Consider the following 56,429-nt stretch of genomic DNA (forward strand, 5'->3'; position numbering starts at 1 on the left):
CTGTGATCTATCAGGACATCTCTGACGGTTCTGGATCAATAGATCTCTGACGTTTCGGGGTCGTTTGGTCCTGACACTTCTGCCTCGATGTTTGGGGGATGAGTCGTGTTGAGCCTGTTGATCCTCGTGTCCGTCTCGCGATCGTGCAGTGGCCTTCGGATGCGCCGCGCGGGTCGGTGACGACGTTTTGCCGGGAGCATGGGATCTCGCGGGAGACGTTCTATGCGATCCGGAAACGAGCGGCGGTGGATGGGCCCGTGGCAGCGTTGGAGCCGCGATCGAGGCGTCCGAAGCAGAGCCCGATGCGGCTCGCAGAGAATGTGGCGCAGCAGGCGGTGGCGGTGCGGGCGGCGTTAGAGCGATCCGGCCTGGATCACGGCCCGATCAGTGTTCACGAGAAGATGCGGTCGCTCGGGATGGCGCCGGTGCCCTCGACGGCGTCGCTGGCGCGGATCTTCCGTGACGCGGGAGTAGCGAAAGTCGAACCGCGGAAGAAGCCGAGGGCATCGTTTCGCCGGTTCGTCTATCCGGCCCCGAACGCATGCTGGCAGTTGGACGCGACCGAGTATGTCCTCTCGGGCGGTCGGAAGTGTGTCATCTTCCAGCTCATCGATGATCACTCTCGGTTCGCAGTCGCCTCTCACGTGGCCTGGGGTGAGACGTCGGAAGCGGCGATCGCTGTTGTCCGGAAGGGGATCGAGGCTCACGGTGTTCCGCAGCGACTGCTCAGCGATAACGGGGCTGCGTTGAACCCGTCCCGTCGAGGCGTGCTGGGCCAGCTCGTCTCGTATGTGACCTCTCTGGGGGTCGAGCCGATCACGGGCAAGCCCTATAAGCCGACCACGCAGGGCAAGAACGAACGCTTCCACCAGACCCTGTTCCGGTTCCTCGATAAGCAACCCCTCGCCGACACGCTCGAGCAGTTGCAGGCTCAGGTCGACGTCTTCGATCTGGTCTATAACACCGAGCGTCCGCATCAAGCTTTGCCCGGTCGAATCACCCCGCAACAGGCATGGATAGCGACGGCGAAAGTCGAGCCACCGCGCCCCGCGCCGCGACCCGCGACTCTGCCGGCAGATGACGGGATCCGGATGACACGGGTCCGAGACAACGGCACGGTCTTCGTCCGCGGCATCCGATTCCACATCAGTCGAGCCCTCGTCGGCGCGATCGCCTACGTCGTCGAGGAAGACACCGAACTGCTCGTGTTCGATTATCAAGGCACCCTGCTCATCCAGCAGCCCTGGCCCGCACCCGGCACGAAGTACGTCGGCAGCGGCAGACCCCGCGGGCGCGGCCGCCCCACCGTCTGAGTGTCAGAGATGTCCTGACACATCAACTGTCAGAGATGTCCTGATGCAGAATCGTCAGGCATGTCCTGATACATCACACGATCCATCAAGACATCTCTGAAAGTCGTGCCCACATTTTGCCCACACTTGGTCGAGATTCACCCCGATCGAACCCATTTGAGACCCGCCAAGGAAAGCGAAAATTCCGCGTAATCACGCGGTTTTTGCCGAATATCGCGACACAGTCGAAACCGCCCGCCTGAGTTCGACTCCCGCCGTCGCGTCTAGGTTCGACAGGCCGCAATGCCTCCCGACGTGGGATCACACCCACACTCACCACTCGGTGAGCGTCCATACCTCCGGTCGCCCCGCCGAGCCCTGCACGTCGGCGAAGGCCATCGCTGAGAGTTTCAGCTCCGCCATCGCCTCCTCGTCCTGCCCTTCGGCGTGCAACAGGTCGGCAACGTGCGAGTGCAGGGCCGCGAGGCGGTGTCGATCACCCTGGCGTTCAGCGAGTGCGAGGGACTCACGGGCGGTCTCCAGCGCGAGCGGACCGGCACCGGCAGCCGAGAGTGCTCGCGAGAGGTTGTTGAGCGCAGCGATCAGCAGATCGACGTTCTCAGCCGCACGCGCCCGAGCCACGGCGTTCTCCAGGTGATGCTCCGCGAGCACGACCTCGTTGTTGGAGAGGGCGATCATGCCGAGCACGTTGTCCGCCTGCGTGCGTGCCGCATCGTCGCCTGACGCCACTGCAGCGTCTTCGGCCGCGTGCGCCGTCTCCCGCGCCCGAGCGATTTGGCCCCTCCTGTGAAGCACGAGAGCGAGATCGGCTAGCGCACGCGCTCGTCGACCGCGCGGCCCGCCGGCGGCGGCCAGGTCGCGCGCCGACTCCAGATGCACCTGCGCGAGCTCCCAGTCGCCGAGTCGGTCGTACACACCCGCAATCGCATGCTCGATCTCGGATCGACGTTCCGACTGACCCTCTGCCAGAGCAGACGCCTGGTCGAGCGCCGATAGTGCCTCCTCGTAGCGGCCGAGCCGCACCAGGGCGGCGCCGATCGCCGTATGCACCTCGATGCCGCGCCGACCCATGGCCAAGGCCGCCCGCAACTGAAGGATCGACTCCTCGTACGCGGACACGCTCGCCGATTCCGCGGCGGACGTCACGAACCACGTCGCCGCCTCCTCTTCCCGCCCCGAGGCAGCAAGGTGCTGGGCCACCGAACCGGCCGGTGTCGCACGCGGGTCAATGGCATGACGACGCGCGTAGATATCGGCGACACGCGCATGGAGGAGCCGGCGCCGGGCCAGGGACAGCCCCTGCAGCGCCGCGCTGCGCACAAGGTCGTGCGGCACGTCATACCCGGGGGTGTCGGTGTGTTCCACGAGTAGGCCGCGAGCGACCGCCTCTTCGATCGCCTCGACGGTCTCGGTCTCGTCCCTCCCGCTCACCGCGCGCAGCACCTCGGGCGGCGCGACGGCGCCGATCACGACGGATGCCGTGACCATCTGTCGTGCTGTCTCGGACGCGCCCGCGAACCGAGCCGCGACAATGTCGCGTACCTGATCCGCCTCCGCCTCGGTCGGCGCCGCGGCCACCTCTCGCACCAGCAGCGGAATGCCGCGAGTGCGCCGCAGAACCTCGCTCGCGTCGAGGCCGCCCCCGGTGAGTACGGCGATCTGTCCTTCATCGAACGGCTGAAGCTGCAGTGTCTCGCCGCGTTCGGCGACCGCCTGCTGGAGCGGCCCTTCGGTGAGTCCCGGCGCCCACGCGACGACGAGAAGAAAACCCGGCGGCAGCCGTCGGGCGAGATAACCCAGCAATGCCGCCGACGGGCGGTCAAGCAGTTCCGCGTCATCGACGACGAGAAGCAGCGGGCCCTCGGTCGCGAGCTGCTCGACGGCAGCGCGAACGGCTTCGTGCACCCGCTGCAAGTCGCCCGGGGTGCGAATCGTCCGCGGTGCAGCTCCGTCGATCTGGGTGGCCAGGGCAGCGAGCGGCGCTGCGGATGAACCCATCATCGCCGGCAGGTTCGGCTGGAGTAACAGCAACGATCGCACGAGGTCGTTCGCAGCCGCGTACGCCAGCGACGCCTCGGACTCCCGAGCGGCGATCCGAATGGCGCGGCGGCCGGCGTGACCCGCAATCGTCGCCGCGAGTGCGCTCTTTCCGAGCCCAGGCTCGCCGACGATGCCGACGAGACGCCCAGACTCCGCCACCTCGCGCCACGCATCCGTCAGGCGAGCCAGCTGCACGTCACGCCCGATGAGCTTCGTCGGCGGCGGCGCGGGTACCTCCGACACGACGGCTGTCTGGCGCTGCTCGGCCGAGGCATGTGCCGGCGTGGGCTGCGCGAGTCGGTCGGCGCGGATGTCTTCGTGGAGTGCAAGTGTCTCGGGCAGAGGAGGCACTCCGAGCTCGCGGTCCAGCAGCCGTACCAGACTCCGGTAGGCCTGCAGGGCCGCGGGTCGGTCGCCCGCCCAGGCTGACACCCGGATCAAGTCGGCGTGCGCAGGTTCCGACAGCGGCTCAACGTGGACGCGCCGCCGGGCGTACTCCAGCGCGTCCGGCCAGGACGCGCGCTCGACGGCCGAAACGACGAGCCGGGCAAGAGTGCGCGAGAGCTCGTCCCGCAGCTCCTCGGCGACCCCCAACATCCAATCCTCGAAAGGCGGGCTGTCCCGAAGCGAGAAGCCTTCGAGAAAGTTGTCGGCTGCAAAGCCGGCCGCGCGACGCCAGTCCGCGACATGTGGCGAGGCGATGAGCGTACGGAACTCAACGACATCGCAGTCCACCGCCCCGGCATCCATCCCGACGCGATCGGCGTGCACGACCAGAGCCGGGCCGACCGCGGCCGCCACCGACAGCGTCCGCCTCAGAGTCGCGCGAGCGCGCGACCGCTCGAGATCGGGCCACAGCAAACCGGCGAGCGCCTCACGCCCGAACTCTCGCCCCGACACCGCCAGCAGGGCCAGCAGCGCGACCGCCTTGCGCGTGTCGAACCGCACCTCGGCATCGTTCCGCCACACCCGCGGCGGTCCGAACAGCTCGAGCCGCACCGACACGATCGCCCCCTCGTGCATACCGTAATGCCAGAACGGGGCCCAGCGCGTTCCGAGTTCTCGAATTGCGCGTAGCCGTAACGCTTTCGGAACGCCCGCCGGAGCATCATCGTTGCAGTACCGGTCGCTGTGCGGGCTTCCGGTCGAGGAGGATCCGATGACCGACACGCTGGAGACGGCGGCGCAGACGCCCGCCGACCCACCGGCTGGCGTCGCGCACGACGCGCCGAGCGGAGCCGCGCGCCGACGCCGACGCGCGGAGAAGCGCACGGCTGCGAAGGCCGCGCGACGCCCTGAACTGGGCCCCGCTCCTTCCCGCGCGCGCCGCATCGACATCGAGATCGATCCCGGCGACCCGCTGCTGGTGTACCTGCAGTCCGCGTCCGGCCCGGTCGAGATCGGCGCCCTACCCGCCTACTCTTCCGCCGTCGCGAAGATGATCGCGCAGGAGGTGCAGCTGGTCGTGCCGCTCGTCACCAGTGGCGAACTCGTCGGCATCCTCGCGCTCGGACAGCGCCTGTCCGAGCGGACCTACTCCCGCAACGACCGCCGGTTGCTGGACAGCCTGGCGCGCTACGCCGCACCCGCGCTGCGTCTGGGGCAGCTGATGCGGGTTCAGGAGCGCCAGGCGCGCGAGCGCGAGCGCATCGAGCAGGAGCTGCACGTCGCCCAGCTCATTCAGCAGCAGTTTCTGCCGGCCGAGCTGCCCGAACTCGGCGGCTGGACCGTGGCGGCGTTCTACCGACCCGCCCGCACCGTCGGCGGCGATTTCTACGACCTCATCGAGCTGCCCGACGGTCGGATCATGGTCGTCACGGGAGACGTGACCGACAAGGGCGTGCCGGCAGCGCTCGTCATGGCGAGTACTCATGCACTGCTGCGCTCGACGGCGGCCGTCGTGACCTCTCCCGGGGAGGTGCTGCGTCGCGTGAATGAACTGCTGATCCCGCAGATTCCGACCCATATGTTCGTGACGTGCCTGGTATTGGTGCTCGACCTCGAAAGCGGGCGCACCCACTTCGCGAACGCCGGGCACAACCTGCCCTACGTGCGACGCGGCGACGACGTCGTGCAGCTGCACGCCCGCGGGATGCCGCTGGGGCTGATGTCCGGCAGCATCTACGAAGAGCACGAGACTGTGATCGGCCGTGGTGAGATCGTCCTGCTGTACAGCGACGGCATCACCGAGCAGCACGATTCCGCCGGCGAGATGTTCGGATTCGGGCGCACCGCGGACCTCGTCGCCGGCGCCGGGACGGGCCAGGAGCTCGTCGACGGCGCGGTTCAGGAGCTCGGCATCTTCTCCACGGGTGTCGAACAGGAAGACGACATCACCCTCGTGACACTTCAACGAGGCCGTCGCGGTGGAGCCGCCGAGACCGTGTCGTTCGCGGTGGCGAGCGTGCCGGGCAACGAGCGGGACGCGATGGACCGTGTTGCATCCATCGCGGCGCATGCGCTCGGAGGGGCGCGTCTGAACGCGCTGAAGACCGCGGTGAGCGAGACGGTGATGAACGCCATCGAGCACGGCAACCGGGGGGATGCCACGCTCGATGTGCTCATCGCGGTCCGGCGCACGTCCGACTACGTGACCGTCGAAGTCGCCGACTTCGGGCGCGGACTCCGGCGCGATGCCGAAACTCCCGACCTCGACCTCAAGCTCGCCGGCTTGCAGACGCCCCGCGGGTGGGGCCTGTTCCTCGTCCGGGAGCTCGTGGACAAAGTCGAGGAGTTCAGCGACGGCGACCGCCACGTCGTCCGACTGGCGATGCGTGCGGACGGGAGGGATGCCGCGGGCGGCGTCCAGAGGAACGGAGGGAACCATGAGCCTGAGTCATGAGATCCGGCGACGGGGCGACCGCGTCGAGGTCGTGCTGGCGGGCAGGATCGATCGGGATGCGGCAGACGCCCTCGACGCGGCCTACGCCGCGGCATCCCTCGACTGCCCCGCATCGATCGAACTCGACTTCACCGGCGTCGACTACATCAACTCGACGGGGATCGCTCTGATCGTCGGCGTCCTGGCACGTGCGCGCGCGCAAAGCGTCGGCGTCCGCGCTTCGGGTCTCACAGAGCACTACCGGCACATCTTCGAGATCACCCGATTGAGCGACTTCATCGAAATCGTTCAGCCGGTGGAGAGTTAGGAGGACGATATGGCGCCCGCAGCGATCATGGACGTCACGCACCCGGCTCCGGAGACGGCGGCGATCACGATCTCGGGCGATGTCACCGCAGCGTGCGAAGACGACCTCATGGCGGCGCACGAGCGCGCATCCGACGGCGGCGTGAAGCTCGTCGTGCTCGACTTCTCGGGCATGAACTATATGAACAGCGGCGGCATCGGCATGCTCGTCACGCTTCTCGTCCGTGGACAGCGCCGACAGCAGCGCATCGCGGCGGTGGGATTGACCGAGCACTATCGGCAGATCTTCGAACTGACCCGGCTCGATGAGGCGATCGCCCTCCACGATGACACCACATCTGCGATTGCTGCGTTCGCAGCCCAGGGAGGATGACCATGGTCGAGCACAGCGATGCGGTGCCGCGGGACGCGGCCTATTGGGCGAAGTATGTCGAACGCCTGGAGGTGAGCGATCCCACCGAACCGCACGGCTACAACCTCCAGGGCAGGCGCGTGGCAGGCCCGATGAACGGGTTCGGTCGACTGTGGCAGCGCACATACACTGCCGACCTCGGCACCGAGGTGAGTCCCGAGTCACTCGTCGCCGACTGGCGAGCGCACTTCGGGCAGTATTGGCCGAGGATGGGCCGCTTTCACGGTTCGATCTCGGCGATCGAGCCCGGCGATGTCACAGCCCTGACTGCGGGTGGGGTGACGTCCGGGATCTTGGTCCTTTATGCCGACGACACATCGTTCACCTTCCTCACTCCCGAGGGTCACATGTTCGCGGCGATGATCACGTTCTCTGCCGCGATGGATGCCACGGGCCGAACGATCGCCCAGATCCGCATGCTCCTGCGCTGCTCGGATCCTCTCTTCGAGAGCATGTGGCCCCTTGCCCGTCGCGGCGAGGACGTCTTCTGGCCCGGGGTCCTGCGCAACCTCGCGGCCGCGCACGGCCTGCCGGACGTTGCGGTCGGCGAGCACACGGTGTGCGTCGACCGACGGCGGCTCTGGGCGAACTGGACCAACGTGCGCCACAACGCCGGCATCCGCACGCTCACCCACACCCTGTCCGCGCCGTTCCGACCGCATCGCACCCGGACTTCTGTCCGATGAAGCTTCGCGAGGCGGTTCGCCGAGGGGGCATTCTGGCCCTCTTCGCGGGCTACCTCGCGCTCTGCATCCTCACGATCGTCATGACTGGCGAGAGCTGGACGCTCGCCGCATGGGGCGGCTTCGCAATCGTCGGAACCCTGCTGCTCCTGCGACGTTCGGGTAACGCGATCGGGCGAATCCTGCTCGGCATCGCCTTCTACTGGAGTCTGTACGGGGCGTTCGTCATCCCGGGCGTCGCGGCCGCACTGCCAGTCGGAATCGAGCTGGGCCTTACTGTCTTCGGCTACGCGGTGTGGCTGCTGCTGCCGGTGCTGGTTGTCGTCTTCCCGAGCGGAAAGATCACGACGAAGCTCGGACGCTTCGTGGCCGGCGCGGTAGCGGCCGTCGCACTGACGGTGATCGCAGCTGCTCTCGTCGCGTCCGGCGACCTCGCATTCTCGGGGAGGGTGAATCCTCTGGGTGTTCCCGCTCTCGCGACGGTGTCGGCCGTGGTGACGGGAGACGAGTCGTTCCTCGCCGTGCCCATCGTCGGAGCGGCCGCCCTCGTGGAGCTTGTCATGCGGTGGATGCGGGCGGACGGCGTCACGCGCCTACAGTTCCGGTGGCTCGCGTATGGAACGGCGATGACCGTCGCCATCCTCGGTCTCACCCTCGCCTTCGACGATGCGCCCACCGTCATCGGGACTGTGATGACGCTCGGCATCAACGCGATCCCGATCGCGATCTGGATCGCCGTGACGCGCCACGGACTGTACGAGATCGGCCGGGTCGTCTCGCGCACCGTCTCGTACGCACTTGTGACGGCACTCGTCCTCACCGTCTATGCCGGCGTGGTGACGTCCGTGAGCTGGATGCTCCCCCAGCTTCCGACGGTGGGTGTCGCGCTGGCGACCCTCGCGGCGGCTGCGCTCTTCCTGCCATTGGTCCGTTTTGTCCAGCGCCGCATCGACCGGCGATTCGACCGCGAGCACTTCAATGCGCAGAAGACCGTCGACGCATTCGGCGAGCGCCTGCGCACGGGTCTGGATCCCACTGCGACCGGCGGCGATCTCATCGGCGCGATCGAGCGAACTCTTCAGCCCAGGGTCCTGGGACTGTGGACAGCAGAAGGTTCGCGATGACAGGCGCCGCGCCGCGCCGCGCGCTTCCCTTGGCCGCCGTCGTCGGTGCGCTATTGGTCGCGGCCGCCATCATGATGCTCATCGCGGCTGTGGCTTCCGGACTGCCGGTCGAGAACGTTCCGACTGTCGTGGTGACAGCCGTCGTCACGACGCCGTCGATGGTCCTAGGCGTGCTGCTGCTGATCCAGCGACCGAATCTCTGGGTCGGCGCGCAACTGGCGGCTCTCGGCAGCGTGCCACTCATCACAGCAGTCTGGACGTTCCCCGCTTGGCTCGCCGGGACACTCTGGCAGGTCGTGCCGAACGCGATCTCGTGGCCGTTCTGGCTAATCTCTCCACTTCTGCTGGCCTTCACCTTCCCCGACGGCCGGGCACTCTTGCCCCGGTGGCGACCGGTGCTGTGGGCCGTGCCGCTCACCGCCGCCGCGTCGATCGCGGCGATACTGCTGGCGCCGTCGGAATGGGAATACTCGGGTCTCGAGCCGCCGCCGCTTCCTCCCGAGTCGGTGACCTCCGCGCTCTCCACGGCATGTCTGGCCGCGCTGCTGTGTCTGTTCGCGCTAGCCGTGGTCAGTGTGTTCCTGCGATATCGACACGGAGACGGCATCGTGCGGCTCCAGGTGCGGTGGCTCGCGCTCGTATTTCTGATCCTGCCGATCGGCATGGTGGCCGCGCTCGCAAGCGTGGCCCTGGTCGGCGAGGCCGCGCTGATCGGCTCGGTCTTCCTCGGCGCGGCTGCGCTCGCGCTTCCGGTGGCTGTATGGGTCGCCGTGAGCAGGCATGGTCTCTACGAGATTGGTCGCGTCGTTTCACGGACGGTGTCGTACGCGATCGTCACAGCCCTGGTGATCGGCGTGTATGTGACGGTGGTCACTTCGGTCACGTGGCTCCTGCCTGGGGTGCAGACGGTCGGCGTAGCGCTCGCGACTCTCGTGGCTGCCGCCGTCGCCCTCCCCGTGCTGCGTATCATCCAGCGCCGCATTGATCGCCAGTTCGACCGCGAGCACTACGTTGCCCAAAGAGTCGTCGACGATTTCGGCGAAAGCCTGCGCACGGGAACCGACCCACTGACGGCCGCCGAAGACCTCACCAGCGCGGTCGAGCGGACCTTGCAGCCCGTGGCGATCGGCGTCTGGACCACGGGACCTCGATCATGAGGAGAGGAAGTGGCTACCGCGGTGATCGCGCTCTCGCGTGGCCGGCATTCCTGGCCGCCGCGGTGGTCGTCGCGATGCTCATTGTGACGATCGTTGCCTCTGCGGCCGCCGGACGCCCCGTGGCGGACGCCGCGCCCTTCCTCATCCTCCTGACGATCTTCGTCGTGGTCGGCTGGCTGCTGTCGTGGAAGCGCCCGCGCAACCCGATCGGTTGGCTGCTCCTGCTGATCCCCGGTCTGTTCACGATCGGCACCCCCGCGACGCTTCTCGGCGAAGCCCTGGTCGATCACGCACCCAGTGTCTCTGCGTGGCTGTTCTGGTACGGCTACGACCGCGAGGACACGTGGAGCTGGTTGCCCCCGATCGGACTCCTGCTCACCCAGATCCCGCTCCGATTCCCCGACGGCGCGGTGCCGACGCCGCGATGGCGCTGGTTCTCCTGGTACACGATCACCACGCTCGTCCTCGCAAGCGTCGCACTGTCGACGCTGTCGGTCGAGGTCTATCCCGGCATCCCGAACCGGGCGCACGTGCCCGCACTCGTCGAGAATCCGCTCACCATCCTGGTGTCGTTCGGCGCTCTGGCGATCGCCTTCGTCGGCTCCCTCGCCTCTCTCGTCGTACGCTACCGGCGCGCGGGCACCGTCGAACGCGCGCAACTGCGATGGATGCTGTGGGCAGTCGGGCTGGCCGTCGCGATCCTGATCACGAGCTGGGTCACACCCGACCCATGGATGGGGATCACCGGCATCGTGCTTGTGTCGTACGGGCTGATCCCCGTCGCGATCGCGATCGCCGTACTCCGGTATCGCCTGTACGAGATCGACCGGATCATCTCGCGCACGGCGACATACGCCATAGTCACAGCCGTCGCCGTGGCGATCTACGCGGTTATCGTGACCTCGGTCGCGTGGCTGCTCCCGGACGCCACCACCCTCGGCGTCGCGCTTGCGACTCTCGTCGCAGCGGCGGTGTTCCTCCCCGTTCTGCGCGTGTCTCGCCGCGTCCTCGACCGCAGGTTCAACCGTGCGCAATACGATGCCGAGCGCGTGGTCGATGCCTTCGGCGAACGACTCCGGACACGAGCGGATCCACACACCGCGGCATCCGACCTCACTGCGGCCGTGGAACGCACGCTCGAGCCATCCGTTCTCGGCCTCTGGACCCGCGAACGAAACGAGTGAGCCCCGATCATCGACCGCTGTGAACCGACGTGCCCTCTCCCGGAAGATCGCCCATGAGATCAGTGATGCCCTCGGACCCACGAGCGGCTGATAAGCGAACCAGCCGAACGAAACGGGGGTGAGCAGCCCGACCGCAACGAGGTGCCGGCCGTCGGCTAGCCTTCCGGAATGACGAATTCAGCTCCGGTCGACGACATCTCGATCGGCGGCGACATGATCCGCCTCGGTCCGTTCATGAAGTTCGCGGGACTGCTGGACTCCGGTGGCGAGGTCAAAGAAGCGATCATCGACGGTCTGGTGACGGTGAACGGTGACGTCGAGCGTCGTCGGGGGCGCCAGCTCCATGTCGACGACATCGTCGAGTTCGGCCCGCGCACCGTCCGCGTGTGCCCGTAGCGCTGAACCACGCGGCTCAGGACTCCGACGGCGCCATCGGCAGCGCGAGTCCGTAGTTCCACGACAGGATGGCCGGCTGCTCGCGGTAGTAGCTCAGCACCGACACCGACCCGGCATCCAGGGTGATCTGGGCACCGAAACGGGGAGCCATCCGCAGGTAGACGGCCGTCAGGATTCGCAGGAAGTGGCCGTGCGCGACCAGCGCGACATCCCCGTGGGTCATGGCCGGCAGCACACGCGTCAGCACCCGCGAAGCGCGTCCCGCGACCTCTTCAACCGTCTCCCCGGGGGTCTTGCCGCGGATCACACCGTGCGTGAATGCGCTCCAGTCGTAGCCGAGTTCGGCACGGATGTCTCGGGTCGTGCGCCCTTCGAACCCGCCGTAGTCCCACTCGACGAGGAGGGGATCGACCTCGGCGTTCAGACCCGCTAGCTCTGCCGTGCGCCGAGCCCGCTCGAGCGGCGAGGTCAGGATCAGCGAGAAGTTGTAGTCCGCGACCAGCTCACCCGCACCTCGCGCGAGGTCCTCGCCATGCGCAGTGAGCGGGATGTCCGTCAGGCCCGTGTGTCGGCCGAGCTTCGACCACTCGGTCTCGCCGTGGCGGAGCAGGACGAGCTTTCCCGAGGGGTTGTCCGGGGCGGGGCGATCGGGCAGCGGATCGTTGATGGGCACACCGCAACCCTAGAGCCCAGGACGATTCGAGGTCGCGCCGAGAGCTGACGAGATCGCGCGGCCGGCCGTCACCCGACGCCGAGGATTTCTTCGAGGCGGGCGATCGGGTCGTAGAGGCCCGCATCGAGGATCCATCCTCATCCCGGGCCTCCGTGCCCGATTCTTAAACGGTAGCCACCCGTGGCGGCACCACCGGGCCCGTCCGATGTTCACGAGATGGCGACGTTCGGTGGTCGCACGCGATCACGGCGGATGCGGCGCGCCCGGCGGACATCCGAGAGGTTCGGCACCCATTCGACCCCCGGAAAAGGCGTCATGAGCGCACTTCTGCACCATCGGCCCTCTCGGATGTACGCAAGCGCGCTCGAACGACGGCCGCAGCACGACTAACCCGCTCCCGGCACCTCAGGGGGTTCCTCGTCGCGCCTCACCTCGTACGTGAAGTCCCCCGAATACCCGTAGATCTCACCCATCACGGGGGCGAGGATGCGCAGTTCCACGCGCTGGGCCCCAACCGGGAGCGCCTGCTCCGTGAGAAGCACCCGGACCACGCGAGGCAGGGGCAGGCGCAGACCCCACAGGCGCAGAGCGAGTCGCTCGCTCTCCATCCGCAGCCGGCCTTCCGAGACGCGCATCGAGAGCTCGACCTCGATCTCGCCCTTCGCCCCGATGCGATCAACGAGTCGCTCGCCGTCGATCCGCATCACGTCGCGCATCGCCCGCGTTCCGTTCACGAATTCGAATGTGCGTACCGCGCTCAACGTGCCATCCGGATGCGGGATGTTCCGGACGGAGAACGGCACATCCGCGCCTTTCTCGGCGAACGCGATCCCGCGCCGCGCGAGCACGGCGAACAGGGGCCGAAGCGCTCGTACGCACAGGCCCGCCACACGGTAGCGCCCCGAGCCGACGCCCACGAACCCCTCCGGTATGAGGCCGAAGTACCTCTGCAGCTGTGGATCGAGCGCGCCGAAGTCGTCGCCCAGAACGCGCTCGTAGACCGATACCCCGGGGGAGCCGCCTTCGACCGAAGCCCGTTTACTGAACATGTTCAGAACGGTAGTACAGTTTTGGCATGAACACGAAGCGCTCACCCGTCGCGGTCGTCCTCGGGGCATCCGGTTTCATCGGGAGCGCCGTCGCCGACGCGTTCGTCGCGGATGGGTACGACGTCCGTCTCGTCGGTGGTCGCTCCGATGGGCGGTGGACGGACGCAGACACGCTCCGTCGAACTGTCGCAGGCGCGGACGTGGTGGTGAACTTCGCCGGAAAGTCGGTGAACTGCCGCTACACAGACGCCAACCGGAACGCGATCCTCGAATCCCGCGTGCGAACGACGCGCGCCCTGCGAGAGGCGATCGCGTCGGCCGAGAATCCTCCGCGCGTGTGGCTGAACGCGTCGACCGCAACGATCTACCGGCACGCAATGGATCGGGCGAACACCGAGAGCGACGGCGAGATCGGATCGGGATTCTCCGTCGATGTCGCGACCTCCTGGGAGCGAGAGTTCTTCGCGGGCACGCTCCCCCACACGCGCCGCGCCGCGCTGCGGATGGCGATCGTCGTCGGCGACGGGCCAGCGGCTCGGATGCTGCTGACGATCGCGCGGTTGGGGCTCGGTGGACCCCAGCACGATGGATGGTGCCCACCGCATCACCGCTACCGAGGCATCGGCGTTCGCCCGACCGGGCAGGACCGCGCGCCCTGGTATCGCACCCGCGGGCGCCAGAAGTTCAGCTGGGTACACGTTGACGACGTGGTCGGCGCGATCCGGTTCATCCGCGACGACAACAGGCTCAGCGGCCCGATCAACATCGCGTCCCCCCGGCCATCCGACAACCGCACACTCATGCGAACCCTGCGTCGCGTTGTCGGTGCACCCGTGGGGGTCCCGACGACCAGGTGGATGCTCGAGCTGGGCATGATGGCACTTCGCACCGAGCCCGAACTCATCCTGAAGAGCCGATGGGTGACCCCCCAGACACTCACCGATGCGGGCTTCACCTTCGCCCATACCGATCTCGAAGCGGCACTGGTCGACGTGCACCATGGTCGCCGTGCCCACCGCTCGAACGCCACGGAGAGGAGCGCGGATGTCTCGTGACCTACCGGCCCGAAAGGGAGAACAGACCCGGCAGAGAATCCGCGGTGCGGCGCTTCGGTCGTTTCGCGACAACGGCTACGACGCGACGACGGTCAGGAAGATCGCCGAAGAACTCGGGATGTCCGTGGGAGCCACCAACTACCACTTCCCCTCGAAGAACCACCTCATTCAAGAGCTGTATCTCGACGTGCAGGAGGCGCACCGCGCGGCGGCCGAACCGGGACTGACGGACGAGAGTCGGCTGATCGAGCGCCTCCGGATCGCGTTCTCGACCGGTCTCGACCAGCTCACGCCGTACCACGCGCACGCGGGCGAGTTCCTGTCGGCCGCGGTCTCGCCGCGCTCGCCGATCAACCCGCTGTCGACGGAATCGGCCGAGGCTTTCGCGATCGTGGAGGACCTCTTCGCACAGGCGGTGAACGGTGCCGCGAGCACCGGTCTACCCGATGACATCCGTTCGCTGCTCCCTCGTGCGCTCGTGCTCGCACACCTGCTGCTCGCGCTGTACTGGGTCTACGACACGTCCGAGGGCCAGCGCCGCACGCGGAGCCTCCTCGATCGCGGGCTCAAGCTGTTTGCGCGCCTTGTGCCCCTGACCCGGCTGCCCGTCCTGCGCGGGGCCGTGCGCGATGCTCTTGCCCTCGTCACAGAGGTGCGCGCCTGACGATCACGTCGGCGAATGCCGCGCACCCGCACCGAGATGGCCACGCGTGACCGCGACGAGCACGATCGCCGTGAGCCCGAATCCGATGAGCACGGGAAGTAGTCCGTATTCGTTGAAGATCGGCGCGGGGAAGAGCGGAGCGGCAACCCGGTTCGCGAAGGTGTTGAACGATGCGTGCATCAGAATCATGATCAGCAGGCTGCCGCCGACGTGGTTGAAGACCCAGGTCATGATGACGGTGAGCGCGATGATCATCGCACCGAACATGACGATGTTGGCGACGGTGGGAGGAGTCCATACACCGCTCCAGAACAGCGGGAGGTGCCACGCCGCCCACACCGCGCCGAGGATGAGGCTCCCCCACAGCGGGCCGTGGCGCTGTTGCAGGCGCGGCAGCGCGAAGCCTCGCCATCCGGGCTCCTCCCCGAGTGGACCGCCGAGGAAGAACGTCAGAACGAACGCCATCGGATAGGCGGCCAGAGCGACGAAGGCCGCGGGGTCGAACCAGGACAACGCGCCGGGGACGAGCACGGCACCGAGCAGCACGATGAGCGGTATCCCGAGGAGAACGAATGCGTACCACAGCACGCCGACCCGCCAACGGACGAACCGTCGCAACAGGCCGGCGACGCCTGAGGTGCCCTCGATCAACGCGGTGACGACGAATGCCCCGAGCAGGGGACCGAACGTGGCGGCAATGATGGAGATCGCGACGACGGGCGCGGGAAACGGCGCGATGAAACCCTGCGCCGAAAGCGCCACCGGCACCTCGATGAGCCACGAGAATCCGAAGGCAACGAGCAGATAGCAGGCGAGGGAGTGGCGCTGCGCGATACCGCGCGCTCCGGCTCGCGGTGTTCGCGTCGAATCGTCGGTGACCGCCATCCTGCGTTCCTCTCCGGGCACGCCCACGGCGCGTGACGCGCTCAGTTTGGCATCAGTACCGCTCGCTACGCCATCCGGACACCGCGCGCGATCCGCGACGTGCGCGGCCGGATGCTCTTGCCACAGAACCCCGGGCTATTCGCGCGGAACAACGAGTCCCGATTCATACGCCACGACGACGGCCTGCGCTCGGTCACGCAGGTCGAGCTTGTTGAGCATGCGGCTGACGTGGCTCTTCACGGTCTGCTCGGCGAGCACGAGCTCACCGGCGATCTCTCGGTTCGAGAGACCTCGCGCGACGAGCGTGAGCACATCGCGCTCGCGGGGAGTCAGCGCGTCGAGCGAGACGGGCTGCGCCGGCGGCGTCATGGTGCGAACGAAGTGCTCGATCACCCGCTTCGTGACGGCGGGGTCGAGCAGAGCGTCGCCTCGCGCCACGACCCGAACCGCTGCGGCGAGGTCATCCGGGAGGGCGTCCTTGAGAAGGAACCCACTGGCCCCCGCTCGCATCGCCTCGTAGACATAGTCATCGATATCGAATGTGGTGAGCATCAGGATGCGTGGGAGTGAACCGTGCCTGGCCGCATCGTGCTCAGACAGGATGCGGCGCGTCGCCTCGATGCCGTCGAGGTGGGGCATCCGGACGTCCATCAGGATCACATCCGGCTGCAGCGCGCGAGACATTTCGACAGCCTGCACGCCGTCCGCGGCCTCCCCGATCACCCGGATGTCGCCGGTGGCGCCGAGCAGGGCGGAGAAGCCCGCGCGCACCATGGCTTGGTCGTCGGCGATGAGGACGCGGATGCTCATTCTCCCTCCGATTCGGATGAGACATGGAGGGGAAGGACGGCGTGGATCTCGTACCCACCGTCTCCGGTCGGGCCGAACGACAGCGTGCCGCCGACACCGGCCGCACGCTCGCGCATACCGAGCAGGCCGCTGCCCTCGGTGGTGGGCGGGTGGGGCTGGCTTGTCTGCTCCGTGCCGGGTCGATTCGCGCCGGATCGATTCCTGACCCGCAGATCGAGATTCTGGTCGCGGTGCACCCGCACCTCGACCGCGGCACCGCGCGTATGGCGCCGCACATTGCTCAGCGCCTCTTGCACGATGCGGTAGGCGCTGAGTCCGACAGCCTCATCGACTCCCTCGTCGGAGAGGGAGTCGGCTCCCCGCAGGCGAACCTGGAGCCCGGAGCGCTGCGACTGCTTCACCAATTCGGCGATGCCCGAGAGCCGGGGTTGAGGGGTGCGGGCGATCGGGACGTCCGGCTCGCGCAGCACCCCGAGCAGCGAGCGCATCTCGGTCAGCGCCTTGCGGCTCAGCGCGGCGATCTCGTCGAACTCGTGTCGAGTGGGGGCGTCCACCTGGGGCAGACGCGCCTGGGCGCTCGTGGCCTGGATCGTGATGGTCGACATGCTGTGCGCGACGATGTCGTGCAGCTCACGGGCGATCCGTGTCTTCTCCTCGGCGACCAAACGCCGCGCGCGCTCATCCTCGGTCAGCCGACGCTCACGCACCAGCTGCTGGCTGACTGCCTGCCACTCGCGCGCCAGGTTGCCGACGGCGAGGGCGATCCCCCCGATGCAGGCGAAGACCACGAGATTGGCCGCCACCGATTCCTGATCGCGCGACGGGACGACGAGAAGCGCAAGCACACCCGACAGCGCGACGACCCCGATCAATGTCCCGGCGCCGAGCAGCCAGCTGGCGCGATATCCCAGAGCGGCCACGACCAGAGCCTGGGTGATCATCGTCGTCACCGCCCACGGCCAGGGCGCCTCTCCGGCGTGGGCGGAACCCATGATCACCGGTGCCCCGGCGATCGAGAGCATCGCGGCGACTCGAGGGCGGATCAGCGCGAGGGGGAGCGACGCGACCTGGGCGAGCACCCCGACGAACAGCACCAGCAGCAGGCCGTCGTAGATGCTGGCGCCCAGGGCGACCGAGACCACGACGAGGGCGATCGCCGCCGCTGCCGCCGCAATGCGCAACCACGCCTCGCGGCGGCGGGAGAGCCTGGGGGTGACCATGCCGAAATGGTACGCGGCCGAAATGGTACGCGGACGAAATGGTACGCGGACGAAAACCGTCACGCGGCCGAAATCGGAGCGCCCGCGTCAGCGCAGCTGGGTCGACAGAGGGCAGTCGAAGGGATCGGCGTACTTCAGCCCGACCTTCTGCAGGTACCTCAGCACGATCCGGTACGACCCGACCAGGGTGGTCTCGGTGTACGCGATCCCCTCCGCGGCACAGAAGGCGCGCACGACGGGTCGGGCCCGGCTCAGGTTCACGCTCGGCATGCTGGGAAAGAGGTGGTGTTCGATCTGGAAGTTCAGTCCGCCCATGCCGGTCGCCACCAGCGGGCCACCGCTGATGTTGCGCGACGTCAGTGTCTGCCGGCGCAGGAAGTCGATCGACATGTCCTTCGGGATGATCGCCATGCCCTTGTGATTGGGGGCGAAGCTGCCTCCCATGTAGACACCGAAGATCGCGAGCTGCACCCCCATGAATGCAAGTCCCATCAGCGGCCCCGCTGCGAGCAGAACCACGATCGGGAATCCGATCAAACGGATGGCGAGCAGCGCCGCCTCCAGGCCGCGGGCCTTGACGGGTTCGCGGCCGACCACGGCCTTCACCGCATTGATGTGCAGGTCGACCCCGGCGAGCGTGAGGATCGGGAAGAAGAACCAGTGCTGCCGCGCCATGATCGCCGCGCGCCAGCCGGTGTGCTTCGCAGCATCCTCCTGTGTGAAGACGATGGCACCAGGCATGATGTCGCCGTCCTTACCGACCTTGTTCGGGTTCGCGTGGTGCTTGGAATGCTTGTTCATCCACCACCCGTAGCTCAGGCCGACCAGCAGGTTCCCGAAGATGCGCGAGACCCATTCGTTGCGTTTTCCCGAGGCGAAGATCTGCTTGTGCGCGCCATCGTGCGCGAGGAAGGCCGTCTGGGTGAACAGCACCGCGAAGAAGACCGCCACCAGAAGCTGCCACGGTGACGAGCCCAGACTGAACAACGCCACGAATCCGCCGACATAGCCGGCGAGCAGGATCAGACTGCGAACGAGATACCAGCCCCGGCGGCGCTCCATCAGCCCCATGCCCTTGATGGTGCTCGCAAGTTCGGCGTAGGTGCTGCCGTTGCGCTCCTGCGCTCCCCCGGGCGCGACCCGTCGCGGAACCGTGGTGCGCACGCCTGTCGAGGTCGGACCGATCCCGGTCGCGCGGTCAAGAGTCCCCTGAGTAGCCATATCAAAACGCTACGGACAGCCTCCCTCGAGCGCGTCCCGCCAGGGAGCGTATTCGACCCGCTACCCCGGTAGCGGGTCAGGCCTGGCGCCAGTCATCCGATTCGATGTGTGACCCGGCCTGGGGCCCCATCTGCAGCATCCCGCCGTCCACGGCGTATGAGGCACCCGTCACGTACGACGCCGCGGGTGACGCGAGGAACGCGACGACCGCAGCGATCTCGCCGGCATCGCCCGGCCGACCGAGCGGTACACCCGGACGATCCGTGCCTCGCGGATCCTCGTCTTCCTGCCCGGTCATGGGTGTCACGATCTCGCCCGGAGCGACCGCGTTGGCCGTGATGCCCTCGCGTCCGAGCTCGAGGGCGATGGTCTTCATGAGGCCGCCGAGACCGTGCTTGGCAGCGTCGTACGCCGCCGAGCCGACCCGGGGCTGATGCTCGTGGACGCTCGTGATCGCGATGAGTCGGCCGCCGTCGCCCCCGACCATGTGCCGGGCTGCGCGCTGCAGGCAGACGAAGGCCCCCTCGAGGTCGACGCTCACCGTGTGGCGCCACTGTTCGAGGGTCAGGTCGAGGAACGGTGCGGTGTCGCCCGTACCGGCGTTGTTCACGAATACGTCGAGCCCACCGAGTTCGGCGGTCAGCTCGTCGATGACGTCGCCGCACGCGGGGATGTCCGAGGTGTCGAGTCTGCGCACCACCGCCCGCCGACCGAGCGCCTCGACTTCGCGTGCGGTGCCGCGGGCGCCTTCCTCATCCGAGTGCCAGGTGACACCGACGTCCATTCCGGCCGCGGCGAGCGCGACGGCGGTCGCCTTGCCGATACCCGAATCGGAGCCGGTCACGATTGCGCGAGTGGGTTGGAATGTCATGCACCGAGGATCGTCCGGACGAAAACCGTGCGGTACGGGGTTGACAGAGTCTGTGCAGGTCCCGACGCCTCTTTCTCCTCCCGTGCGACCGCGATTGCGAGACGTCGTGAGATGTGAGAACTCTCATCTTTTCGCCGCGATTTCGGCGTGATTCGGGGGCTTTTCGGGGATCGGATGTCGGTGGCCGTCCGTAGAGTTTCGAACATGCATTCGAACATTGATGACGTCGAAACGACGGGAGTGGACGCGATCGCGCGCGAACTCGCCGGAGAGGGCATCGACGCCCGGCGCGCGAACGCGCGTACGGAAGCCGCGCTCGCGCGAGTGTTCGCGAAAGCCGCGCACGTCGGTGCGCGGCGGGTCGCGGAACTGGCCTCCCCCTCCTCCCGCGAAGCAGAACTGCCGTATCGTGCCTTGGCCGCAGAGCTCGGTGCCGCGATGAACATGTCCGATCGCACCGTGCAACGCCGCATGAACGACGCCGCCGTGTTGGACGAGTCGTTCCCCGCCACGTTCGCGGCGTGGGAAGAGGGACGGATCACCGGTGCGCATGTTGCGGTGATCATGGAACACGGACTACCCCTGACGAATGTTCAGGCGCGGGCGGAGTACGAACGCGAAGCATTGGCTCGGGCGGAAGGAACGACACCCGGGAGGCTCGGGGCATCGCTGGCGCGGTTGGCGGAGTCCTTGCAGCCGCGTCCGCTCGCGGAGCGCCACAAGGAGGCACGCGCGTCACGGGGCGCGTGTGTACGAGACATCGGCGACGGGATGGCGGAGTTCATTTCCACCCAACCCGCGGTGCTGGCGCATGCAATGCACGACCGCATGACGCAGCAGGCCCGAGCGTTGAAGAATGCAGACCCGACCGACACGCGAACCCTGGACCAGATCCGGGCAGACCTGGTAGCGGACATGCTGCTCACCACGACACCTTCCGTGGAAACGGGTGCCGGTCTCTCCGACGGGGTGGGCGGTCTGGGCGCGATTCGCGGGATCGTGAACGTGACCGTCCCGGCTCTCGCACTGGCGGGGGTGACGGACGAGCCCGCCGAGCTCGTGGGACGGTGTCCGATCGACCCCGACACCGCCCGCGCATTGGCCGGACACGCCACGGGATGGGACCGGGTCCTGGCTGATCCGATCACCGGGTGCGTGCTCGCCGTCGACCGGTACACCCCTTCCGCCGACATCAAACGATTCCTCCGGGCGAGGGATCAGCACTGCCGATTCCCCGGGTGCCGGCAACCCGCACACCGGTGCGATCGGGATCACACTCTCGACTACGCGCTGGGTGGTGAAACTGCCGTCTGCAACCTGGCGTGCCTCTGCAAACGACACCACACGCTGAAAGGCGAAACCGCCTGGACGGTCCGGCAACTCGGCGGCGGAGTCCTCGAGTGGACCTCACCCGGTGGCCACGTCTACATCGACAAACCGCCCTCGGCGATCCACTTCGTCCCCAATACGGATCCACCGCCGTTCTAGCGGCACACCGCTGCGCGCCCTCGGTCACTGAGCTTGTCGAAGTGACCCTCACACCCTGCCCACTCGGTCACGGGGCTTGTCAGAGTGACGCGCCCTGCCTTGCCGACCCTGGTGTTCTGGCACCCCTTCGACAAAAACAGGGAGCGACACCCCGGTCACTAAGCCGCCGGCACCACTCGAGGCCGGCGACGGGGTCGCTCCCTCCCCGCACGATCAGCACCGGGACGACGAGGTCTGCGACCCGATCTTCGATCGGGTACGCCATCATGTGGCGCAGCTGAGTCAGATACCAGGGCATTCCGCACCGGATGTAGTCCGCGAACACGATCGCGTTGACGACCGGGGGTTCGCCGAGGGTGTCGAGGACGAGGGCGAGGCTCTGGGCTCGGATCGTCCGATGCTCGTCGTCCGCGACCGGGCCGATCAGCACGACACTCGCCGCGAGATCGGGACGCTGCCGTGCAAGTTCGACGACCCACTGCGCGCCCATCGAATGGCCGACCAGCACGGCGGGCGGCACGTCAAGCCGATCCAGGACGTCGGCGAGCGCCCCCGCCATCCGTTCCTGGTCGAACGGCTCTCGGGGACGACCGAAGCGCCCGAAACCCGGAAGATCGATCGAGTGAACGTCGCGCGTGCGTGCGAACTCGCGATGCAGTCGGACGAAGTACCGGTGCGACATCCCGATCCCGTGGATCAGGACAACGGGAGGGGGCGCGTCGTCCGATCGTGGCGCCACAGAGGAGTAAACGCGAAAGCGTCCCACCGCGACCACACTTCTGCGCACACCCACAGCCTGACAGGTGCGTGTTCGACGCGCGGACGGTTGACCGCGGAGAGATCCGCGGGTACGCGAGCGGACCGGACAGGTTCGACGCGCGTTGCACGCCGAACCCGCTTTGGCAAGGGGGAACAATGCGGCCGGAGAGGGGCGTAGGCATGGCACCTCAGCCCCCACACATTGGAGAAACCGTGTACTTCCACGTTCAGCGACTCATCAACGAAATCGAGCAGGACCAGCCGGACCCGGCAGCCGCCAACGCACTGCAGGAGGGCCTCGGCGGACAGTTCGGCGAGATGCGCACCATGATGCAGTACCTCTTCCAGAGCATGAACTTCCGTGGGCCCGAGGCAAAGCCGTACCGCGACCTGATCCAGGGCATCGGCACGGAAGAGATCAGCCATGTCGAACTGATCGGCACGACGATCTCGCGCCTGCTCGACGGCGCCCCGGAGTACCACGGCAAGAAGACCGACCCGGTCGACAAGCCCGGCGCGGGCGGGGCGATCCCCCTGAACATCGCCCTGTCGGAGGGCAACATCCACCACTACCTGGTAGGTGCGCAGGGGGCGATGCCGGTCGACGCGGCGGGCAACCCGTGGCTCGGCAGCTACGTCTACAACTCGGGAAACCTCGTTCTCGACATGCTCTACAACCTCATGCTCGAGTCGACTGGGCGCCTGCAGAAATGCCGCCTGTACGAGATGACCGACAACAAGACGGCACGTTCGACGATCGCCTACCTGATCGTCCGCGACCAGGCCCACGAGAACGCCTACGCCAAGGCGCTCGAGACCCTCGGCGTCGACTGGAAGGTAGCGCTGCCGATTCCCAAGACGAACGCCGAGCGGTTCCCCGAGGTCAAGAAGCTGCTGGATGCCGGCCTGCAGAGCAAGCAGTACTCCTCGACCTCACGGATGCGTCCGAGGCGGGCAAGATCTTCCAGGGGATGTCGCCGTCGAAGGACGGCACGAATCTGGATGCCTCGGAGCAGGCACCCGAGGGCGCGCCCCTGACGATCTCGCCCGAGCGGCCCGAAGAATTCTCGCCGGGTGCGGACAAGGACCTGCGGGCGCTCATCGCAGCGACCGCGGCGATGGAGATGGCTGACATCGACAACACGTTCGGCGCGATGAAGTAGAACCCATGGATGTGCTCGGCGTCAGCGCGCGAACACATCCATCCCGAGGTCGGGGTGGTCGACGAATACGCCGTCTACCCCGGCCGCGCGGATCACACGCCACTCCGCTTCGTAGTCGCCGAGCGCCGCGGCACCACCCTTGCCCCGGAAGTCCGCGACGAGAAACGTATTCTCGGGCCGGCATGTCCACGTGAAGACCTTCAGGCCGCGGGCGTGCGCGTCATCGATCACGCGCGTCGGCCCCGTCATCCTCCCCAGCTTGTTCGGGGCCAAGATGACGCGCTTGTCGACGCTGATCCCGTCGAACCGCCCGACCAGGGCATCGAGCCCCGCCGGCTGCACGGTCTGGCGGTAGGTGGGCGCCTCATCCCCGTGAGCGGCGACGAGGTCCCAGGGTCGCCCGCCGGCTTCTATGAGGTAGATGTACTGGGCGCGCAACCCGCCCTCTCGAAGCCGCTCGAGCACGGTCGATTCGAACGCCTCGATCACGAGCCCGGGTGAATCGGACCATCCGCTTGTCCGCAGTTCCGCCTGGACGAGCGGCACGACGTCGAGGCCCACGCCCGCGAAGTACGTCGCGTGCTTGATCTCGAGCACGACACCGATCTCGCGATCCTGCTCTGCGGATGCCGCGCGAACCAGCTCGAGTACGTCCGTCAGGCGCAGGATCGGCTGCTGATCGTCGAAGCTCGCACTGGCGGGCCGGATCTTCGGCAACCGCTCGCGGCACTTCAGCGTCGCGAGCTCGGCCCAGGTGAAGTCTTCGGTGAACCAGCCGGTCAAAGCGGTTCCGTCGACGGTCTTCGTCGTACGTCGGTCGGCGAACTCGGGTCGGGTCCCGACATCCGTCGTTCCCGAGATCTCGTTCTCGTGCCGCACAACCAGCACGCCATCGCGCGTAGGCACGACGTCGGGCTCGACCGCGTCCACACCCATCGCGAGAGCCAGGTCGTACGAGGACCGACTGTGCTCGGGGCGATACCCCGGGGCACCCCGGTGACCGATCACGAGGGGGCGGCCGAGCGAGCGGTCGAGACGCATGTTTCCAGGCTATCCGCGGGCATCCGCCCGACCGCGCGAATGACGGATGCCAGGGGTCCCTCATAGCCCTCTCACAGCAGATGACCACGACCGTGGGATGGCCGTCAGATATCGTTGATAAACAGCACACCGCTGTGGACCCCAATTTTGGAGTGTGAGCCAGGCCATGGCCCTCAATAACCCCGCGTTCAACAACCCGGCGTTCCAGGACCCCCGCGCCGTACAGACCTACCCGGGTGGATCGCAGGCAGCGAACCTCCGTGGTGCGTCCTCGACTGCTTCCGCCTCGCGCGCAGGCCTCGATGTCGGCGCCCAGGCGCAGATGGAGGGTGCGTACGCCGCCCCCGCCGCCGGAGCCCACCAGACCGACCGCATGACGGTCGAAGACACCGTCGTCAAGACCGTCGGTCTCTTCGCCATCCTTCTCGTGACCGCCGTCGTCGGCTGGGTGTGGACGCTCGGCGCCCTCTCCCCCGCCGAGTCGACCAGCCAGAACATCCTGCCGCTGGTCATCGGTGGCCTCGGCGGCTTCGTTCTTGCCATGGTGATCATCTTCACGTCGCGCAAGAAGGTCCGCCCCGCCCTGATCTTCGCGTACGCGGCCCTCGAGGGCCTCTTCATCGGCGGCATCTCGGCGATCTTCGAGTTCCAGTTCACGGGCATCGTCGTCCAGGCGACGCTCGCGACCCTCGCGGTCGTCGGTGTAACCCTCGCGCTGTTCGCGAGCGGCAAGATCCGCGCCTCGAAGAAGGCCACCAAGATCTTCCTGGTCGCGATGGTCGGCTACCTGGCCTTCTCGCTGCTGAACCTCGTCCTGATGTGGACGGGTGTCTCCGACAGCGCCTTCGGCCTCCGCAGCGAGCCGAGCCCGCTCTTCGGCATTCCCTGGGGTGTCCTGATCGGTGTGTTCGTGGTCATCCTCGCCGCGTACTCGCTCGTGCTCGACTTCGACCAGATCCAGCAGGGTGTCCGCAACGGCGCCCCCCGCCAGCTCGCCTGGATGGGCGCGTTCGGCATCATGGTCACGGTCGTGTGGCTGTACGTCGAGATCCTGCGCATCATCGCGATCGCCCGCAGCAGCAACTAGCACCGCTTTCCTGAAGGGGGTCGTCCGGTTCTCGGGCGGCCCCCTTTTCGCTGCCGTCGGGCTCGCACGATTTCGTGCGGGGTCGGCACGAGCGGGTCTGGCCCGCGGCATCCGTCCCGCCTAGCCTGAGGTGATGGCTTCTTCCGCTCCCGCCGAGATCCTCGATATCGACGGCCACGAGGTGCGCGTCAGCAATCCGAGCAAGGTCGTCTTCCCCGAGCCGGGGCTCACCAAGCTCGACATCGTCCGGTATTACCTGGCGGTCGCAGACGGGGCGCTGCGAGGGGCCGGCGGTCGCCCGATGGTCCTCAAGCGCTTCGTGAAGGGCATCGGCGCCGAGGCGTTCTTCCAGAAGCGGGTACCCGAGAATCACCCCGACTTCATCGACACCGCGACGCTGCGGTACGCGTCGGGGACCTCGGCCGAAGAGGCCGTCGTGCGGGATGCGGCGGGCCTCGCCTGGATCGCGAACCTCGGATGCCTCGACCTCAACCCGCATCCGGTGCGCGCCGAAGATCTCGAGCACCCCGACGAGCTGCGCATCGACCTCGACCCGATGCCGGGCGTGGCGTGGGAGCAGATCGTCGACGTCGCGATGATCGCGGGCGAGGTGCTGGCCGACCACGGGCTCGTCGGATGGCCGAAGACCTCCGGTTCGCGCGGGCTGCACATCCTGGTCAGGATCGAGCCGCGCTGGACGTTCCGCGAGCTGCGCGCCGCGGCCGAGGCGCTGGCCCGCGAGGTCGAGGCGCGTGCGCCCGGACTCGCGACCGCCCGGTGGTGGAAGGAGGAGCGCGGCGAGAGCGTCTTCGTTGACTTCAACCAGAACGCAAAGGACCGAACCGTGGCATCCGCGTACTCGATCCGTCCCCTGCCGGATGCGCGCGTGTCGACTCCCCTCGGCTGGGACGAGCTGCGGACGCGCCGACCCGAAGAGTTCACCGTCGCGACCGTCGTGCCGCGGTTTCGGGACATCGGCGACCCGCACGCGGGCATCAACGACACGGCCGGGTCGCTTGACGGGTTGCTCGCGCTGTCGGAGAGCCTCGGGCCCGCCGAAAAGCCGCCGCGTGCGGGCGACGGATCGGGGCGCCGGGTATCGACGATGCCGCTCATCGAGGTCGCGCGAACCAAGACGAAGCCCGAGGCGCTGGAGGCACTCGAGCGGTGGCGGGCGGAGCATCCCGCGGCGGCTGCGGCGCTGCATCCCGCGGACGAACTCATCGACGGCATGCGCGGCAGCTCGTCGCTCTGGTACCGCGTGCGCGTCAATCTGCAGCACGTGCCCGAAGAGGAGCGTCCCGAGCAGGGGCCCCTATTGGGCGACTACGACCCGTGGGCCGGTCGCGCCTTCCCCGGCCGCTGAGCTCACTCCCACTCGATGGTGCCCGGCGGCTTCGACGTGACGTCGAGCACGACCCGGTTGACATCGCGCACCTCGTTGGTGATGCGATTCGAGATCTTCGACAGCACGTCGTACGGCAGGCGGGTCCAATCGGCGGTCATCGCGTCCTCGGACGAGACGGGCCGCAGGACGATCGGATGTCCGTAGGTGCGGCCATCACCCTGAACACCGACCGAGCGCACATCGGCGAGCAGCACGACCGGGCACTGCCAGATCTCGTCGTCGAGGCCCGCGCGGGTCAGCTCCTCGCGGGCGATGGCGTCGGCATCACGCAGGATCTCGAGGCGGTCAGCGGTAACCTCACCGACGATCCGGATGCCGAGACCCGGCCCCGGAAAGGGCTGACGGCCGACGATCACCTCGGGAAGGCCCAGCTCGCGGCCGATCGCACGCACCTCGTCCTTGAACAGGGTGCGCAGCGGCTCGACGAGCTCGAACTGCAGGTCTTCGGGCAGACCACCGACGTTGTGATGCGACTTGATGTTCGCCGTGCCGGAACCGCCGCCGGATTCGACGACGTCCGGGTAGAGGGTTCCCTGCACGAGGAAGCGGATGGGTTCGCCGTCGGCCGCAGCCTCGAGCACGAGGTCCTTCTCCGCGGCCTCGAAGGCCCGGATGAATTCGCGCCCGATGATCTTGCGCTTCTGCTCCGGGTCCGAGACCCCGGCGAGCGCGGTCAGGAACTTCTCCCGCGCATCGACGGTGACGAGGCGCACACCGGTCGAGGCGACGTAGTCCTGCTCGACCTGCTCGCGCTCACCCTTTCGCAGCAGACCGTGGTCGACGAAGATGCAGACGAGCTGATCCCCCACGGCCTCGTGCACGATGGCCGCCGCCACGGCGGAGTCGACCCCGCCCGACAGACCGCAGATGACGCGAGCCGAACCGACCTGCTCGCGGATACGCGCGACCTGCTCGGCGATGACGTTTCCGCTGTTCCAGTCGGCGGGAAGACCTGCGGCCTTGTGCAGGAAGTTCTCGATGACCCGCTGGCCGTGGTCGGTGTGCTTGACCTCGGGATGCCACTGCACCCCGTACATCCGGCGCTCGTCACTGCCGAAGGCCGCGACCGGGGTCGCCGTCGTCGAGGCGAGCACAGTGAACCCCTCGGGTGCCTTCGAGACCTGGTCGCCGTGGCTCATCCACACGTTCTGCGCGGCGGGCTGGCCGGCGAGCAGCACTCCCCCGTCGCCCGCGACCGAGGCATCCGTCGCCCCGTATTCACGCAGCCCGGTGTTCGCGACCTCGCCGCCGAGCGCCTGGGCCATGACCTGGAAGCCGTAACAGATACCGAGTGTGGGCACATCGAGGTCGAACACGGCCGGGTCGAGGGCCGGCGCACCGGACTCGTAAACCGACGACGGTCCGCCCGAGAGGATCAGCCCCACCGGGTTGCGCGCCGCGATGTCGGCAGCGGTGGCGGTGTGCGGCACGATCTCGCTGTAGACCCCGGCTTCGCGCACGCGCCGGGCGATCAGCTGCGCGTACTGCGCGCCGAAGTCGACGACCAGGACGGGACGCTGAGAGGTCTCTGTAGCTTCGGTCAACGCGGGCCTTCCGACGCGGGTGCGGATGCAGGGGTGGGTGTGGAGGATGCTTCGGATGCCTCGCGCTCGGCGAGGTACGTGCGCACCTCACGCGCGACGCGTGCCTCCATGAAGAACGACAGCAGCGGCACGATGCCGCCGAGGGCCAGCACGATGAAGCGCAGGAACGGCCAGCGCATCAGGCTCCAGATGCGGAAGCACGCGAAGAGGTAGACGACGTAGAACCAGCCGTGCGCCACGAGGATCGCGAGCGAGACGTTGATGCCGTCGCCCGTCGAGACCATTTCGCAGGCACTGCCGGGGAAGAAGAGCGAGTACCACTCGCAGTCGACGCCGGCGATGACGGTCGCGAACCAGAGGAAGCCGCCGGAGCCGCCGAGAAAGAGTTCGAGGTGGATCGGGGTGTACTTCAGGATCATCTCGGCCACGAGCAGCAGCAGCCCGACGCCGGTGATGATCGAGGCGACCTGGTAGAACTTCAGAGCCCCTCGGATCGCCGGAAACGAGGCGAGTTTGGGGGCACGTGGCATGGGCCCAGTCTACCGGCGGTGGGCGGTCACGCGTTTCGCGCGGATCCCGGGTTCGGTGCGCTCCGGAGCCGGATGGCTCAGGATGCCTCGGCGCGGGCGTCTTCCAGATCTTCGAGTTCCTTCTCCCACGCGTCGCGCGCGAGGCGGTACCAGAGGTAGAACGCGAATCCCGCGAACACGGCCCACTCGGCGGCGTAGAAGATGTTGAGCCAGTTGACCGTCGAGGCCTCGTCGGGCGCCCGGGATGAGATCGGCACGAGCCCAGCGTCTTCGGCTGTGCCGCCCGGCTCGAGCATCGCGAGGTACGGGCGGTAGACGAGCAGGCGGTCGACATCGTGCCACTCGCTCAGCAGTGCGGCGGGCGACATCCGCGTCATCTCGCGGGGGTCCGCACCGCGAGGCGGCAGCTGCGGTCCCTCGTCGGAGATGACACGTCCGGTCACCTGCGTGGCGACACCCGCCGCCGTGGTCGCCGCGACCTCAGACAGCTCGGATGCCGCGGCCTCCGCCCGCTCGAGAGTGGGAGCCCACCCGATCGCGACGGCGATCGACGTGGGGTTGAGCGTGCCCTCGATGCGCAGCTGCCCGGTGACCCAGTAGCCCTGGACGCCGTCGTTGAAGCGCGACGTCACGACCAGGAAATCTTCGGGCACCCAGGTTCCGGTGGTCGTGACCTGCTGACCGACGAGGGGCTCTTCGAGGTACGCCCCGGGCTCGACGACCTCATCGAGCGGACGGACCTCCTCCGTCGCGCCGACGGCGGGTGGGTCGGTGTCGATCGCTCGTTCGAGTTGCCACTGACCGAGCCACGCGAACGCCCCGGCGACGAGCAGGCACAGCCCGAGCATCGCGAGCCACTGCGGACGCAGCAAGACCTCGCGCAGCGTCGGCGGAAAGACCTCGGGCGCGTCGGGGGCCGGACCCAAGGGACCGGGCTCCGCGCTCACGCCGCTCACCCCACTCATCCGGCGGAGTAGGGCGCGACCACGACCTCCACGCGCTGGAATTCCTTGAGGTCCGAGTATCCCGTGGTCGCCATGGATTTGCGGAGGGCGCCGATCAGGTTCGCGGTGCCATCGGCGACGGGCGCGGGACCGTACAAGATGCCCTCGAGAGATGCGACCTGGTCGACGCGGACTCGGTGGCCGCGGGGCAGCTTGGGGTGATGCGCTTCGGGTCCCCAGTGAAAGCCCTGGCCCGGCGCATCCGTCGCCCGTGCGAGCGCGACGCCGAGCATGACGGCGTCCGCACCCATCGCGAGGGCCTTGACGATGTCACCCGAGGTTCCGACTCCCCCGTCGGCGATGACGTGCACGTAGCGCCCACCCGACTCGTCGAGGTAGTCGCGGCGCGCGCCCGTGACGTCGGCGACCGCGGTCGCCATGGGGGCGTGGATGCCGAGGGTCACACGCGTCGTGGACGCAGCACCCCCGCCGAACCCGACGAGAACTCCGGCGGCACCGGTGCGCATCAGATGCAGGGCGGCCGTGTAGGTCGCGGCGCCTCCGACGATCACGGGGACGTCGAGGTCGTAGATGAACTTCTTGAGGTTGAGGGGAGCCGAGACGCTCGAGACGTGCTCAGCCGAGACGGTCGTGCCCCGGATGACGAAGATGTCGACACCGGCTGCGACGACGGTCTCGTACAGCTCCTGCGTGCGCTGGGGCGTGAGGGCGCCGGCCACCGTGACGCCGGCCGCGCGAATCTCGGCGAGACGAGCGGTGACGAGCTCGGGCTTGATGGGCTCGGAGTACAGCTCCTGCATCCGGAGCGTGGCGTCGCCGTCCTCACGACCGGCGATCTCGGCGAGCAGTGGCTCGGGATCTTCGTAGCGCGTCCACAGCCCCTCGAGGTCGAGGACGCCGAGGCCGCCGAGCTGCCCGAGCATGATGGCGGTCTGCGGGCTGACGACCGAGTCCATCGGGGCGCCCAGCACCGGGATGTCGAACTGGAAGGCGTCGATCGACCAGGCGGTCGAGACGTCCTCGGGGTTGCGCGTGCGCCGCGAGGGCACCACCGCGATGTCGTCGAAGGTGTACGCGCGTCGCGCTCGCTTTGCGCGCCCCAGTTCGATCTCCATGCTCACCCACCCAGCCTACCGGCTGGCCCCGACACCGCCCCCGGTCGGGATGCCGCGCGTCGACCCGTCACGAACTGCTCGATCTGCTACGGATATGGAGCGGTTCGTGACAGCTCGATCCGCAGGCCGATCAGGCGACGGAATAACGCCCGGATGCCACAGCTCGGGCCCGAGCCTTGGCCGCCTCTTCTTCGCGGTTCTTCGGCGGGGTCACGGCGACCAGGTCTTCGAGCAGGTGCCCCGTGATGTGGGCGATGTCGTGCACGGCGCGATCGAAGGCCTCCTGATTGGCCTTCGATGGCTTCGTCGTGCCCGCGACCTTGCGGACGTACTGGAGCGCCGCCGCATGAACTTCGTCGTCGGATGCAGCGGGCTCGAAATTGTGGAGGGTTCGGATGTTCCGGCACATGCCTACGAAGGTACGCCGACTCGCGGCATCCGTCACGGGGTCGTTCAGTCGCCCTTACCGCGGAACAAGCGGGTTCCGAGCCGATCGAGGAAGAACAACAGGAAAGCCAGCGAACCGATGAACGGTGCGAGAAGGACGACGAGGGCGCAGATGACGAGTGCGCTGAGCGCGCCGCGACCGTACGCCTTCGCGTCGGCATCCGAGAGGTCGGGGAGCATGGTGGACCGGTTGCGCACCGCCCACATCCACTGCAGGTAGCTGGTCAGGATCGCGAAGAAGAACGCCACCGGCATGAGCAGTCGCCCGGCCAGCCAGCTCGAGTACTCCGTGGTCAGGCTCGTGGCGAAAGGCACGAGGACGATGAAGAGCAGGCGCACGTTGTTGAGCCAGATGATCGTGGAATCGACGCGCGCGATGTGCTCGAACTGCTGGACGTTCGTCATCCAAAGCAGGCACAGCAGCAGGAAGCTCAGGGCGAAATTGAGGAACAGCTCGCCCATGCCGCCGAGCGCGGACCACATGTCGGCGTCCGAACGGATGGGACCGAAAGCATACGTCGTCAGGTCGAGCACCAGCAGCGTCGCCGCGATCGCGAACACCCCGTCGGTGAACGCCTCGAGCCGGCTCGTGCCCTGGGTCGCCGCGGGATGCCGTCGTGTCCGGATCATGCCGCCAGCGTAGCGACGAAAGGGCGGTGCGTGAGGTTCACGCCGGCCGCGAGAAGGCGGCCGTCGCCGGCGCGATCACGCGGCGCCGACGCCCCCCGCGGCGACGGCGTCGGCGGCGCGCTGGTTCGCGATCGCCTCGGCGTCCTCGGCTTCGGGCTGGGCGGGCTCCCCCAGGCTCATCATCAGGCGATTCGCCCATGCGAAGAACGCGGTCGCCTCGACGACGTCCTGGATATCGGCGCGCGAGAGACCCACCTCGACCAGGGCGCGGACGTGGTGCGCACCGAAACGCGGCGGAGATGCCGTGAGCGCGGCCGCCGCGTCGACGATCGCCCGCCACCGCGGATCGTCGAAATCGGCGTCGACGCCCTGCTCGAGCAAGCGCTCGACCGCGTCGGGCTGCCCGGTGAAGGTCACGGTGAAGCGCGAGTGGACACTGGTGCACAACTCGCAGCCGTTCAGGCGCGAGGCCACGGTGGCCGCGAGTTCGCGCTCGCCACGTGGGATCCCCGGTCGAGCGAGGAAGATCGCCCGATCGAGTGCCGTGCGCGTCGAGAGCCCCTCGGGATGCCACGCCAGCAGCCGGAAGTACGGCGAGTCCGGCCAGACACTCGTTTCATAGGCGTTGATCTGCTCTGCGGATCCCGTTTCGGGCCCGACCGGTTCGATCCACGCGTGCCAGGCGCGCTCGGCGGTCGTGAATCGGGTGCTCACGGGTTGACCCCCTCGTCCGCCCCGTCGAAGGCATCGTCGAGGACCCGCAGGGCATGGACCACCCGGGTCTGGTAGGTCACGAGACCGACGATCTGGCCCATGACCACGATCTCGGCCGCACTCCAGCCGGCTGCACGCAGACCGTTCAGGTCGTCGGCCGTCGCGGCGGCGGGCCGCGCGACGAGCAGGTCGACGTATCGCAGCGCCGCACGCAGGGCACGACCGGCGCGCGCGGCGGCCTCGCCGTCCGGTCCTTCCTGGACGAGAGCGGATGCCTCGGGCACGTCGGCACCGTCGAGATAGAACTCGGTCGCCGCGGCGTCGCCGTCGACCCAGGCCGCCCGCGCCGCCACGAGATGGCGGAGGCCGCGGCCGACTCCCGGCACCGGGTCTTCGGCGGGGACGCTCAGGAGGGCCTCGTAGGCGGCCTGTGCCGCCGCCCGCACCGCGGGCCGGTGATCGCGCGGTGCGTCGCTGCCGACCTCGGCGATCGTCAGGATGACATCACTCATGGCTTCCTTTCGCGCGGTCGTCGGGCGCCGCATCCGCAATCCCCTCGGGCTCGACCTCGCCCGCGTCGGTCGTGACCGTCCGGCCGAGGTACGCCTCGCGCACGCTCGGGTTCGTGAGCAGTTCCGCCGCGGTCCCCTCGACCGCGATGCTGCCCGTTCGCAGCACGTAGCCGCGATCCGCGATGCTCAGCGCGAGCTCGGCATTCTGCTCGACCATGAAGACGCTGACCCCGAGCTCGCTGTTGATCGTCGAGATGCGCTCGAGGACCCGTTCCACCACGACCGGGGCCAGGCCCATGGTCGGTTCATCCATGCAGATCAGGCGCGGTCGGCTCATCAGCGCCCGCCCGAACGCGAGCATCTGCTGTTCGCCACCCGACATGGTGCCCGCGCGTTGACCGCGACGCTCTGCCAGCCTCGGGAAGAAATCGTAGATCTCGTCGAGCGTCCGGCGGACGAAACGATCGCGGCGCACGTAGGCGCCCGCCAGCAGATTGTCCTCGACCGTCATGTCGCCGAACACGCGCCGCGCCTCGGGGACCGAGGCGATGCCCGCCGCGATCCGGCGGGGTGTGCTCCACCGCGTGATGTCCTGACCGTCGTAGAGCACGCGACCGCGCACCGGGCGGACGAGCCCCAGCACGGTCTTCATCGTCGTGGACTTGCCCGAGGCATTGCCGCCGAGCAGCGAGACGATGCCGCCCTCGGCGACACGGAGAGTCACGTCCACGAGCGCGGGGCTCGGGCCGTAGTCGACGCTGACGTCGTCCAGAACGAGCAGATCGCTCATGTGTCGGCTCCTTCGGCGAAAGCCTTGCCCAGGTATGCCTCGATGACGCGGGGATTGCGGCGCACCTCGTCGGGCGTGCCCTCGGCGATGACCCGGCCGTCGTCGAGCACCAGCACACGATCCGAGAGGGTCATCACGAGATCGAGCTTGTGCTCGACGAGCAGGATCGTCTGCCCCGCCGCCTTCAGGGCCAGCAGTTGCTGCAGCACCTCGGTGGTCTCGGTCTGGTTCATGCCCGCCGTCGGCTCATCGAGCACCAGCAGTTGGGGACGCGACACGAGCGCCCGAGCGATCTCGGTGCGGCGCCGGTTCGCGTACGACAGCGAGTACGCGTAGTCACCGCGACGGGGCGCGAGCCGCGACCCGAACCTGTCGAGTTCGGCGGTGACGCGCTCTTCGTCGTCGCGGTCCTGGCGCCGCCGGGCCGCGCCCGGAATCAGCGCCGACATCGTCTCGGCGAGCAGCGGAAACCAGCGGAGTCCCGGGATGCCGCGGAGTCTCGCGAAGGGACGACCCACCGTCTGTGCGGGCTCGAGGCCGACGAGCACGTTGTCCGCCACCGTGAGGTTTCCGATCACGCGCCCGTTTTGGAACGTGCGGGTCAGCCCGAGCCGTGCGATCTCGTGCGGCTTTCGGCCCGAGATCCGCTGCCCGTCGAGCTCGACGGTGCCCGCGTTGGCCCGCAGCACTCCGGTGATGATGTTCAGCGACGTCGTCTTCCCGCTGCCGTTCGGGCCGATGATCGACACGACCTCGCCGCGGCCGATGTCGAGCGAGACGTCGTCGACGACCGTCAGCCCGCCGAATCGCTTGAGCAAGCCCGTCGCGCGCAGCAACGGGGGCGTGCCGGTCGTGCTCACGATGACCCCTCCCGGCGCGCGCGTCCGCCGCCCCGGACGGCAGTGGTGACACGTCCCCAGACCCGCGCGATCCGTTCGGAGTACGACCACAGACCCTGGGGGCGCCACAGGATGAGCACCAGCAGCAGCACGCCGTAGAACAACAGCCGCCATTCGGCGAAGCCGCGGAAGAATTCGGGGATGCCGACGAGGATGATCGCGCCGATGATCGCACCCATCGGCGCACGCAGGCCACCGAGAATCGCGATCGTGACCGCGAGCACCGACAGCGAGATGCCGAACTGCGCGGGCTCGATGAAGGTGACCTGCGAGGCGTAGAGCGCCCCGGCGAACCCGGCGAGCACCGACCCGAGGCCGAAGGCGAGCGACTTGTACGCGGCCGGATGGATGCCCGAGGACGCGGCCGCGACCTCGTCCTCGCGCACGGCCGCCCAGGTCCTGCCGAGGTGCGAGGCGCCGAGGCGTCCGACCACGAAGACCGCGGCCACGAGGATCCCGAAGGTCAGCAGATACATCGCGGGCGCCGAAGAAAGCGTCAGCCCGAAGAGCGAGGGCCGCGGGATGCCGTAGATCCCGCGCGCGCCGTTCGTGATGGCGGGAAGATTCAGGGCCAGCGCGGCGATGAACGCGCCGGTGGCGAGCGTGGCCATCGACACATAGTGTCCGCGAAGACGCCACGTCGGCGCGGTCAGCGCGACGCTGAACACGGCCGCGAGCAATCCCGCGGCCCCGAAACTGGCCCAGAAGTCCCAGCCCGCCTTCGTCACGAGCAGCGCCGAGGTGTACGCGCCGATCGCGAGGGCACCCGCCTGTCCGAGCACGATCTGTCCCGCGAATCCACCCGCGATCGTCACCGACAGGGCGAAGAGCGCGTAGATCCAGACCAGCGCACCGGTCCGCAACAGGTAGTCGCTCGAGACGAGGGGCAGCAGCGCTCCGGCTCCGATCAGGATCACGGCGGGCCATCGGCCGAGCCGCAAGGGTCGTCCCGCGCCGAAGAAGGTGCCCGTCATCGGTTCGGTCGACAGCACGGGCACGCGGCCGAGGATGCCGCCCGGCCGGATCCAGAGCACGAGGATGAGAGAGCCGAAGGTGATGAGCTGGCGGACGGAATCGCCCCACAGCGCGACGCCGAACGCCTCGGCGATCCCGAGGACGAGTCCGCCGACGATGGCGCCCGGCAGCGAGCCGAGCCCGCCGATGGTGGCCGCCGCGAAGGCCTGGATGCCGGCGGTGAAGCCCATCGTCGGCGAAACGTTGGAGAAGTACATCCCCACGAGCACGCCGGCGACGCCGCCCAGGGCGGAGGCGATCACGAACGAGATCGCCTGCACCCGATCGACCGGCATGCCCATCTGGGCGGCGGCATCGCGATCCTGGGACGTGGCACGGATGGCCCGGCCGATGCGCGTGCGGGCAAGTAAGAGGGCGAGAGCGACGACACAGACGACGCTCACCCCGATGATCACGAGGGCGATGGTGCCGAAGCGGAATCCGAACAGCTCGAAGTTGCTGCGTTCGAGCAGCGACGGGAACCGACGCGTCTCGGCCCCGAAGACCCGTTGCGAGCTGTTGTCGAGGATGATGCCGATCGCGAACGTCGCGAGCAGCACGGCGATCCCGGGCGCGGAGCGCAACGGCCGCACCGCCACGAGGTAGATGACCCAGCCGAGCAGCGAGGTGAAGATCACGACGCCACCCAGCACGGCCCAGAGGGGCCAGCCGAGCACCGCCGCCAGGAACCATCCGACCATCCCGCCGGCGGCGAAGACGGCGCCGTGGGCGAAGTTGACGATGTTCGAGACACCGAAGATCAGCGAAACGCCGACGGCCAGCAGCGCGTAGGTGCTGCCGCTCACGATTCCGGCGAGAAGGATGTCCACGGTGTGTCCCCGTCATGCGTCTGTCCGGGCATCAGACGTGCGGATGCCCGGACAGACGGTGAAACAGATTAGTCGGCCAGCTGGAATGCCCCGTCGCGGATGACGAGCGGGTACTGATCCGCATCAACGATACGTCGGTTGTCGGCGAAGGTGATCGGGCCGTACAGGATGGTCGGGAAGTCCTCGCCCTCGTCCAGCGCATCGCGCAGGCTCTGGCGGGTCAGTTCCCCGGCCTCCGCGGCGTCCGTGGCCGCCGCAGCCACCACGTTGAACGCGTCGTACGCGCGGATCGCGTAGTCCGAGGGGGTCTCGACGTCGTACTCGGCCGCGAAGTCGGTGATGAACTGCTGCACGGCCTCGTCCGGGTTCTCGGGGGTGAAGTAGCTGAGGGTCTGAACGCCCTCGGCGGCGTCACCGGCGAGCTCGATGAACTGCTGGTTGTAGATCGAGCTGATCCCGACGATGGGAACGTCGATGCCCAGCTCGCGCGCCTGCGAGGCGATGAGCGCGCCGTCGGCGGCATACGAGATCAGAACGATCACCTCGGGGTCGGCATCGCTCGCGGCGAGGAGCAGCGGGCGGAAGTCGGTGCCCTCGGGGTTGTAGCCCGTCGTGTACACCTCGTCCAGGCCCGCCTCTTCGGCACCCTCCGAGAAGAAGCCGTGCGTGTTCACGCCCCAGTCGGTGTCGTGATAGAAAACGGCTGCGGTCGAACCCTGCTCGGCGGCGAACTCGGCGAGGCGCGGGGCCTCGTACTCCTGCGACACCCAGGTCGCGAAGATGAAGTCGCCCGGATCCGTCACCGTCGACGCGGAAGCCGAGAAGGCGAACTGCACGAGGCCGGCCGCCTGGTAGATCGGGCTCGCGGCGGCCGAGGCCGGCGTGCCGAAGTCACCGAGGACGGCGAGGATCGATTCGTCGTCGACGAACTTCTGCGCGACCGCCGGGGCCTGCGCGGGGTCGGCCTGCGTGTCTTCGTAGACGAGCTCGACCGGGCGGCCGTCGATGCCGCCCGCATCGTTCAGCTCGGAGAGAGCGAGCTCGAAGCCCTGCTCGAAGTATTCGCCGTACTGAGCCTGGTCGCCGGTCTGGGGCAGCGCGACGCCGAACGTGACGGGCTCGGCGGCCTGACCCTCGGGGGTTTCGCCTCCGGTGCTGCAGGCAGCCAGGCCCAGAGCCAGGACGGCGACGACGCCGAGGGCGGCGGTGCGGTGGAAGGAGGACATAGGGATACTCCAGATGGTCGATGCTCGAGGCGCGTGCTGTGCGCGGATGGCGCCCGGGCGAGCGACATCACTCTCACGATAGGGATTGCGCGTACCGCGCGCTCGCCGGTTGACACACGCCGAAACACTCCGACCAGAAGCCACCGGGCGGAAACCGAGCCGTCTTGGGGCTGACAGGATGGGAGCGGATGTCTCGGGCGGAGGAGAGCGGTATGACCGTGCAGGACGCGGGATCCGCTGCCATCGCCGTTGTCGGTGCCAGCGTGCGGGGAACATCGGTCGTGGAGCGCCTGATCGCGAGCGCGCCCGAGCTGCTCGGCGAGACCCGCCTGATCATCCACCTGATCGATCCGCATCCCCCGGGTTCGGGGCGGATCTGGCGTGCCGGCCAGTCGTCGCGGCTGATCATGAACACCGTGGCCGCCCAGTCGACGCTCTTCACGGACGAGACGGTCGCGTGCGACGGGCCCCTCCGTCCGGGGCCCTCCCTCGCCGAATGGTGCGCGATGGTGACGCGGGATCCGAGCACGATCGGGACGGATGTCGCCGCGCAAGAGCTGGCCGACGTGCTCGCCGAGGCGGCCGGCACGCGGGACTGGTCATCGCCCAGTCGCCTGCTCTACGGCTACTACCTGCGCTGGTGCTTCGCGCGGATCGTGCGGGATCGCCCGACGAACATCGACGTTCGGGTCCATGCGGCGCGCGCCGTGGAGGTCTCGCCGACGACATCCGGATTCACGGTCCTCCTGGACGACGGCGGAGAGGTGGCCGTGGCGGCCGTCGTACTCGCGCTCGGCTGGCTGCCGCGGGACGATACGCCCGGCCATCCGCGGGTCGTCTCCCCCGGCAACCCGATCGATCAGGACCTGGGCCCGATCGGGGCGGGCGACTCCGTTGCGATCCGAGGACTCGGGATGGGCTTCTTCGACACCCTGAGCCAGCTGACCGAGCAACGCGGCGGGCGGTTCGTCCCGACCGCCGACGGCTCGCATCGCTACGAGGCGTCGGGTCGTGAACCGCGGCTCATCGCGGGTTCTTCGCGCGGCGTGCCCTATCGGGCGAAACCGCAATTCGGCGCCGTCCCCTTCTTTCCCGAACAGCGCATCCTGCGCGCGGCGATCGACGAGTTGCGCGGGCGTCGACCGCTCGATTTCAACCTCGACATCCTGCCCCTCATCGAGCGGGATGCGGCCTTCGACTACTACGCGACGCTGGGCCGGGTGTCGCCGGCGAGCGTGCGCGACCTCGACGGGCTGTTGCGGGGCATCCGCGAGTCGCGGCGGCCGGTCGACGAGCTCGTCGATGCGCACCTGCGTGAGGGGTCGGACAGGCTCTCACTGGATGCGGCCGCCCGGCCCCTGACGGAGGAGGATCCGGCCGCGCCGATCGACGAGGCGGTCGCTCGAGCCGTGCGGCGCGACATCGCCGAGGCGGAGCGCGGCGCGGCGAGTCCGCTGAAGATGGCCCTGCACTCGTATGCCGCGGCGCGGTCCGCCCTGATCCCCCTCGTCGAGTTCGGCGGGTTGGATCCCGCGTCGTTCGCGGACTACCGGCGGTTCCTCGCCGTCGCGGCGTCCTTCGGGAGCGGCCCACCGCTCCGACGCGCTCGGGACCTCGTGGCCGCGCACGATGCCGGGCTGGTGCGCTTCGCGGGTCCGGGATTCGCGGCGCGACCGAACGACGACGGCATCGGCGTCGGCGCGGATCGGATGGCGGAGATCGAGACGGACTGGCTGGTCGAGGCGTGGCTGCCCGCCCCGACCGCGGTGCGGACCGGTGAACCGCTCGTCACGGCGCTCGTCGCGGCGGGGCTCGCCCGCCCGTGGCGCTTTCCCGACGGCCGGCCCTCCGACGCGCTCGACATCGTCCCGGCGAACGGCGGTCTCGTGTCCGTCGACGGATCGCCCACCCCGGGAATCTTCTCCGTCGGCGTCCCCCACGAGGACATCCGCGTCTTCACGATCATCGCGCCCGTGCCGGGCACGAACTCGTCCGTGCTGCGAGAGACGGATGCCGCGGCCCGCGCGGCGCTGCGTGTCGCGGCGGCCGCTGCCAACGTCGAAAGGAGCGTCTCGCCATGACCCGACGCGTCTCACATCTCGTCATCGGGGCCGGGGCGATGGGTCTCGCAACGACGTGGCGACTCGCGCAACGGGGGTTCGCGCCGCTCGCGCTCGAGCAATTCGCCCGCGGGCACGCGCTCGGCGCGTCGCACGGCGCCACCCGCAACTTCAACGACGCGTATGCCGACCCCGACTACCTCGACCTGCTCGAGGCCGCGCGCGGCGGATGGTCCGACCTCGCCGCGCACGCGGACGGACCGCTGCTCGTCCTGCACGGTCTCGCCACGCACGGCGATGACGACGAGGTGGCACGCATCCACGATGCCCTCACGGCTCGCGGCGGCCGGCCCGAAGTGTCCACGGCGCGCGCGGCGGCCGAACGGTGGCCCGGCATGCGCTTCGACGGCTCGGTCCTCGTCTCGGAGGACGCCGGCGTCGTACGCTCGCAGGCCGCGCTCGCGGCGCTCGAGCGAGCGGCGCGCGCGGCCGGCGCGGACATCCGGTTCGGATCGCGGGTGACAGCCCTCGTAAACGCCGACGACGGCGTGCGCGTCGTCGTGTCCCACGGCGACGAGCGGGAAGAGATCGTGGCGGACTGGGTCGTCGTGACGGCGGGCGCGTGGACCTCGCGGCTCATCGGGGATGCCGTGACCTTGCCGCTCCTCACCGTGACGGAGGAGAGTCCCGCGCACTTCCAGGCGACGCTGCCGGCCGAATGGCCGTCGTTCAATCACCTGTTGGCGCAGCGAGCCGCCGAGTATCCCGGCAACACATACGGCATGCCGACGCCCGGAGAGGGCGTCAAGGTCGGCTTCCACCGCGTCGGTGCGGTCGTCGACCCCGACGCCCGAACGTTCCGGCCCGTTCCCGCCCTGGACGCCCTCCTGCGTTCCTACGTGCGGGAGTGGTTTCCCGGGCTCGACGCGGAGAGCGGGGTGGGCATCAGCTGCACCTACACGTCGACCGATTCCGGCGACTTCGTCCTCGACCGGCGGGGGCGGATCGTCGTCGGCGCGGGGTTCTCGGGCCACGGGTTCAAGTTCACGCCCGCCATCGGCGACGTGTTGGCCGATCTCGCGACCGACCCCACCGCCGTGGCTCCGGCGTCGTTCCGCCTGCCCGCGTAGCTGCGCACCTGCCCGGGGTGCGGCGGCCTACTTCTTGTAGTTGGGCGCCTCGACGATGATCTGCACGTCGTGGGGGTGCGACTCCTTCAACCCGGCCGAGGTGATGCGGACGAACTTGCCCTTGGCCTTCAGCTCATCGATCGTGCGGGCACCGACGTAGAACATCGACTGACGCAGCCCGCCGACGAGCTGGTACGCGACGGCCGAGACGGGACCGCGATACGCGACCTGACCCTCGATGCCCTCGGGGATGAGCTTGTCGTCCGAGGGCACGTCCGCCTGAAAGTAGCGGTCCTTCGAGTACGAGGTCTTCTTGCCGCGGGTCTGCAGCGCACCGAGCGATCCCATGCCGCGGTACTGCTTGAACTGCTTGCCACCCTGGAACACGATCTCGCCCGGCGACTCGTCGGTTCCGGCGAGGAGCGAGCCGAGCATGACGGTGTCGGCACCCGCGACGAGTGCCTTGGCGATGTCGCCCGAGTACTGCAGGCCGCCGTCGGCGATGACCGGCACGCCGGCGGGACGTGCGGCGAGGGATGCCTCGTACACGGCCGTGACCTGCGGCACACCGACGCCGGCCACGACGCGCGTGGTGCAGATCGAGCCCGGCCCGACGCCGACCTTGACCGCGTCCACGCCCGCGTCGATGAGCGCCTGCGCACCCTCACGCGTCGCGACGTTGCCGCCGATGATGTCGATGTGGGCGAAGGATGCATCGGCCCGCAGCCGCGTGATGATGTCGATGACGCCCGCGGACTGGCCGTTGGCGGTGTCGACGACCAGCACATCGACGCCGGCGTCGCGGAGCGCTTCGGCGCGCTCCCACGCATCGCCGAAGAATCCGATCGCCGCGCCGACGCGCAGGCGACCCTGGTCGTCCTTCGTCGCGAGGGGGTACTTCTCGCTCTTGTCGAAGTCCTTGATGGTGATGAGGCCCGCGAGCTTGCCGTCATCGTCGATGAGCGGCAGCTTCTCGACGCGGTGCTTGGCGAACGTCGCGATGACGTCGTTCGCGCCGATGCCGACCTTGGCGGTGATGAGGCCCTCGCTCGTCATCACGTCGCGGACGAGCGTGGTCTGGCGCTCGAAGCCGGAGACGAAGCGCATGTCGCGGTTCGTGATGATGCCGACGAGCCGTCCATCGTCGTCCACGACGGGCAGTCCCGAGATGCGGTACTGCGCGCACTGCGCGTCGACCTCTTCGACGGTCGCGTCGGGGCGGGTGGTGATGGGATCGGTGATCATGCCGGACTCGCTGCGCTTGACGCGGTCGACCTGCGAGGCCTGGTCCTCGATGGACAGATTGCGGTGCAGGATGCCGAGGCCACCCTCGCGCGCGATCGCGATCGCCATGCGGGCTTCCGTCACCGTGTCCATCGCCGACGACACCAGGGGTGTCGCAACCGTGATCCGCCGCGTCAGCCGAGACGACGTGTCTGCCTCGCTCGGAATCACGTCGGTGTGGCCGGGCAGCAGCAGCACATCGTCGTACGTCAGTCCGACAAAACCGAACGGATCGTAATCGGGCATGTCGCGCTCCTCGTGCGGTGAGATCGGGGGGCGGATCGATGTGTTTCCACGCGAAGTTTCCGCTTGATGAAGTCTAAGCGGCGCGCGTGTGCGAACATTCCTCCGGGAGCGTTCCCATTGCGCATCGGTAACGGCTGACGTTTGAGCGATGGGCGAAACAATGCCGACACATTACGCTCGTACCGTCGTCCATCGATGCCGATGCGACGCGACCATCGGTTAACGGTGCCCGACTGGAGGATCTGTGAGTCCCACGACCGTTACGGCGAGACGTTCCCGCGGGGGGACTCTGCTCACCATAGGAGCACTCTTCGGCGTGCTCTTCGCGCTGATGAGCCTGACCGCATCCCCGGCCTTCGCGGCCGAGGACGACCCCTACCGCATCAGCGGCAACGTGCAGCTCGACGGTGCTCCCCTCGAGGGCATTCGACTCGTCATCGACGGCCCCGGCGGTGAGCAAGAAGTCGAGACGGATGCCGAGGGCCAGTGGCGCGTCGGCGTGCCCGAGCGCGGCGAGACCTACACGGTCACGCTCGACGAGGACACGCTGCCCGAGGGCATCGCGGTCGTCAACGACGAGGACGATACCCCCAACGAGCAAGAAGTCGAGATGGGCGCCGGTGGGCGCGTCACCGTCAACTTCTTCATCGGCGAGGGTGAGCGAAGCGTCACGAGCTTCGCCGACCAGCTCATCCAGCGCATCGTGCAGGGCCTGAGCTTCGGCCTCATGCTGGCCCTCGCGGCCGTCGGCCTGTCGCTCGTCTTCGGCACCACGGGCATCTCGAACTTCGCGCACGGCGAGATGGTCACTTTCGGCGCCGTCGTGGCGCTGACCCTCGTCGGACCGGCCAGCCTCGCGCTGCCGGTGTGGCTCGGCTTCCCGCTGGCGGTGATCCTCAGCGCGGGCCTCGGGCTCGTGCTGGACATGATCCTGTGGAGACCCCTGCGCCGAAGGCGAGTCGGTGTCGTTCAGCTCATGATCGTCAGCATCGGCCTGTCCCTCGCCCTCCGATACACGTTCCAGTTCTTCATCGGCGGCGGGACGAGCCAGCTCCCCTACGCATCCGAGCCGAAGATCCAGCTGTTCGGATCCGTGCAGATGAGCATCATCGACATGGTCTCGATCGCGATCTCGATCATCGTCATCATCGCGTTCGCGGTCTGGCTCACGCGCAGCCGCCTCGGCAAGGCCACACGCGCGATCTCCGACAACCCCTCGCTCGCCGCCGCCTCCGGCATCGACGTCGACTTCGTCGTCCGCGTCGTGTGGGTCATCGCCGGTGGGCTCGCGGGCCTCGCCGGCATCCTGTACGCCTACTACCGTCCCGGTATCAAGTGGGACATGGGGTCGCAGGTGCTGCTGCTGATGTTCGCGGCCGTCATCCTCGGCGGACTCGGTACCGCGTATGGTGCCCTGGTCGGCGCCATCATCGTCGGCCTGCTCGTCGAGGTCTCGAGCCTGTGGATCCCCGCCGACCTGAAGTACGCGAGCGCGCTCTTCATCCTCATCGTCATCCTGCTGTTCCGACCGCAGGGCATACTCGGCCGACGCGAGAGAATAGGTTAGGCGCACCATGGACCTGCTCCAGATCCTCTCGAACTCTGCCTCGTCGATCCTCAGCCCCGCGACGATCGGCTACGCACTCGCCGCCCTCGGTCTCGCGGTGCACTTCGGCTACACCGGCCTGATCAACATGGGCATCGCCGGCTTCATGGCCATCGGCGCCTACGGCTACGCGATCGGCGTGCTCACCTTCGGCCTCGAATGGTGGCTCGCGGCGATCGCGGGGCTCGTGGCGTCGGCGATCTTCGCCGTCATCCTCGGTATCCCGACGCTCCGCCTACGCGGCGACTACCTCGCGATCGTCACGATCGCCGCCGCGGAGGTCGTGCGGCTGCTGTTCTTGACCACCGCGTTCGACGAGTACACCGGCTCGGCCGACGGCCTGAGCGGCTATCACTCGAGCTTCCGGGCGTCGAACCCGTTGCCCGAGGGCACCTACGGCTTCGGTCCGTTCACGTACAACGAGACGCAGTGGTGGGTCCGCATCATGGGCCTGCTGACGCTGGGCTTCGCCGTGCTGGTGGTCTGGATGCTGATGCGCAGCCCGTGGGGCCGTGTGCTCAAGGGTGTCCGCGAAGACGAAGACGCGGTGCGCGCGCTCGGCAAGAACGTCTACGCCTACAAGATGCAGTCGCTGGTGCTGGGTGGTGTGCTCGCCGCGGCGGGCGGCATCGTCTACGCCCTGCCGTCGGCCGTCAGCCCCGGCGTGTACGTCACGTCGCTGACGTTCTTCGTCTGGACGGCCCTCTTGCTCGGCGGCGCGGCGACCGTGTTCGGTCCCCTGCTCGGTTCGCTCATCTTCTGGGTGCTGCAGACCTTCCTGAGCAACTTCCTCCCGGCGCTCGTCTCGGCCGGGGTCCTTCCCTTCATGTCGCAGATCCAGGCCGGAACGCTCCGATTCATCCTCGTCGGCGTCGCCCTCATGCTGCTCGTGATCTTCATGCCGCAGGGAATCCTCGGCAACAAGAAGGAGCTGACCTTTGTCAAGTAATGGGCAGTCAAATAGCGGGCAGTCAAACAACGGACAGTCAAGTAACGGGCAGTCGGGCGCCGAGCACACGACGACCGGCCAGCTCGGCGAAGATGCCTCGGGGGCTCCGCTCACGGCTCCCGTCGAGCGTCCGAAGACCACGGGGTTGCACGTCGGCGAGGCCGTGCCGGGGGCGAAGAAGGTCGATCCGATCATCATCGCCGACGGTGTGCGCCGCACGTTCGGCGGCGTCACGGCCGTCGATGTCGAGCACCTCGAGATCCCGCGCGGCGCGATCACGGCTCTGATCGGGCCGAACGGTGCGGGCAAGACGACCCTCTTCAACCTGCTCACGGGGTTCGACAAGCCCGACGAGGGTACCTGGAGCTTCGACGGCAAGTCGCTGTCGGGCGTCCCCGCGTTCCGGGTGGCTCGGATGGGTCTGGTGCGCACGTTCCAGCTGACGAAGGCGCTCGGGCTGCTCACGGTCCTCGAGAACATGAAGCTCGGGGCGACGGGTCAGCGCGGCGAGAAGTTCTGGCAGGCGCTCATCCCGGCGATCTGGCGTAAGCAGGATTCGAGCATCGACAGCCAGGCCATGGTGCTGCTGAAGAAGTTCAAGCTCGACGCCAAGTCGTCGGACTTCGCCGCAAGCCTCTCGGGTGGGCAGCGCAAGTTGCTCGAGATGGCGCGGGCGCTCATGACCAAGCCGACGCTGGTGATGCTCGACGAGCCGATGGCCGGAGTCAACCCGGCCCTGACGCAGTCGCTCCTCGATCACATCCTCGACCTGAAGGAAGAGGGCATGACCGTCCTCTTCGTCGAGCACGACATGCACATGGTCCGCCACATCGCCGACTGGGTCGTCGTCATGGCAGAGGGCAAGGTCGTGGCAGAGGGCGACCCGCACACGGTCATGCGCAACCCCGCCGTCATCGACGCCTACCTCGGAGCTCACCAAGAACTCGATCTGGGTGTCGTCACGGGTCGCATCGCGGCCATCGAGGCCGATCCGACGACGGATGCCGCGGCATCCGCTCAGGCGAGCGCGACCCTCCTGGTCGAAGAGGGCGTCGCCGAAGACGAGGAGAACCGCTCATGAGCACGGTAGCTACCGAAACACCGGTCGTCTTCGTCGACAACGTGCACGCCGGGTACCTGCCGGGGGTCAACATCCTGAACGGCTGCTCGCTGGTCGCGAACCAGGGCGAGCTGATCGGCATCATCGGCCCCAACGGCGCAGGCAAGTCGACGCTGCTGAAGGCGATCTTCGGTCAGGTCAACGTGCGCGAGGGTTCGATCACGCTCCAGGGCGATGACATCACGGGCCTCCGCGCCAACAAGCTCGTGGCGCGCGGCGTCGGGTTCATCCCGCAGACCAACAACGTCTTCCCGACGCTGACGATCGAAGAGAACCTGCAGATGGGTCTCTACCAGCGGCCGTCCGCGTACAAGGAGCGCTTGGAGTTCGTCACGAGCATCTTCGCCGAGCTGGGCAAGCGCCTGAAGCAGCGCGCGGGTTCGCTCTCCGGTGGTGAGCGTCAGATGGTGGCGATGAGCCGTGCCCTGATGATGGACCCGAAGGTGCTGCTCCTCGACGAGCCCTCGGCCGGCCTCTCCCCCGTCCGTCAGGACGAGGCGTTCATCCGGGTCTCCGAGATCAACAAGGCCGGCGTGACCTGCATCATGGTCGAGCAGAACGCGCGGCGCTGCCTGCAGATCTGCGACCGCGGCTACGTGCTCGACCAGGGCCGCGACGCCTACACCGGCACGGGCCGCGAGCTGCTGGGCGACCCGAAGGTCACCGAGCTGTACCTCGGCACCCTCGGCACCTGACCCGCTCTTCACGACGAAGGACCGGATGCCTCGGCATCCGGTCCCTCTGCGTTGCGCTGAACCCATGGCCCTGTCCTGACGCCGAAACACCCTTTGTGCGGCGACACACCCCGTTGCGCTGGGTGTTTCGCGGTAGGAGGGGTGTTTCGCCGAGGTGATGCGCGCCGGCGCACGACAAGGGGCCCCGGTCCGAAGACCGGGGCCCCTCTCACACGGATGTGTGGGTTTTAGCCCATGTATGCCGTGTAGGTGTTGTCCTCAGCAAACTCGTAGATGCCGATCGACGCCTCGGTCGGGTCGCCGACCTCGTCGAACGTGATCGGACCCGAGATGCCGTCGTAGTCGGCAACTCCGCCACCGAGGATGATGTCGGCGCACTCCGCGTACGAGGTGCAGGTTTCACCCTCGCCCGCACCACCCGAAACCTCGATGAGCTTCTCGGCCATGGCCGCGCTGTCGGTCGAACCGGCGGCGAGGCTGGCGAGGGCCAGGAGGATGGTTGCGTCGTAGGACTCGGCAGCGTAGCTGTAGTCCTCGAGCGGTGCGTCGCCTTCAGCTTCGAGGAACGCGTCGAGCTCGCTCGTGAAGTCCGCGATCGAGTCGATCGACAGGCCCGGGAGCGTGCCCTTGGCGCCCGTGAGGGAACCGGCCGGGAAGGCGTCTTCGAAGTTCTTCAGGTTGCCGTCGACGAAGTACAGCTTGTCGGACGGGATCTGACCGAACAGGCTCGGCAGCATGGTCGAGACCTCGTCGAACGTGATCAGGGCGATCGCGTCGGGGTCGGCCGCGAGGACCTCGCTGATCTGAGCGTCGAAGGTCGCGTCACCCGTGTTGTACGTCGGGGCTGCGACGACTTCGCCACCGGCGGCCTCGAAGGCCTCGGTCACGTAGCCGGCGAGGCCGGTGCCGTACGAGTCGTTCAGCACGATCATGCCGAGCGTCTGGTTGCCGTCCTCGGCGATCAGGTTGCCGAGAACCTCACCCTGCAGAACGTCGGAGGGAGCGGTACGGAAGTACAGTCCGTCGTCCTCGTATGTGGTGAAGGCGTCCGAGGTGTTGGCGGGCGAGAACTGAATCACGCCGGCGCCGACGACCTGGTCGATGAACTGCAGCGACGTGCCCGACGATGCGGCACCGATGATGGCCGAAACGTCCTCGCCCAGCAGGCGGGGGATTTCGGTCTCGTATGCCTTGTTGTCGGTGTCACCCGAGTCGCCGTAGACGACGTCGAGGGTCAGACCGGTGTCGGCCGAGATCTCATTGATCTGCGACGCGGCGTACGCGACGCCGGCCTCTTCGGGCGGGCCGAGGAAGGCGAGGTTTCCGGTCTGCGGCAGCGCCGTGCCGATCTTGAGGGCGAGGTCATCGCCGGCGGGTGCGGCGGACGACTCGGTGTCTCCACCACTGCCGGCACAACCTGCGAGAACCAGCGCGCTGACACCGACCACGGCGAAACCGCCGAGGACCTTGCCCGTACGCGAACGGGAGAAGAAGTTCATATTGCTCCTAGCTGTGGACGAACTCCGGGCCGGACTGAAGCCGACCCTATTGGCTTCACACTATGCGGCGCGGCGTCTCCGCGATGTTGCGGTGCGTTAACGATGTGAAACAGTACGGTCACAGCGTGATAACGCTCCCATGCCCCGAACGGCGGGGATGTCGTCGCGGCGAATGTCACGCCAACGAAGGTCACGTCAGAGAAGAGACATCCGAAACGCCGCGACCGCGACGCGAGAACAGCACGGAGTCAACGGAGAGGATGACCAGCGCCACCCAGACAAGTCCGAAGCCGATCCACCGCTCGAGCGGCATAGGTTCGCCGAGAACCCACGCCCCGATGATGAACTGCAGAACCGGCGCGATGAACTGCAGGAGGCCGATCGCGGTGAGCGGCACCCTCCTGGCCCCAGCCGCGAACAGCAACAACGGGACCGCGGTGATGATGCCGGCGAGCGAGAGCAGCACGGTGTGCACCGGACTGACCGTGCCCAGCGTGATGCCCGTCGTCACACCGACGACGATGAGCTGCACGATCGCCACCGGCAGCAGCCAGAAAGACTCGAGCGTGAGGCCCCCCACGGCATCCACCGCCGGACCGACCTGCTTCTTGATCAGCCCGTAGATCCCGAACGAGAAGGCCAGGGTCAGCGATATCCAGGGAAACTCCCCGTACCCGATGACGATGACGAGCACGGCGATGAGGCTGATGCCGATCGCGATCCACTGCGTCAGCCGCAGACGTTCGCGCAGGACGAGGGCACCCAGCAGCACCGTCACGATCGGGTTGATGAAGTATCCGAGACTCGTCTCGATCACGTGCCCGGCGAGGGTGGCGAGGATGTACACCTGCCAGTTGACGTAGATGACGACGCCCGCGATGGCCGTCAGCAGCAGGAGCCGCGGCTGTCGCACGATCCGGCCGAACGCGGGCCACGCGCGCGTGACCGTCAAGAGCAGGACGCAGAAGACGAAGGCCAGCAGGATGCGCCAGGCCACGATCTCCCAGGGCCCGGTCGGCACGAGCAACAGGAAGTACAGGGGAAGAAAACCCCAGATCAGGTACGCGCCCATCGCCGACGCGACGCCGATGCTGCGTTCGCGTACTTCTGCGGCCGCTGTTGCCGCGGCGGCGGTGCTTGCTGCGGTGCTTGCTGCAGTGGGTCCGACCGACCCGCGCGGAGTCTCGGTCGGATCCTGTGTCACCTCAACAGCCTACGGGCGGCGGGGACGACCGCGGGGCCATTCGCGCGCCACGCCCGGCTGGTGCGCCGCGGCGGAACGACGAAGGACCGGATGCCGAGGCATCCGGTCCTTCGTGTGTGTCAGTCGCTCAGCGAACGACGACCGCGAGCACGTCGCGGGCCGAGAGCACGAGCAGGTCGTCGGCGCCGAACTTGACCTCGGTGCCGCCGTACTTGCTGTAGATCACGCGGTCGCCGACGGCGACGTCGAGCGGGATGCGGTTGCCGTTGTCGTCAATCCGACCCGGGCCCACCGCGACGACCTCGCCCTCCTGGGGCTTCTCCTTCGCGGTGTCGGGGATGACCAGGCCAGAAGCCGTCGTCTGCTCCGCCTCGACCTGGCGGATGACGATGCGGTCCTCGAGCGGCTTGATGGAAACCTGAGTGGAAACCGTCACGGTCTACCTCTTTCTTGATCCAAGACTGATTAGCAACCTCGATGCGAGAGTGCTAATGCCAGTGTAGGCAACCGCTGGCACTCACGCAACGCGAGTGCCAGCGAGCGGGGTCGAATCGGATGGCGAGGGCCCGCGCCTAGGCTGGACAGGTGGAGATGGCCGAGCTCAGGGCGCTGCTGACGCCCGACGGGCTGCGGCTACTCGACTCGATGCCGCCGGTCACGACGTCCGCGGACGTCGCTCGCGAGGTCACGCGGCTGCGCGCTGCCGGGCACTCCCCCGACCTGGTGTCGGCCGTTGTCGGCCAGGCTCGCCTACGAACGCGTGCGGAGTCGAAGTTCGGGCCCCTCGCGGCCCGCATGCTCTTCACCCGCGCCGGGCTCGAACAATCGACGCGACTGCCCGTCGCCGCCCTGCACGCCGGGCGATTCCGCGACGCGGGCCTCGGCAGCGTCGCCGACCTCGGCAGCGGCATCGGCGGCGACGCGCTGGGATTCGCCGGCATCGGCATGGACGTCCTCGCGGTGGATGCCGACGAGGTCACGGCCGCGATCGCGGCATGCAACCTCGCGCCCTTCGGTTCGTCGGCCGAGGTACGCCGTGCCCAGGCCGAGGACGTGGATGTCTCGGGTTCCGCGGGGGTATGGCTCGACCCCGCACGGCGTACGGCCGGCCACACCGAGACATCCCGCCTCTCGCGCCCCGAGGATTACTCGCCCTCGCTCGACTGGGCATTCACGTTGGCGACGCAGAAGCCGACGGGCATCAAGCTCGGGCCCGGCTTCGACCGCGACCGTCTGCCATCGTTCGCCGAAGCGCAGTGGATCACCGCGGATGGCTCGACGCTCGAACTCGTTCTCTGGTCGGGCGAGCTCGCGCGGCCCGGCATCACCCGCGCCGCCGTCGTCATGACCGACGGGCAGTCGCACGAACTGACCGCACCCGCCGACAGCGAGGACGAGCCGGTGCATCCGCTCGGCACGTTCATTCACGAGCCGGCCGGGTCGGTCATCCGCGCGCGCCTCGTCGGCGACGTCGCTCGCGCTCTGGAGGCGGGGCCGATCGCGCCCGGCATCGCTTACCTGACCGGCGACGCGGCAGTGACGAGCCCGTTCGTGTCGACCTTCCGCGTGCGCGAGCAGTTGCCCGCCGACGTCAAGAAGCTGGGGCGGGCGCTGCGCGAGCGCGGCATCGGTCGGCTCGAGATCAAGAAGCGCGGGGTGGACGTCGACCCCGCCGTTCTGCGCACCAAGCTCGGGCTCAAGGGCGACGCTTCTGCGACTCTGCTGTTGACGCGGGTCGGATCGACGCGCATCGCCGTGCTCGCCGACCGCATCTAGGGGCGCGCGTCGTTTCGACTCGCCTGCGGCTCGCTCAACGACCGTGTGTCAGAACAGGGGCCCGCTGTTCAGGGCGACGGCGATCCAGAGCGCGCTGTAGAGGATCGACAGGATGCCGAGGCCCAGGGCCCACGCCGCGGCCTGGCGTCGGGCGCCCGGGCGACGCAGGGCCGCTATCGCCGTGATGATCGCGATGATGCCGACGGGGAACCCCCAGCCGACGACGAACGAGACGATGAGGCCGATGATCGCGACGGCGAGGGCCCATCCGGCGAGCGACGGCGGTCGGCGCGGGGCGGGCGGGGCCCAGGCGAGCTCCTGCTCGGGCTCCGCGCCCAGGTCTGTCCCGTGCTCGGGCTCCGCGCCGGGTGCGGGGTCCGCAGCTGGCACGGCTACGACGACCGGCACCGCGACCGGAGCTGTCGGCGGCAGCGGCGGCGGCACCGGCCGGGCAGCCTGCATGGAACGTCGGGTGGGCGCGGGGGCCACGGCATCCGTCGACTCGTCGTTCATGCGCGCACCTCCTCTTCCGAAACGGCCTCGGGCAACGCCTCGCCCGCGGCGACCTGAATCTGCGTGACGGGCAGAGTCGAGTCGGCACCGAACTCGAGTGTCGAGGGCGTGCGGCCGGACGCGATCAGCTCGGCGGCGAGCGCGGCGATCATCGCACCGTTGTCGGTGCAGAGCGAGAGCGGGGGAATTCGGACGGCAACGCCTGCCTGTTCGCCGCGGGCCAGCGCGACCTCGCGCAGGCGGCGATTGGCGATCACGCCTCCTCCGAGCAGCAGGCGGGGCACGCCGTACTGTGCGCAGGCGTCGAGGGCCTTCGTGACGAGCACGTCGATGACGGCCTCACGGAACGAGGCGGCAACATCGGCGATCGGCACCTCCTCGCCCGCGGCCTCGCGCTGCTCGGTCCAGCGGGCGACGGCGGTCTTGAGACCCGAGAACGAGAAGTCGTACCGGTGTTTCTCGCGGTCAGAGGCGCGCGAGAGTCCGCGGGGGAAGGCGATAGCGCGAGGATCCCCGGATGCCGCTGCCCGATCGATTTCCGGTCCGCCCGGGTAAGGCAGACCGAGCAGGCGGGCCACCTTGTCGAATGCCTCACCCGCGGCGTCGTCGATCGTCTCGCCGAGCAGTTCGACCTCGCTCGTGAGGTCGCGCACGAGCAGCAGCGAGGTGTGCCCGCCCGAGACGAGCAAAGCAACGGTCGGGTACTCGAGGGGCGGCGCGTCCGGGTCGAGGAGGTCCGCCGCGATGTGGCCGACGAGATGGTTGACGGCATAGAGCGGCTTGTCGAGGGCGATCGCGAGCGCCTTCGCAGCACCGACGCCGACCATGAGCGCACCCGCGAGTCCCGGGCCACTTGTGACGGCGACGGCGTCGAGGTCGTCGAGCCGGATGCCCGCCTCCGCGACGGCGGCCTGAATCGCGGGGCCGAGCGCCTCGAGATGCGCCCGCGCGGCGACCTCCGGCACGACCCCGCCGAATCGGGCATGCTCGTCCATGCTGCTCGCGATGGTGTTACTGAGGAGCGTCCGGCCGCGGACGATGCCGATGCCGGTCTCGTCGCAGCTGGTCTCGATGCCGAGCACGAGGGGTTCGCGGTTCGTGGCGGTCATGTGCACGCTCCTGCCTCAGAAACGGCAGTGGGCACGCGATCGAGCGTCGGAGATTCGGCCGGCGTCGGAGCATCCGGGTTCTCTGACGCCGATTCCGACCGAATCTCCGACGCAGAACCGACGACATCCATGCCGGAATGCTCCGCGAGCCACCCGCGCAGGTCCAGGCGCATCACGATCGCATCGACTCCGTCGGGTTGGTAGTAGTTCGGGCGCCGCGCGATCTCGACGAACCCCTCGGACACATACAGTGCCTGCGGGATCGGCTTGTCTGCTCGCACCTCGAGGAACACCTCGCGCGCCCCGCGCTCCCCCGCCTCGGTCAGCAGTGAGCGCAGCAGCCCGCGCCCCCGCCCTCGACCCCGCGCGTCTTCGACGAGCGCGATGGTTTGGATGTCGGCATCCGTCCCGCCCTGCACAGCCCGGATACCGCCGTAGCCGATCAGGCGTCCGGCTTCTTCGAGCACGAGGTAGCGGCCGTGGCGCGAGGCGAGTTCTTCGCGCATCATCGCCTCCGACCACGCGTCGGTCGGGAACGAGGCACGCTCCAGCGCCATGATCGCGTCGAGGTCGTCGGCGTTCGCCGTCCGCAGCGTCATACGCCCACCCGCTTGGGTGCGTGGCCGAGGGTCACGTCGGGCGAGCGCAGGTAGAGCGGCTCGGCGGATGAGTCGTCCCCGGCGTGCCTGTCTGCGGCGATTCCGGCAGCGAGCATCCGTCCCGCAAGACGCCCGAGGGCGCCCGCCGAGATGGACGTGACATCGACGCGCTGGACGGGATTCGCGAGCAGACCGAGCGAGAGGAGCCGTGCGTCGAGGTCGTCCCGCGGTGCGAGCGCGGGTTCGGTGGTTCGGACCGGGAGTCCCTCGGCCAGGCCCGCGTACACCGTGTAGGCGAACTCGCGGCGGCGTGCGTCGGTGACGATCGCGATCGGTCCGGATGCATCCGCCTCGAATTCGGCGAGCGCCGCGGCGTCGTGACTCGCGACGGCGATGACCGGAACGGCGCGCGCGAGGGCGAACGTGCGTGCGGCGGCGATGCCGATGCGCAGGCCGGTGAAGGGGCCCGGCCCCATGCCCGCGGCCACGTGCGTGATGTCGCGCGGGGTGACGGATGCCTCGGCCAAGGCGCCCTCGATCAGGGTGCCGATGATCTCGGCGTGTCCGAGCGCGTTGGGACTCGACGCTTCGCCGCGTGTGACCCCGTCGAGGTCGACGACCGCGACGGCAGAGCCGAGGGAGGTGTCGATGGCGAGGATCACGCCCTCCAGGGTAGTCGCGGGCGCGGGCGCTCAGCGCTTCGAGCGCATCGCCCGGGTGACCGTGACACCGCCTTCCCCGGCCGCCATGCGCGCATACTCCTCGGACTCGACCGGCACGAGCGCGATTCGTCCCTCCGCGTCCGCGTGCACGCCCCATCCGTATCGTTTGCCGAGGTCGCTCGAGCGCATGCACGGCTGACCCTTCGCGAAGAACTCGGCGCGCGCCGACTCGCGCTCTGCGGGCGGGATGTCGCGACGATCGGCCCACACGGCGAAGATGACGTCGTCCGAGGTGAACCGGTACGGATTTTCGGCGATCATCCGGTAGGTCAGCTCGGCGACACTCGGGCTGGCACGAGTCGGCGGTTCGGTCGCTGCTGTCGCCGCCGTGTCTTCGGCGACCGCGATGAAGGTGTCGAAGTAGTTCGTCGTGTGCATGGGTCGATCTTGGACGCCACCTCCGACATCCGTCCAGCCCCGCGCGACCACGTCGGAAGGCTCAGATCGGCGACCTCGACGCGGATTCCCATACCCTCGGCTTCAGCCCTCCGGAGAACCGGGGCACGTTAGCTGCCGTGGGGCACGGCAAAACCTGCCCCACAGCACCTACCGTGCCCCGCTTCGGGGCGGCCGGGCGCACACAGGAGGGCGCACAGCACGCCGAACCTACGGAGGGCGCGAGATCGTCACGATGCGCGGGGCGTCATCGTCGAGGGCCTCGGTCGAACGGGACAGATCGCCGCACATGGTGTCGGCACCCCGCCCTCCCACGGGCCGCTCGATCTCGAGCTCCCACCAGACCTCTCGCAACCCCTCGGCCATGCCGCGCCCCCACTCGACCACGACGACCGAGCCGTCCGCGTCGATATCGAGGTCGTCGAGCTCGAGCGCCGAGCCGAGGCGATAGGCATCCGCATGCACGAGGGGCGGGCCGTCTACGAGCGACGGATGCGTCCGCGCGATCACGAACGTCGGGCTCTGGATCGGCCCCCGCACACCGAGTCCCTCCGCGATTCCGCGGGTCAGGGTCGTCTTGCCCGCGCCGAGCGGTCCGGTGAGCACGAGCAGATCCCCGGCGACGAGCCCCGCGCCGAGCCGTCGTCCGAGTTGCTCCATATCGTCCGTGCTCTCGATGTCGTGGCGGCCGAGCAGGTCATCCGCGACGGTCACGACCGTACTCCGCTCACGACGAGCACGCTCACGACGACACCTGCCGCCGCGGCACCCGTGGCCCGATCCGCGTCACGATCTCGTAGTTGATGGTGCCCGAGGCATCCGCCCACTCATCCGCCGCGGGCACGCCGAGCGTCGGGTCACCGAACAGCACGACCTCGTCCCCCACCGCGACGGGGGTGTCGCCGGCGTCGACGACGAACTGGTCCATCGCGATGCGTCCCGCAACACGCAGGCGGGTGCCGCCGATCGTCACGGGACCGCGACCGGATGCGGCACGCGGCACACCGTCCGCATAGCCGAGCGGCACGAGCGCGAGGGTGGTGGGCCCGTCCGTGCGGTAGTCGTACCCGTACGAGACGCCCTGCCCCGCGGGTACCCGGCGGACGGCCGCGACCGCTCCGCGGAGCGTCATGGCGGGACGCAGGCCGAGCTCGGCCGACGACCGCCCGGCGAAGGGCGACAGACCGTACAGCCCGATGCCGACGCGTACGCAGTTCAGGCGCGCCTCGGGCAGGTCGATTGCCGCGTGCGTTGCGGCGATGTGTCGAAGCGGCGGGTTGAGTCCGAGGCTCGCGGCGGCGACGACCCCGCCCTCGAACGTCGCGAGCGCGGCCAGGTCGTCTTCGCGGCTCGCGTTCGAGAGGTGGCTGAACAGCCCGACGACCCGCAGCTTGCCGATGCGCTCGAGGCGCGCGGCCTCGGCGAACACGACGTTCCAGTCGCCCGGTGCGATG

General features: G+C 68.4%; 53 protein-coding genes and 2 pseudogenes (1 of these 55 running past the window's edge). 22 read left to right on the top strand and 33 right to left on the bottom strand.

Translation table 11 applies throughout. From position 1 onward, the window contains the following. Positions 1-98 precede the first annotated feature (98 nt). Positions 99-1,313 (top strand): IS481 family transposase, encoded by a 1,215-nt coding sequence (locus CGU34_RS13225; protein WP_036301396.1) that lies wholly within the window; start codon positions 99-101, stop codon positions 1,311-1,313. A 312-nt stretch (positions 1,314-1,625) separates the two neighbouring features. Here the strand turns inward: CGU34_RS13225 and CGU34_RS13230 are convergent, their stop codons facing one another. Next, positions 1,626-4,358, bottom strand: coding sequence for an ATP-binding protein (locus CGU34_RS13230; RefSeq protein ID WP_158497553.1), 2,733 nt, complete (start codon positions 4,356-4,358; stop codon positions 1,626-1,628). Positions 4,359-4,512: 154 nt separating this feature from the next. On the opposite strand from CGU34_RS13230, the gene CGU34_RS13235 reads away from it, so the two are divergent. The 8 genes from CGU34_RS13235 (at position 4,513) to CGU34_RS13275 (ending at position 11,457) form a co-directional block, all read left to right on the top strand. Next, entirely contained in the window at positions 4,513-6,195 is a 1,683-nt protein-coding gene (locus CGU34_RS13235; protein ID WP_051514092.1) for an ATP-binding SpoIIE family protein phosphatase, read from the top strand. Beyond that, positions 6,179-6,502 carry an STAS domain-containing protein gene (locus CGU34_RS13245; RefSeq protein WP_036301401.1) on the top strand — a complete coding sequence of 108 codons (324 nt, stop codon included), beginning with the start codon at positions 6,179-6,181 and terminating at the stop codon, positions 6,500-6,502. Before CGU34_RS13235 ends, CGU34_RS13245 begins: the two co-directional genes overlap by 17 nt. A 9-nt stretch (positions 6,503-6,511) precedes the next feature. Further along, a complete protein-coding gene (locus CGU34_RS13250; RefSeq protein ID WP_036301403.1) occupies positions 6,512-6,874 on the top strand; it encodes an STAS domain-containing protein in 363 nt (120 codons plus the stop codon). Between the two features lie 2 nt (positions 6,875-6,876). Beyond that, complete coding sequence (locus tag CGU34_RS13255) at positions 6,877-7,599, top strand: hypothetical protein (RefSeq protein ID WP_036301405.1); 723 nt, start codon at positions 6,877-6,879, stop codon at positions 7,597-7,599. After that, the gene (locus tag CGU34_RS13260; RefSeq protein ID WP_036301408.1) at positions 7,596-8,720 is read left to right on the top strand and encodes a hypothetical protein; all 1,125 of its coding nucleotides are present in this window, start codon (positions 7,596-7,598) and stop codon (positions 8,718-8,720) included. Before CGU34_RS13255 ends, CGU34_RS13260 begins: the two co-directional genes overlap by 4 nt. Next, on the top strand, positions 8,717-9,877 hold the full coding sequence (locus CGU34_RS13265) for a hypothetical protein (RefSeq protein ID WP_036301411.1): 1,161 nt from the start codon (positions 8,717-8,719) through the stop codon (positions 9,875-9,877). Before CGU34_RS13260 ends, CGU34_RS13265 begins: the two co-directional genes overlap by 4 nt. Beyond that, the gene (locus CGU34_RS13270) at positions 9,874-11,061 is read left to right on the top strand and encodes a hypothetical protein (protein ID WP_036301412.1); all 1,188 of its coding nucleotides are present in this window, start codon (positions 9,874-9,876) and stop codon (positions 11,059-11,061) included. Before CGU34_RS13265 ends, CGU34_RS13270 begins: the two co-directional genes overlap by 4 nt. 168 nt (positions 11,062-11,229) lie before the next feature. After that, complete coding sequence (locus CGU34_RS13275) at positions 11,230-11,457, top strand: RNA-binding S4 domain-containing protein (protein WP_036301414.1); 228 nt, start codon at positions 11,230-11,232, stop codon at positions 11,455-11,457. A 16-nt stretch (positions 11,458-11,473) separates the two neighbouring features. Here CGU34_RS13275 and CGU34_RS13280 read toward each other — a convergent pair whose 3' ends face one another. Both CGU34_RS13280 and CGU34_RS13285 read right to left on the bottom strand, forming a co-directional pair. Next, complete coding sequence (locus CGU34_RS13280; RefSeq protein WP_232711676.1) at positions 11,474-12,130, bottom strand: histidine phosphatase family protein; 657 nt, start codon at positions 12,128-12,130, stop codon at positions 11,474-11,476. Positions 12,131-12,516: 386 nt separating this feature from the next. Beyond that, positions 12,517-13,179 (bottom strand): DUF4166 domain-containing protein, encoded by a 663-nt coding sequence (locus CGU34_RS13285; protein ID WP_051514096.1) that lies wholly within the window; start codon positions 13,177-13,179, stop codon positions 12,517-12,519. Between the two features lie 26 nt (positions 13,180-13,205). On the opposite strand from CGU34_RS13285, the gene CGU34_RS13290 reads away from it, so the two are divergent. Further along, positions 13,206-14,234 (top strand): epimerase, encoded by a 1,029-nt coding sequence (locus tag CGU34_RS13290; RefSeq protein ID WP_051514099.1) that lies wholly within the window; start codon positions 13,206-13,208, stop codon positions 14,232-14,234. Beyond that, the gene (locus tag CGU34_RS13295; protein ID WP_036301417.1) at positions 14,224-14,898 is read left to right on the top strand and encodes a TetR/AcrR family transcriptional regulator; all 675 of its coding nucleotides are present in this window, start codon (positions 14,224-14,226) and stop codon (positions 14,896-14,898) included. Before CGU34_RS13290 ends, CGU34_RS13295 begins: the two co-directional genes overlap by 11 nt. Before the next feature lie 3 nt (positions 14,899-14,901). Here CGU34_RS13295 and CGU34_RS13300 read toward each other — a convergent pair whose 3' ends face one another. From CGU34_RS13300 to CGU34_RS13320, 5 genes are all read right to left on the bottom strand, one after another. Beyond that, entirely contained in the window at positions 14,902-15,783 is an 882-nt protein-coding gene (locus tag CGU34_RS13300) for a CPBP family intramembrane glutamic endopeptidase (protein ID WP_051514102.1), read from the bottom strand. Between the two features lie 135 nt (positions 15,784-15,918). Continuing rightward, a complete protein-coding gene (locus CGU34_RS13305; protein WP_036301420.1) occupies positions 15,919-16,593 on the bottom strand; it encodes a response regulator in 675 nt (224 codons plus the stop codon). Further along, positions 16,590-17,813: a sensor histidine kinase gene (locus CGU34_RS13310; protein ID WP_036301442.1), complete on the bottom strand. Its 1,224-nt coding sequence runs from the start codon at positions 17,811-17,813 to the stop codon at positions 16,590-16,592. Before CGU34_RS13310 ends, CGU34_RS13305 begins: the two co-directional genes overlap by 4 nt. Before the next feature lie 87 nt (positions 17,814-17,900). Beyond that, on the bottom strand, positions 17,901-19,034 hold the full coding sequence (locus CGU34_RS13315) for a fatty acid desaturase family protein (RefSeq protein ID WP_081766454.1): 1,134 nt from the start codon (positions 19,032-19,034) through the stop codon (positions 17,901-17,903). 76 nt (positions 19,035-19,110) lie between these two features. Beyond that, the gene (locus CGU34_RS13320) at positions 19,111-19,905 is read right to left on the bottom strand and encodes an SDR family oxidoreductase (RefSeq protein WP_036301423.1); all 795 of its coding nucleotides are present in this window, start codon (positions 19,903-19,905) and stop codon (positions 19,111-19,113) included. A gap of 204 nt (positions 19,906-20,109) precedes the next feature. Between CGU34_RS13320 and CGU34_RS13325 the strand changes: the two genes are divergently transcribed. Then, positions 20,110-21,393 (top strand): HNH endonuclease signature motif containing protein, encoded by a 1,284-nt coding sequence (locus tag CGU34_RS13325; protein WP_157811317.1) that lies wholly within the window; start codon positions 20,110-20,112, stop codon positions 21,391-21,393. Between the two features lie 79 nt (positions 21,394-21,472). Here CGU34_RS13325 and CGU34_RS13330 read toward each other — a convergent pair whose 3' ends face one another. After that, positions 21,473-22,180, bottom strand: coding sequence for an alpha/beta fold hydrolase (locus tag CGU34_RS13330; protein ID WP_232711677.1), 708 nt, complete (start codon positions 22,178-22,180; stop codon positions 21,473-21,475). A gap of 185 nt (positions 22,181-22,365) precedes the next feature. Here CGU34_RS13330 and CGU34_RS13335 point away from each other — a divergent pair. Then, positions 22,366-23,315: pseudogene (locus CGU34_RS13335) on the top strand (manganese catalase family protein). Positions 23,316-23,336: 21 nt separating this feature from the next. Here the strand turns inward: CGU34_RS13335 and CGU34_RS13340 are convergent. Further along, the gene (locus CGU34_RS13340; protein ID WP_100814368.1) at positions 23,337-24,356 is read right to left on the bottom strand and encodes a glycerophosphodiester phosphodiesterase family protein; all 1,020 of its coding nucleotides are present in this window, start codon (positions 24,354-24,356) and stop codon (positions 23,337-23,339) included. Between the two features lie 166 nt (positions 24,357-24,522). Between CGU34_RS13340 and CGU34_RS13345 the strand changes: the two genes are divergently transcribed. Both CGU34_RS13345 and CGU34_RS13350 read left to right on the top strand, forming a co-directional pair. Then, positions 24,523-25,443 (top strand): Bax inhibitor-1/YccA family protein, encoded by a 921-nt coding sequence (locus CGU34_RS13345; RefSeq protein WP_100814369.1) that lies wholly within the window; start codon positions 24,523-24,525, stop codon positions 25,441-25,443. Between the two features lie 133 nt (positions 25,444-25,576). Continuing rightward, entirely contained in the window at positions 25,577-26,809 is a 1,233-nt protein-coding gene (locus tag CGU34_RS13350) for a DNA polymerase domain-containing protein (protein WP_100814370.1), read from the top strand. A gap of 2 nt (positions 26,810-26,811) precedes the next feature. Here the strand turns inward: CGU34_RS13350 and guaA are convergent, their stop codons facing one another. The 12 genes from guaA to CGU34_RS13405 all read right to left on the bottom strand — a co-directional run bounded on the left by guaA (position 26,812) and on the right by CGU34_RS13405 (position 38,067). Further along, positions 26,812-28,395, bottom strand: coding sequence for a glutamine-hydrolyzing GMP synthase (gene guaA, locus CGU34_RS13355; protein WP_036301737.1), 1,584 nt, complete (start codon positions 28,393-28,395; stop codon positions 26,812-26,814). Then, positions 28,392-28,925 (bottom strand): DUF3817 domain-containing protein, encoded by a 534-nt coding sequence (locus tag CGU34_RS13360; RefSeq protein WP_036301735.1) that lies wholly within the window; start codon positions 28,923-28,925, stop codon positions 28,392-28,394. Before CGU34_RS13360 ends, guaA begins: the two co-directional genes overlap by 4 nt. Before the next feature lie 77 nt (positions 28,926-29,002). After that, entirely contained in the window at positions 29,003-29,797 is a 795-nt protein-coding gene (locus CGU34_RS13365) for an SURF1 family protein (protein ID WP_232711696.1), read from the bottom strand. Between the two features lie 89 nt (positions 29,798-29,886). After that, complete coding sequence (locus tag CGU34_RS13370; RefSeq protein WP_100814372.1) at positions 29,887-31,005, bottom strand: GuaB3 family IMP dehydrogenase-related protein; 1,119 nt, start codon at positions 31,003-31,005, stop codon at positions 29,887-29,889. A gap of 130 nt (positions 31,006-31,135) precedes the next feature. Continuing rightward, entirely contained in the window at positions 31,136-31,414 is a 279-nt protein-coding gene (locus CGU34_RS13375; protein WP_036301731.1) for a DUF2277 domain-containing protein, read from the bottom strand. 44 nt (positions 31,415-31,458) lie between these two features. Beyond that, a complete protein-coding gene (locus tag CGU34_RS13380) occupies positions 31,459-32,082 on the bottom strand; it encodes a TMEM175 family protein (RefSeq protein WP_036301729.1) in 624 nt (207 codons plus the stop codon). A 75-nt stretch (positions 32,083-32,157) separates the two neighbouring features. Further along, complete coding sequence (locus CGU34_RS13385; RefSeq protein WP_051514187.1) at positions 32,158-32,796, bottom strand: peroxidase-related enzyme; 639 nt, start codon at positions 32,794-32,796, stop codon at positions 32,158-32,160. Next, positions 32,793-33,308, bottom strand: a complete 516-nt coding sequence (locus tag CGU34_RS17030) for a hypothetical protein (protein ID WP_036301728.1) — start codon at positions 33,306-33,308, stop codon at positions 32,793-32,795. Before CGU34_RS17030 ends, CGU34_RS13385 begins: the two co-directional genes overlap by 4 nt. Further along, positions 33,301-34,098, bottom strand: a complete 798-nt coding sequence (locus CGU34_RS13390) for an ABC transporter ATP-binding protein (protein ID WP_051514185.1) — start codon at positions 34,096-34,098, stop codon at positions 33,301-33,303. The genes CGU34_RS17030 and CGU34_RS13390 overlap by 8 nt, the downstream gene beginning before the upstream one ends. Beyond that, positions 34,095-34,958: an ABC transporter ATP-binding protein gene (locus CGU34_RS13395; RefSeq protein WP_036301725.1), complete on the bottom strand. Its 864-nt coding sequence runs from the start codon at positions 34,956-34,958 to the stop codon at positions 34,095-34,097. The genes CGU34_RS13390 and CGU34_RS13395 overlap by 4 nt, the downstream gene beginning before the upstream one ends. Further along, positions 34,955-36,841 carry an ABC transporter permease gene (locus CGU34_RS13400; protein WP_100814373.1) on the bottom strand — a complete coding sequence of 629 codons (1,887 nt, stop codon included), beginning with the start codon at positions 36,839-36,841 and terminating at the stop codon, positions 34,955-34,957. The genes CGU34_RS13395 and CGU34_RS13400 overlap by 4 nt, the downstream gene beginning before the upstream one ends. A 68-nt stretch (positions 36,842-36,909) precedes the next feature. After that, positions 36,910-38,067 carry an ABC transporter substrate-binding protein gene (locus tag CGU34_RS13405; protein WP_036301717.1) on the bottom strand — a complete coding sequence of 386 codons (1,158 nt, stop codon included), beginning with the start codon at positions 38,065-38,067 and terminating at the stop codon, positions 36,910-36,912. Positions 38,068-38,279: 212 nt separating this feature from the next. Here CGU34_RS13405 and CGU34_RS13410 point away from each other — a divergent pair, with 212 nt between their 5' ends. Together CGU34_RS13410 and CGU34_RS13415 are read left to right on the top strand one after the other, a co-directional pair. Beyond that, positions 38,280-40,148 carry an FAD/NAD(P)-binding protein gene (locus tag CGU34_RS13410; RefSeq protein WP_157811318.1) on the top strand — a complete coding sequence of 623 codons (1,869 nt, stop codon included), beginning with the start codon at positions 38,280-38,282 and terminating at the stop codon, positions 40,146-40,148. After that, the gene (locus CGU34_RS13415; protein WP_036301707.1) at positions 40,145-41,257 is read left to right on the top strand and encodes an FAD-dependent oxidoreductase; all 1,113 of its coding nucleotides are present in this window, start codon (positions 40,145-40,147) and stop codon (positions 41,255-41,257) included. The genes CGU34_RS13410 and CGU34_RS13415 overlap by 4 nt, the downstream gene beginning before the upstream one ends. Before the next feature lie 27 nt (positions 41,258-41,284). On the opposite strand, the gene guaB is transcribed toward CGU34_RS13415, so the two are convergent. Further along, the gene (gene guaB / locus CGU34_RS13420) at positions 41,285-42,787 is read right to left on the bottom strand and encodes an IMP dehydrogenase (protein ID WP_036301706.1); all 1,503 of its coding nucleotides are present in this window, start codon (positions 42,785-42,787) and stop codon (positions 41,285-41,287) included. Between the two features lie 244 nt (positions 42,788-43,031). Here guaB and CGU34_RS13425 point away from each other — a divergent pair, with 244 nt between their 5' ends. The 4 genes from CGU34_RS13425 to CGU34_RS13440 all read left to right on the top strand — a co-directional run bounded on the left by CGU34_RS13425 (position 43,032) and on the right by CGU34_RS13440 (position 47,157). Next, on the top strand, positions 43,032-44,354 hold the full coding sequence (locus tag CGU34_RS13425) for a branched-chain amino acid ABC transporter permease (RefSeq protein WP_440344740.1): 1,323 nt from the start codon (positions 43,032-43,034) through the stop codon (positions 44,352-44,354). 7 nt (positions 44,355-44,361) lie between these two features. After that, a complete protein-coding gene (locus CGU34_RS13430; protein ID WP_036301704.1) occupies positions 44,362-45,342 on the top strand; it encodes a branched-chain amino acid ABC transporter permease in 981 nt (326 codons plus the stop codon). Between the two features lie 145 nt (positions 45,343-45,487). Then, entirely contained in the window at positions 45,488-46,423 is a 936-nt protein-coding gene (locus CGU34_RS13435) for an ABC transporter ATP-binding protein (protein WP_036301703.1), read from the top strand. Next, positions 46,420-47,157, top strand: coding sequence for an ABC transporter ATP-binding protein (locus tag CGU34_RS13440; protein ID WP_036301701.1), 738 nt, complete (start codon positions 46,420-46,422; stop codon positions 47,155-47,157). Before CGU34_RS13435 ends, CGU34_RS13440 begins: the two co-directional genes overlap by 4 nt. A 227-nt stretch (positions 47,158-47,384) precedes the next feature. Here the strand turns inward: CGU34_RS13440 and CGU34_RS13445 are convergent, their stop codons facing one another. The 3 genes from CGU34_RS13445 to groES all read right to left on the bottom strand — a co-directional run bounded on the left by CGU34_RS13445 (position 47,385) and on the right by groES (position 50,296). After that, complete coding sequence (locus CGU34_RS13445) at positions 47,385-48,656, bottom strand: ABC transporter substrate-binding protein (protein WP_036301699.1); 1,272 nt, start codon at positions 48,654-48,656, stop codon at positions 47,385-47,387. A 190-nt stretch (positions 48,657-48,846) separates the two neighbouring features. Next, positions 48,847-49,746: an EamA family transporter RarD gene (rarD, locus tag CGU34_RS13450; protein WP_036301712.1), complete on the bottom strand. Its 900-nt coding sequence runs from the start codon at positions 49,744-49,746 to the stop codon at positions 48,847-48,849. A 241-nt stretch (positions 49,747-49,987) separates the two neighbouring features. After that, positions 49,988-50,296 (bottom strand): co-chaperone GroES, encoded by a 309-nt coding sequence (gene groES / locus CGU34_RS13455; RefSeq protein WP_036301697.1) that lies wholly within the window; start codon positions 50,294-50,296, stop codon positions 49,988-49,990. A gap of 149 nt (positions 50,297-50,445) precedes the next feature. On the opposite strand from groES, the gene CGU34_RS13460 reads away from it, so the two are divergent. Beyond that, complete coding sequence (locus tag CGU34_RS13460) at positions 50,446-51,636, top strand: THUMP-like domain-containing protein (protein WP_100814375.1); 1,191 nt, start codon at positions 50,446-50,448, stop codon at positions 51,634-51,636. Between the two features lie 48 nt (positions 51,637-51,684). On the opposite strand, the gene CGU34_RS13465 is transcribed toward CGU34_RS13460, so the two are convergent. The 7 genes and pseudogenes from CGU34_RS13465 to alr all read right to left on the bottom strand — a co-directional run. Further along, positions 51,685-52,149 (bottom strand): hypothetical protein, encoded by a 465-nt coding sequence (locus tag CGU34_RS13465; protein WP_051514174.1) that lies wholly within the window; start codon positions 52,147-52,149, stop codon positions 51,685-51,687. Then, positions 52,146-53,258 (bottom strand): tRNA (adenosine(37)-N6)-threonylcarbamoyltransferase complex transferase subunit TsaD, encoded by a 1,113-nt coding sequence (tsaD, locus tag CGU34_RS13470; protein WP_036301693.1) that lies wholly within the window; start codon positions 53,256-53,258, stop codon positions 52,146-52,148. Before tsaD ends, CGU34_RS13465 begins: the two co-directional genes overlap by 4 nt. Positions 53,259-53,401: 143 nt before the next feature. Beyond that, positions 53,402-53,857: pseudogene (gene rimI / locus CGU34_RS13475) on the bottom strand (ribosomal protein S18-alanine N-acetyltransferase); the annotation flags it as partial. Next, positions 53,854-54,519: a tRNA (adenosine(37)-N6)-threonylcarbamoyltransferase complex dimerization subunit type 1 TsaB gene (tsaB, locus tag CGU34_RS13480; RefSeq protein WP_100814377.1), complete on the bottom strand. Its 666-nt coding sequence runs from the start codon at positions 54,517-54,519 to the stop codon at positions 53,854-53,856. The gene tsaB and the pseudogene rimI, both read right to left, overlap by 4 nt. A 30-nt stretch (positions 54,520-54,549) precedes the next feature. Continuing rightward, complete coding sequence (locus CGU34_RS13485) at positions 54,550-54,957, bottom strand: DUF6157 family protein (protein ID WP_100814378.1); 408 nt, start codon at positions 54,955-54,957, stop codon at positions 54,550-54,552. 228 nt (positions 54,958-55,185) lie between these two features. After that, positions 55,186-55,689 carry a tRNA (adenosine(37)-N6)-threonylcarbamoyltransferase complex ATPase subunit type 1 TsaE gene (gene tsaE, locus CGU34_RS13490; RefSeq protein ID WP_269800306.1) on the bottom strand — a complete coding sequence of 168 codons (504 nt, stop codon included), beginning with the start codon at positions 55,687-55,689 and terminating at the stop codon, positions 55,186-55,188. Positions 55,690-55,717: 28 nt separating this feature from the next. Further along, positions 55,718-56,429: the 3' portion of an alanine racemase gene (alr, locus tag CGU34_RS13495; RefSeq protein ID WP_198517807.1), read on the bottom strand. It continues 413 nt past the right edge of the window; 712 of the gene's 1,125 nt are visible here — the last part of the coding sequence; its start codon lies beyond the right edge, outside the window; the stop codon is at positions 55,718-55,720.

The organism is Microbacterium lacus (genome assembly GCF_002812805.1).
Taxonomy (GTDB): domain Bacteria; phylum Actinomycetota; class Actinomycetes; order Actinomycetales; family Microbacteriaceae; genus Microbacterium; species Microbacterium lacus_A.

What these genes read in the sequence shown, in the direction of transcription:
- CGU34_RS13225 (WP_036301396.1), top strand. Translation starts at nt 99, where the DNA reads ATGAGTCGTGTTGAGCCTGTTGATCCTCGTGTCCGTCTCGCGATCGTG.
- CGU34_RS13235 (WP_051514092.1), top strand. Translation starts at nt 4,513, where the DNA reads ATGACCGACACGCTGGAGACGGCGGCGCAGACGCCCGCCGACCCACCG.
- CGU34_RS13245 (WP_036301401.1), top strand. Translation starts at nt 6,179, where the DNA reads ATGAGCCTGAGTCATGAGATCCGGCGACGGGGCGACCGCGTCGAGGTC.
- CGU34_RS13250 (WP_036301403.1), top strand. Translation starts at nt 6,512, where the DNA reads ATGGCGCCCGCAGCGATCATGGACGTCACGCACCCGGCTCCGGAGACG.
- CGU34_RS13255 (WP_036301405.1), top strand. Translation starts at nt 6,877, where the DNA reads ATGGTCGAGCACAGCGATGCGGTGCCGCGGGACGCGGCCTATTGGGCG.
- CGU34_RS13260 (WP_036301408.1), top strand. Translation starts at nt 7,596, where the DNA reads ATGAAGCTTCGCGAGGCGGTTCGCCGAGGGGGCATTCTGGCCCTCTTC.
- CGU34_RS13265 (WP_036301411.1), top strand. Translation starts at nt 8,717, where the DNA reads ATGACAGGCGCCGCGCCGCGCCGCGCGCTTCCCTTGGCCGCCGTCGTC.
- CGU34_RS13270 (WP_036301412.1), top strand. Translation starts at nt 9,874, where the DNA reads ATGAGGAGAGGAAGTGGCTACCGCGGTGATCGCGCTCTCGCGTGGCCG.
- CGU34_RS13275 (WP_036301414.1), top strand. Translation starts at nt 11,230, where the DNA reads ATGACGAATTCAGCTCCGGTCGACGACATCTCGATCGGCGGCGACATG.
- CGU34_RS13285 (WP_051514096.1), bottom strand. Translation starts at nt 13,179, where the DNA reads ATGTTCAGTAAACGGGCTTCGGTCGAAGGCGGCTCCCCCGGGGTATCG.
- CGU34_RS13290 (WP_051514099.1), top strand. Translation starts at nt 13,206, where the DNA reads ATGAACACGAAGCGCTCACCCGTCGCGGTCGTCCTCGGGGCATCCGGT.
- CGU34_RS13295 (WP_036301417.1), top strand. Translation starts at nt 14,224, where the DNA reads ATGTCTCGTGACCTACCGGCCCGAAAGGGAGAACAGACCCGGCAGAGA.
- CGU34_RS13300 (WP_051514102.1), bottom strand. Translation starts at nt 15,783, where the DNA reads ATGGCGGTCACCGACGATTCGACGCGAACACCGCGAGCCGGAGCGCGC.
- CGU34_RS13305 (WP_036301420.1), bottom strand. Translation starts at nt 16,593, where the DNA reads ATGAGCATCCGCGTCCTCATCGCCGACGACCAAGCCATGGTGCGCGCG.
- CGU34_RS13310 (WP_036301442.1), bottom strand. Translation starts at nt 17,813, where the DNA reads ATGGTCACCCCCAGGCTCTCCCGCCGCCGCGAGGCGTGGTTGCGCATT.
- CGU34_RS13315 (WP_081766454.1), bottom strand. Translation starts at nt 19,034, where the DNA reads ATGGCTACTCAGGGGACTCTTGACCGCGCGACCGGGATCGGTCCGACC.
- CGU34_RS13320 (WP_036301423.1), bottom strand. Translation starts at nt 19,905, where the DNA reads ATGACATTCCAACCCACTCGCGCAATCGTGACCGGCTCCGATTCGGGT.
- CGU34_RS13325 (WP_157811317.1), top strand. Translation starts at nt 20,110, where the DNA reads ATGCATTCGAACATTGATGACGTCGAAACGACGGGAGTGGACGCGATC.
- CGU34_RS13340 (WP_100814368.1), bottom strand. Translation starts at nt 24,356, where the DNA reads ATGCGTCTCGACCGCTCGCTCGGCCGCCCCCTCGTGATCGGTCACCGG.
- CGU34_RS13345 (WP_100814369.1), top strand. Translation starts at nt 24,523, where the DNA reads ATGGCCCTCAATAACCCCGCGTTCAACAACCCGGCGTTCCAGGACCCC.
- CGU34_RS13350 (WP_100814370.1), top strand. Translation starts at nt 25,577, where the DNA reads ATGGCTTCTTCCGCTCCCGCCGAGATCCTCGATATCGACGGCCACGAG.
- CGU34_RS13360 (WP_036301735.1), bottom strand. Translation starts at nt 28,925, where the DNA reads ATGCCACGTGCCCCCAAACTCGCCTCGTTTCCGGCGATCCGAGGGGCT.
- CGU34_RS13370 (WP_100814372.1), bottom strand. Translation starts at nt 31,005, where the DNA reads ATGGAGATCGAACTGGGGCGCGCAAAGCGAGCGCGACGCGCGTACACC.
- CGU34_RS13375 (WP_036301731.1), bottom strand. Translation starts at nt 31,414, where the DNA reads ATGTGCCGGAACATCCGAACCCTCCACAATTTCGAGCCCGCTGCATCC.
- CGU34_RS13380 (WP_036301729.1), bottom strand. Translation starts at nt 32,082, where the DNA reads ATGATCCGGACACGACGGCATCCCGCGGCGACCCAGGGCACGAGCCGG.
- CGU34_RS17030 (WP_036301728.1), bottom strand. Translation starts at nt 33,308, where the DNA reads ATGAGTGATGTCATCCTGACGATCGCCGAGGTCGGCAGCGACGCACCG.
- CGU34_RS13390 (WP_051514185.1), bottom strand. Translation starts at nt 34,098, where the DNA reads ATGAGCGATCTGCTCGTTCTGGACGACGTCAGCGTCGACTACGGCCCG.
- CGU34_RS13405 (WP_036301717.1), bottom strand. Translation starts at nt 38,067, where the DNA reads ATGTCCTCCTTCCACCGCACCGCCGCCCTCGGCGTCGTCGCCGTCCTG.
- CGU34_RS13410 (WP_157811318.1), top strand. Translation starts at nt 38,280, where the DNA reads ATGACCGTGCAGGACGCGGGATCCGCTGCCATCGCCGTTGTCGGTGCC.
- CGU34_RS13415 (WP_036301707.1), top strand. Translation starts at nt 40,145, where the DNA reads ATGACCCGACGCGTCTCACATCTCGTCATCGGGGCCGGGGCGATGGGT.
- guaB (WP_036301706.1), bottom strand. Translation starts at nt 42,787, where the DNA reads ATGCCCGATTACGATCCGTTCGGTTTTGTCGGACTGACGTACGACGAT.
- CGU34_RS13430 (WP_036301704.1), top strand. Translation starts at nt 44,362, where the DNA reads ATGGACCTGCTCCAGATCCTCTCGAACTCTGCCTCGTCGATCCTCAGC.
- CGU34_RS13440 (WP_036301701.1), top strand. Translation starts at nt 46,420, where the DNA reads ATGAGCACGGTAGCTACCGAAACACCGGTCGTCTTCGTCGACAACGTG.
- CGU34_RS13445 (WP_036301699.1), bottom strand. Translation starts at nt 48,656, where the DNA reads ATGAACTTCTTCTCCCGTTCGCGTACGGGCAAGGTCCTCGGCGGTTTC.
- CGU34_RS13465 (WP_051514174.1), bottom strand. Translation starts at nt 52,149, where the DNA reads ATGAACGACGAGTCGACGGATGCCGTGGCCCCCGCGCCCACCCGACGT.
- tsaD (WP_036301693.1), bottom strand. Translation starts at nt 53,258, where the DNA reads ATGACCGCCACGAACCGCGAACCCCTCGTGCTCGGCATCGAGACCAGC.
- CGU34_RS13485 (WP_100814378.1), bottom strand. Translation starts at nt 54,957, where the DNA reads ATGCACACGACGAACTACTTCGACACCTTCATCGCGGTCGCCGAAGAC.